43 protein-coding genes are annotated in these 45358 nt (G+C 66.4%); 18 read left to right on the top strand and 25 right to left on the bottom strand.

The genetic code is table 11. The features are described 5' to 3' along the window. Positions 1–1687, bottom strand: a 1687-nt coding sequence (locus ACN0T5_RS13835) for a glycosyltransferase family 2 protein (RefSeq protein ID WP_417769188.1), incomplete at its 3' end; no start/stop codon positions are given. A gap of 450 nt (positions 1688–2137) precedes the next feature. Here ACN0T5_RS13835 and ACN0T5_RS13840 point away from each other — a divergent pair. After that, a complete protein-coding gene (locus ACN0T5_RS13840; RefSeq protein ID WP_417769189.1) occupies positions 2138–2899 on the top strand; it encodes a transporter substrate-binding domain-containing protein in 762 nt (253 codons plus the stop codon). Here the strand turns inward: ACN0T5_RS13840 and ACN0T5_RS13845 are convergent. Both ACN0T5_RS13845 and ACN0T5_RS13850 read right to left on the bottom strand, forming a co-directional pair. After that, entirely contained in the window at positions 2870–3742 is an 873-nt protein-coding gene (locus tag ACN0T5_RS13845) for a sterol desaturase family protein (RefSeq protein ID WP_417769190.1), read from the bottom strand. The genes ACN0T5_RS13840 and ACN0T5_RS13845 overlap by 30 nt on opposite strands. A gap of 185 nt (positions 3743–3927) precedes the next feature. Then, positions 3928–4590, bottom strand: coding sequence for a hypothetical protein (locus tag ACN0T5_RS13850; protein WP_417769191.1), 663 nt, complete (start codon positions 4588–4590; stop codon positions 3928–3930). Positions 4591–5206: 616 nt separating this feature from the next. On the opposite strand from ACN0T5_RS13850, the gene ACN0T5_RS13855 reads away from it, so the two are divergent. After that, a complete protein-coding gene (locus tag ACN0T5_RS13855) occupies positions 5207–5860 on the top strand; it encodes an alpha/beta family hydrolase (protein WP_417769192.1) in 654 nt (217 codons plus the stop codon). Positions 5861–6200: 340 nt separating this feature from the next. On the opposite strand, the gene ACN0T5_RS13860 is transcribed toward ACN0T5_RS13855, so the two are convergent. Next, complete coding sequence (locus ACN0T5_RS13860) at positions 6201–9629, bottom strand: efflux RND transporter permease subunit (protein WP_417769193.1); 3429 nt, start codon at positions 9627–9629, stop codon at positions 6201–6203. Between the two features lie 2 nt (positions 9630–9631). Continuing rightward, positions 9632–11044: an efflux RND transporter periplasmic adaptor subunit gene (locus ACN0T5_RS13865; protein WP_417769194.1), complete on the bottom strand. Its 1413-nt coding sequence runs from the start codon at positions 11042–11044 to the stop codon at positions 9632–9634. Between the two features lie 355 nt (positions 11045–11399). Between ACN0T5_RS13865 and ACN0T5_RS13870 the strand changes: the two genes are divergently transcribed. Then, the gene (locus tag ACN0T5_RS13870) at positions 11400–11696 is read left to right on the top strand and encodes a hypothetical protein (RefSeq protein ID WP_417769195.1); all 297 of its coding nucleotides are present in this window, start codon (positions 11400–11402) and stop codon (positions 11694–11696) included. Between the two features lie 10 nt (positions 11697–11706). Here ACN0T5_RS13870 and ACN0T5_RS13875 read toward each other — a convergent pair whose 3' ends face one another. From ACN0T5_RS13875 to ACN0T5_RS13885, 3 genes are read right to left on the bottom strand one after another with little or no spacing between them, the layout of a single operon-like run. Beyond that, positions 11707–12696 carry an Hsp33 family molecular chaperone gene (locus ACN0T5_RS13875; RefSeq protein WP_417769196.1) on the bottom strand — a complete coding sequence of 330 codons (990 nt, stop codon included), beginning with the start codon at positions 12694–12696 and terminating at the stop codon, positions 11707–11709. A gap of 1 nt (position 12697) precedes the next feature. Next, positions 12698–13630, bottom strand: a complete 933-nt coding sequence (gene argF, locus ACN0T5_RS13880; protein WP_417769197.1) for an ornithine carbamoyltransferase — start codon at positions 13628–13630, stop codon at positions 12698–12700. Further along, complete coding sequence (locus ACN0T5_RS13885) at positions 13630–14829, bottom strand: aspartate aminotransferase family protein (protein ID WP_417769198.1); 1200 nt, start codon at positions 14827–14829, stop codon at positions 13630–13632. Before ACN0T5_RS13885 ends, argF begins: the two co-directional genes overlap by 1 nt. A 480-nt stretch (positions 14830–15309) precedes the next feature. Here ACN0T5_RS13885 and ACN0T5_RS13890 point away from each other — a divergent pair, with 480 nt between their 5' ends. Further along, entirely contained in the window at positions 15310–15846 is a 537-nt protein-coding gene (locus tag ACN0T5_RS13890) for a GcrA family cell cycle regulator (RefSeq protein ID WP_417769199.1), read from the top strand. 156 nt (positions 15847–16002) lie between these two features. Here the strand turns inward: ACN0T5_RS13890 and phoB are convergent, their stop codons facing one another. From phoB to ACN0T5_RS13925, 7 genes are all read right to left on the bottom strand, one after another. Next, positions 16003–16701 (bottom strand): phosphate regulon transcriptional regulator PhoB, encoded by a 699-nt coding sequence (gene phoB, locus ACN0T5_RS13895; protein ID WP_417769200.1) that lies wholly within the window; start codon positions 16699–16701, stop codon positions 16003–16005. Between the two features lie 124 nt (positions 16702–16825). Continuing rightward, positions 16826–17536 carry a phosphate signaling complex protein PhoU gene (gene phoU / locus ACN0T5_RS13900; RefSeq protein ID WP_417769201.1) on the bottom strand — a complete coding sequence of 237 codons (711 nt, stop codon included), beginning with the start codon at positions 17534–17536 and terminating at the stop codon, positions 16826–16828. Between the two features lie 93 nt (positions 17537–17629). Further along, positions 17630–18391, bottom strand: coding sequence for a phosphate ABC transporter ATP-binding protein PstB (gene pstB, locus ACN0T5_RS13905; protein WP_417769202.1), 762 nt, complete (start codon positions 18389–18391; stop codon positions 17630–17632). A gap of 51 nt (positions 18392–18442) precedes the next feature. Then, complete coding sequence (gene pstA, locus ACN0T5_RS13910) at positions 18443–19807, bottom strand: phosphate ABC transporter permease PstA (RefSeq protein ID WP_417769203.1); 1365 nt, start codon at positions 19805–19807, stop codon at positions 18443–18445. Further along, complete coding sequence (pstC, locus tag ACN0T5_RS13915) at positions 19804–21264, bottom strand: phosphate ABC transporter permease subunit PstC (RefSeq protein ID WP_417769204.1); 1461 nt, start codon at positions 21262–21264, stop codon at positions 19804–19806. The genes pstA and pstC overlap by 4 nt, the downstream gene beginning before the upstream one ends. A gap of 69 nt (positions 21265–21333) precedes the next feature. Further along, positions 21334–22371: a substrate-binding domain-containing protein gene (locus tag ACN0T5_RS13920; protein ID WP_417769205.1), complete on the bottom strand. Its 1038-nt coding sequence runs from the start codon at positions 22369–22371 to the stop codon at positions 21334–21336. Positions 22372–22512: 141 nt separating this feature from the next. Beyond that, the gene (locus ACN0T5_RS13925; protein WP_417769206.1) at positions 22513–23871 is read right to left on the bottom strand and encodes an ATP-binding protein; all 1359 of its coding nucleotides are present in this window, start codon (positions 23869–23871) and stop codon (positions 22513–22515) included. A 301-nt stretch (positions 23872–24172) separates the two neighbouring features. Between ACN0T5_RS13925 and ACN0T5_RS13930 the strand changes: the two genes are divergently transcribed. Continuing rightward, entirely contained in the window at positions 24173–24784 is a 612-nt protein-coding gene (locus ACN0T5_RS13930) for a tetratricopeptide repeat protein (RefSeq protein WP_417769207.1), read from the top strand. A gap of 6 nt (positions 24785–24790) precedes the next feature. Here the strand turns inward: ACN0T5_RS13930 and ACN0T5_RS13935 are convergent, their stop codons facing one another. The 6 genes from ACN0T5_RS13935 to ACN0T5_RS13960 all read right to left on the bottom strand — a co-directional run bounded on the left by ACN0T5_RS13935 (position 24791) and on the right by ACN0T5_RS13960 (position 30559). Further along, positions 24791–25501: a hypothetical protein gene (locus tag ACN0T5_RS13935; RefSeq protein WP_417769208.1), complete on the bottom strand. Its 711-nt coding sequence runs from the start codon at positions 25499–25501 to the stop codon at positions 24791–24793. After that, positions 25498–25983 carry an SRPBCC family protein gene (locus ACN0T5_RS13940; RefSeq protein ID WP_417769209.1) on the bottom strand — a complete coding sequence of 162 codons (486 nt, stop codon included), beginning with the start codon at positions 25981–25983 and terminating at the stop codon, positions 25498–25500. The genes ACN0T5_RS13935 and ACN0T5_RS13940 overlap by 4 nt, the downstream gene beginning before the upstream one ends. A gap of 118 nt (positions 25984–26101) precedes the next feature. Beyond that, the gene (locus ACN0T5_RS13945; protein ID WP_417769210.1) at positions 26102–26947 is read right to left on the bottom strand and encodes an ABC transporter permease; all 846 of its coding nucleotides are present in this window, start codon (positions 26945–26947) and stop codon (positions 26102–26104) included. Then, the gene (locus tag ACN0T5_RS13950; RefSeq protein ID WP_417769211.1) at positions 26944–28227 is read right to left on the bottom strand and encodes an ABC transporter permease subunit; all 1284 of its coding nucleotides are present in this window, start codon (positions 28225–28227) and stop codon (positions 26944–26946) included. Before ACN0T5_RS13950 ends, ACN0T5_RS13945 begins: the two co-directional genes overlap by 4 nt. 4 nt (positions 28228–28231) lie before the next feature. Then, the gene (locus tag ACN0T5_RS13955) at positions 28232–29347 is read right to left on the bottom strand and encodes an ABC transporter ATP-binding protein (protein ID WP_417769212.1); all 1116 of its coding nucleotides are present in this window, start codon (positions 29345–29347) and stop codon (positions 28232–28234) included. Positions 29348–29440: 93 nt separating this feature from the next. After that, positions 29441–30559 (bottom strand): extracellular solute-binding protein, encoded by a 1119-nt coding sequence (locus tag ACN0T5_RS13960; protein ID WP_417769213.1) that lies wholly within the window; start codon positions 30557–30559, stop codon positions 29441–29443. A 342-nt stretch (positions 30560–30901) separates the two neighbouring features. Here ACN0T5_RS13960 and ACN0T5_RS13965 point away from each other — a divergent pair, with 342 nt between their 5' ends. The 10 genes from ACN0T5_RS13965 (at position 30902) to ACN0T5_RS14010 (ending at position 40524) form a co-directional block, all read left to right on the top strand. After that, entirely contained in the window at positions 30902–31825 is a 924-nt protein-coding gene (locus ACN0T5_RS13965) for an MBL fold metallo-hydrolase (RefSeq protein WP_417769214.1), read from the top strand. A gap of 127 nt (positions 31826–31952) precedes the next feature. Next, the gene (locus ACN0T5_RS13970) at positions 31953–32660 is read left to right on the top strand and encodes an HAD family hydrolase (RefSeq protein WP_417769215.1); all 708 of its coding nucleotides are present in this window, start codon (positions 31953–31955) and stop codon (positions 32658–32660) included. 2 nt (positions 32661–32662) lie between these two features. After that, positions 32663–33376 carry an HAD family hydrolase gene (locus tag ACN0T5_RS13975; protein WP_417769216.1) on the top strand — a complete coding sequence of 238 codons (714 nt, stop codon included), beginning with the start codon at positions 32663–32665 and terminating at the stop codon, positions 33374–33376. A 127-nt stretch (positions 33377–33503) separates the two neighbouring features. After that, entirely contained in the window at positions 33504–35126 is a 1623-nt protein-coding gene (locus ACN0T5_RS13980; RefSeq protein ID WP_417769230.1) for a long-chain-fatty-acid--CoA ligase, read from the top strand. Positions 35127–35263: 137 nt separating this feature from the next. Further along, complete coding sequence (locus tag ACN0T5_RS13985; RefSeq protein ID WP_417769217.1) at positions 35264–36241, top strand: DUF1499 domain-containing protein; 978 nt, start codon at positions 35264–35266, stop codon at positions 36239–36241. A gap of 273 nt (positions 36242–36514) precedes the next feature. Continuing rightward, positions 36515–36661: a hypothetical protein gene (locus ACN0T5_RS13990; RefSeq protein WP_417769218.1), complete on the top strand. Its 147-nt coding sequence runs from the start codon at positions 36515–36517 to the stop codon at positions 36659–36661. A gap of 126 nt (positions 36662–36787) precedes the next feature. Beyond that, a complete protein-coding gene (locus ACN0T5_RS13995) occupies positions 36788–37762 on the top strand; it encodes a magnesium transporter CorA family protein (protein ID WP_417769219.1) in 975 nt (324 codons plus the stop codon). After that, positions 37759–38799 carry a class I SAM-dependent methyltransferase gene (locus tag ACN0T5_RS14000; protein WP_417769220.1) on the top strand — a complete coding sequence of 347 codons (1041 nt, stop codon included), beginning with the start codon at positions 37759–37761 and terminating at the stop codon, positions 38797–38799. The genes ACN0T5_RS13995 and ACN0T5_RS14000 overlap by 4 nt, the downstream gene beginning before the upstream one ends. 69 nt (positions 38800–38868) lie before the next feature. Next, the gene (locus ACN0T5_RS14005) at positions 38869–40164 is read left to right on the top strand and encodes a hypothetical protein (RefSeq protein ID WP_417769221.1); all 1296 of its coding nucleotides are present in this window, start codon (positions 38869–38871) and stop codon (positions 40162–40164) included. Between the two features lie 12 nt (positions 40165–40176). Then, positions 40177–40524 carry a hypothetical protein gene (locus ACN0T5_RS14010; protein ID WP_417769222.1) on the top strand — a complete coding sequence of 116 codons (348 nt, stop codon included), beginning with the start codon at positions 40177–40179 and terminating at the stop codon, positions 40522–40524. A 59-nt stretch (positions 40525–40583) separates the two neighbouring features. On the opposite strand, the gene ACN0T5_RS14015 is transcribed toward ACN0T5_RS14010, so the two are convergent. Further along, the gene (locus ACN0T5_RS14015; RefSeq protein WP_417769223.1) at positions 40584–41093 is read right to left on the bottom strand and encodes a GNAT family N-acetyltransferase; all 510 of its coding nucleotides are present in this window, start codon (positions 41091–41093) and stop codon (positions 40584–40586) included. A 232-nt stretch (positions 41094–41325) separates the two neighbouring features. Between ACN0T5_RS14015 and ACN0T5_RS14020 the strand changes: the two genes are divergently transcribed. The 3 genes from ACN0T5_RS14020 to ACN0T5_RS14030 all read left to right on the top strand — a co-directional run bounded on the left by ACN0T5_RS14020 (position 41326) and on the right by ACN0T5_RS14030 (position 43103). Beyond that, complete coding sequence (locus ACN0T5_RS14020) at positions 41326–41829, top strand: RT0821/Lpp0805 family surface protein (RefSeq protein ID WP_417769224.1); 504 nt, start codon at positions 41326–41328, stop codon at positions 41827–41829. Positions 41830–41957: 128 nt separating this feature from the next. Beyond that, the gene (locus tag ACN0T5_RS14025) at positions 41958–42962 is read left to right on the top strand and encodes a DnaJ C-terminal domain-containing protein (protein ID WP_417769225.1); all 1005 of its coding nucleotides are present in this window, start codon (positions 41958–41960) and stop codon (positions 42960–42962) included. 12 nt (positions 42963–42974) lie between these two features. Then, on the top strand, positions 42975–43103 hold the full coding sequence (locus ACN0T5_RS14030) for a hypothetical protein (RefSeq protein ID WP_417769226.1): 129 nt from the start codon (positions 42975–42977) through the stop codon (positions 43101–43103). A gap of 39 nt (positions 43104–43142) precedes the next feature. On the opposite strand, the gene ACN0T5_RS14035 is transcribed toward ACN0T5_RS14030, so the two are convergent. From ACN0T5_RS14035 to ACN0T5_RS14045, 3 genes are all read right to left on the bottom strand, one after another. Then, positions 43143–44006 (bottom strand): SDR family oxidoreductase, encoded by an 864-nt coding sequence (locus ACN0T5_RS14035; protein ID WP_417769227.1) that lies wholly within the window; start codon positions 44004–44006, stop codon positions 43143–43145. A gap of 28 nt (positions 44007–44034) precedes the next feature. Continuing rightward, entirely contained in the window at positions 44035–44790 is a 756-nt protein-coding gene (locus tag ACN0T5_RS14040) for a crotonase/enoyl-CoA hydratase family protein (RefSeq protein ID WP_417769228.1), read from the bottom strand. A 23-nt stretch (positions 44791–44813) separates the two neighbouring features. Next, on the bottom strand, positions 44814–45358 hold a 545-nt coding region (locus tag ACN0T5_RS14045), incomplete at its 5' end, for an acyl-CoA dehydrogenase (RefSeq protein ID WP_417769229.1).

A 45358-nucleotide genomic window follows, 5' to 3' on the forward strand; every position in this document is an offset into this window, starting at 1 on the left:
AGTAGACCGGAATGAGCAGAAGGTCATGCAGGGCCGGCAAGCGGTTGCGGGCCGCCGAGCCGCCGATGGCGAGCAGCGTCATGCTGGCATAGCACAGCACCACGCTGACACCGGCGAGCGTGAAGGTCACGCCGGTCAGCGCGTCGGCATAGAATTGCAAGTCGGCAAGGCCCGAGCCGTAAAGCAGCAGGATGACGACGAAAACCGGATGGGCGGCGAGCGTCACCACCATGCCGAGGAGATAGACCAAAAGCACGGCAAGACGGGTGCGGCGCATCTCGCCGGCAAGGGCGAGAGGATCGCGCAAGGTGACGAGAAGCGTCTGCAGCCAGCCCTTCAGCCAGCGGGTGCGCTGGCCGTGCCAGGCACGCCAGGTGAGCGGCGCCTCCTCGAACGTGGTGGAGGCAAGCATCTCGAGGCCATGGCCGGCGCGGCAGAGACGAATGGCAAGATCCGCGTCCTCCGTCACGTTGTAGGGGTCCCAGCCGCCGACCGCGACAAGCGCCGTGCGGCGAAAATGGTTGGACGTGCCGCCAAGCGGAAACGGCCAGCCACGCGCCGCCATCCAGGGCAGAAGGCAATCGAAAAGGCCGGAATATTCCAGCAGGAACTGGCGGGGAAAGAACCGCGCGCTGCGATGGTCGATGGCCAGATGCGCCTGCAATGCCGCGACGCAGCCGGGCAATTCGGCAAAGAGCGATGCGGCAAGACGGAGCTGGTCCGGCTCCGGCCTGTCCTCCCCGTCATAGACGGCGACAATCTCGCCGCGCGCCTGTTCGAGCCCGTGCGTCAGCGCGCGCGGCTTGGTGCGCGGTCCGGCCCCGCGAACGACGAGAATGCGCATATGGGAGGCAAGCTCGGGTTCCAGCGCGGCGGCCGTCTCCGCATCGTCCTCCTCGAGCAGAAACAGCACCTCCAGCCGGTCGCGCGGATAATCGAACGCCGCCAGATGGGCAACGAGGCTGGCCGCGACACGGGCCTCGCGGTAGAGCGGCACGAGCACGGTATAGGCAGGCAGTTCCCTGCCGGAAAGCAGACGGACAGGCGTGCGCGCACGGGGCCGCGACACGCCGGCAAGCGCGCGCACGGCGCCGGGCAGCATGCCGAGCACCGTGACCGCCACAGAAAGAGCGACCCCCATCATCTTCAACGACAGGAAGTGGCCGGCCGCAAGCGCGGCGAACAGCGCCGTACCGAGGGCGCATTGCTGCGGGGTCATCCGGTGGCGGGCGCTCAGACCGGGTGTCTCGACTGCAAGGCGCATGGCCGGATCAGCCATGCGGGCCGCCGTGGCAACCCCGGCGGGAGTGGCTATGCGAAGACGGCGCGCCAGGCCAGGTGCCCGCCGCAGCAGGGCGCGGATCGCCGGCACCGTCTCGGGAAGCGGGGCAAGCACCACGAGGCGCTCCCCAAGGGCGTTGCGGCCGCAAAAGACCGGCCCGGCAGCCCCTGGCGGCAACGGAAACCGGGCCGAGAAATCGGCGCGAAACGCGCCCTCGGGCAGGAATGGCAGGCCGAGGCTTTCGGCAAGCGCGCAATAATAGGCCTCGGGCGAAACCAGTCCCCGCTCGACGGCGAGCCGTGCAAGACGCGCCGGCGAGCCCCCGGCCCGCCCGGCCAGCGCGTTCAACAGGCTCACGGGAAAGCCGCGCCGGCCGAGCAGGGCGATTTCCGGAGGCAGTTCCACACGCTGCCGCACAGCCTGACCGACGGGCGGCCCGGACGTACCACGCCTCTCAGTGACGGTTCGGCTGGACGATCCCGTATGGGCATGTGATAGAATCGCCCCGATATCCGGCGCAGCGGCGGGTTCGGAACGCAGGGTCTCGACCATCAGCCGGGCTGCCGGACCCGATGCGGCGGACACCGCAGCCGGTGATGCGGCTGCAAGCAAGCAAGCACTGACAGGACCTGTGGTGACAAAGGATGCCCCGGAAGACCGGACAGCGAAACAACCGGCGCCAGCGCCCCCATGCAGCCTGCCCCCCGACAAACGGCCAAAATACTGATGCAATTTGATAGCAGAACCTTCGTATTTGCAACCCTTGCTTTCATTTCGGTTGCATTCGGTCCGCTTTCCCAGATCCGCCCGGCGAGCGCACAGGATCTCGGCCCGCTGAGCCAGGATGCCGGTGCAATGCCGGTGACGGTGCCCAACTTCTGGGACCCGCGCAGCATCGGCGACCGCCCGCTGATCGAACCGGAGACGATCCGCTTCCTGGCGAGCGACGACTTCCCCCCGTTCTCGTTTCGCGACGGCACCGGGCGGCTGACCGGGTTCAACATCGACCTGGCGCGGGCCATCTGCGAGGAAATGAACGCGGCCTGCTCGCTGCGCATCAAGTCCTTCGACGCGCTGGTGCCCGCGCTGGTGCGTGAGGAGGGCGATGCGATCATCGCCGGGCTTGCCCCGACCGAGGCCAACGTGAAGACGCTGCGCTTCTCCGACCGCTATCTCGGCCTGCCGGCGCGCTTCGCCGTTCTGAAGGGCAAGGAGATGGATCCGACACCGGAGGAGCTTGCCGGAAAGCCCATATCGGTGGTCGGGGGAACCGTCCACGAAGCTTTCCTGAAGGCGTATTTCGCCGATGCCGAAATTCTCGCCTACGACACGGCGACAGAGGCGCGCGCCGCACTCGGCACCGACGAGGTCGTCGCCCATTTCGGCGACGGACTGTCATTGTCGTTCTGGCTGAACGGCACGACCTCCGGCGATTGCTGCACGTTCGCCGGCGGCCCATGGATCGAGCCGGGCTATTTCGACCGGGGCATGGCCATTGCCTTCCGCGCCGAGGACAGCGTGCGCCAGGCAGCCGTCGACCACGCGCTCAACCGGCTGCAGATCAACGGCGTCTATTCCGAACTCTATCTACGCTACTTTCCCGTCGGTTTTTACTGAGGCCACGCGCGGCAGGGTCACGTCCGGCTCCGCCCCGGCAACAGCCGGTTCGGACCGGCGCACGGGACGAAAGGGCAGCGCCAGAGACCAGAGAATGCCGGTCGGCTTCTCGTCCTGGTATTCGGCAAGGCCGATCGTCATGCCCTCGTGCCCCTCGCGCGGCTGGTCGGTATAGGTGCCGAAAATCCGGTCCCAGAGCGCAAGGTTGAAGCCGTAATTGGAATCGGTCTCCGCCCGGATGACCGAATGGTGCACCCGGTGCATGTCCGGCGTGACGAGGACGAGCCGCAACCAGCGATCAAGGGCAAGCGGCAGGCGGACATTGGCGTGATTGAACATCGCCGCGCCGTTGAGCACCACCTCGAAGACCAGAACGGCGACCGGCGGAATGCCGAAGGCAAGCACGATCGCCGCCTTCCACAGCATCGAGATGACGATCTCCAGCGGATGGAAACGCAGGGCCGTGGTCAGGTCGATGTCGCGGTCGGCGTGGTGCATCTTGTGGATGCGCCAGAGGAGCGGGATCTTGTGGGAGGCCCAGTGCTCGGCCCAGACGGCGAAATCGAGCAGCACGAAGCCGAGCAGTCCGGCAAGCCACAGGGGCAGCCCGGCAAGCGCGAAGAGGCCGTAGCCGCCTGCTTCCGCCCACAGGGCAACGCCGACGGCGGCCATCGGGAAGACGATCCTGAGCACGGCCGTGTCGGCGGCGACGATGGCAAGGTTGGTGGTCCAGCGGCGGGCGCGCGAGAAGATCAGTTCGCGGCGCGGCAGGGCGAGCTCGAACAGCGCCATCGTCGCAAAGATGCCGAGAAACAGCAGCAGCCTGACCGTCGCTTCACTCATTCCTGGCTCCCGCCCCTGCCTGTCCGCCAAACGTGCCCGTACCGGACCTCGCCGGGCGGATTTCCGGCCCGCCGGCAAGAGCCGCGCTTGCACCTTACCTCACGCCGTGAGATAGGCGCCCACACGACATGTCAACAGATCGCGACCAAAGGCCACGAACGGGTTCGCCTGTGCATCGGGCAGCTCTATTGTTTTAGATCGCGAGACATTCGGCACAGGGCGCCGGCGACGCACTCGCCGGTCTCCTCGGAAAAGACGGGCGAGTGCGACGGATCGCCGGGAGGAATCGCCATTCCCTTGGAGAGGATCCACTTGACGCTGAAAGCCCCCGAAAGTCCCGCCGGAAACCGTGGGATCGGCTTGACGATCCTGTAGTAGCCGTCGCTGGTGACCTCCACCCTGCCTTCCCGCGTGAGCTGCAGAAGGCCGGCAAAGCTCGGCAGCACCTCGTATGCCGCGACCTCCACCGGCGAGACGACGGCCTTGGGGTCGATCTGGCGCACGCCACCGGGATAGAACCGCTTGAACTGTGTTTCGGTGAGATTGCCAGACGGACTACCTGCATGAGCGCGCCGCCCCGCTTCGTGACGCCCGGAAGGCACGTGGACGGTTACCAGTTGCCGGACACCGATGAATATCGGCATCTGCCCCTTGAAGCGGGTCGAGAAGGCCTCCTGAAACGGCCCCCTCAATGTGTTCTCGGGAAGCCAGTGGTCGCCAGAGAGATCTGGGCAATTCCGCCAGGACACCTTGTCTGCGGGCAAGCCGGTAAGTCCTGCGTGCCCATCAGGGGCGATGCCGACAAAACGGCTGATGCGCCCGACACTGCCCTCGATGGTCCAGATCATCCCGGCCGCCGAAGCAGCAACCACATAGAGCGGCGCCGCTCCATCCTCGACAATGAGGCGCCCTGCCCCCGTAATCCGATCCTGTCCGACAACTGTGACAGTTGACAGGGCTTCGGCATAGCGCGTTCCAACGAAGACGACCTGCGCTCCTTCGGGAACCTCCGGAAGGCTACAGGAATGGAAGGGGTTGTAAGTTCCTATGCGCCGGGAACCGCCGACTTCAGACGACTCCGACGTGACGCTGCGCCGCGGGCCCACCTGCTCTCCCGTTGCCTCACCCGGCGCAGAGCGAACCGGAACGGGGAGGAGCGCTGCAAACAGCAATGCAAGAAGAAGCTCTCTCACAATCGCTCCATTCAACGGTGAACCCGACGCCCGAACAAACGGGCGAAATACGGCGTCGGAAGGGCCGCGTGTGTCGTCTGGGGAGACATTGCAACCTGATACCGCTCCGGTCGCGATTGTCCTGGATCCAGCCTGCACATCGTGGGGCACTGAAGTCCGATACGGTCGAGGAACCGGGCGCGCAGTCCATGCATGCGTGCTTGCACCTTACCTCACGCCGTGAGATAGGCGCCCACACGACATGTCAACAGATCGCGACCAAAGGCCACGCATGACCGAGTTTCTCTGGACCCGCCCCGAGGGCGACACGCCGGCCGTGGCGACGCTGCTTCTTGCCCACGGCGCCGGCGGAACGATGGATTCCGGCTTCATGAACCGTTTCGCCGGCCACGCGGCGGCGGCGGGGCTGGCGGTCGCCCGGTTCGAGTTCGCCTATATGGCAGCGCGGCGCAATGGCGGGCCGAAAAAGCCGCCGCCCAAGGCGGAGCTGCTGGTCAGCGAATACCAGGCGGCGCTGCAGGCGGTGCTGGCGCAGACGGACGGGCCGGTGCTGATCGGCGGCAAGTCGATGGGCGGGCGCGTCGCCGCAATCCTGACGGCCGGCGGATCGCTGCCCAAGCGGGTCGCGGGCGTCGTCTGCCTTGGCTACCCGTTCCATCCGCAGGGCAAGCCCGACGACTGGCGCATGGCGCCGCTGGAGGGCGCCCGGCGACCCGTGCTGATCGCGCAGGGCGACCGCGACGGTTTCGGCAGCGCGGCGGAGCTTGCAGACAAGGCGCTGCCGGAGCACGTGCGGATCGACTGGCTGGAGGACGGCAACCACGACCTTGCCCCGCGCGGGGCGTCACCGGCGACCTGGGACGGGAACCTCGCCAGGGCGGCGTCCATGGCGGCGGAGTTCGCACGGCAGCTGTCGGCCGCGTAATCGCCGGCAACGCAAGGATTTCCTCCGCATTTTCACGACGCGCGACGCTGCGCGTCCGCTGGAAAATGCGGGCCGGCGACCCGGGACGGGAACCTCGCCAGGGCGGCGCCCATGGCGGCGGAGTTCGCACGGCAGCTGTCAGCCGCGTAATCGCCGGCAACGCAAGGATTTCCGCCGCATTTTCACGACGCGTGACGCTGCGCGTCCGCTGGAAAATGCGGGCCGGCCACCCGGGACGGGAACCTCGCCAGGGCGGCGTCCATGGCGGCGGAGTTCGCACGGCAGCTGTCGGCCGCGTAAGGGCGGCGGGCGGGTTCGTCAGGGCCCGGCGCCGGAGACCCTATTCCGCCGGAACGCCGCCACTGCCGGACATGCGGGCGGGCGGGCCGGAGACATCGTCGCCCGGGCCCGAGCGCGGCTCGCGCGAGGTCGACACGAGCCGGGCGATATCGTCGCCGATGCCCATCAGGGCCGGCACCAGCACCAGCACCAGCACCGTTGCCGTCGACAGGCCGAAGACGATGGTGATCGTCATCGGCATCAGGAACTCGGCCTGCAGGCTCGTTTCGAAGAGCAGCGGCGCGAGGCCGCCGATCGTCGTCAGCGAGGTGAGCAGCACCGCCCGCAGGCGGTCCTGCGCCGAGGACACCGCCGCATCGGCGACCGACTGGCCTTCCTTGACGCGGTCCTCGAACCGGTCGACCAGGATGATCGAGTTGTTGACCAGGATGCCTGAGAGGCCGAGCAGGCCGATGAAGCTCAGGATGGTCAGGTCGTAGCCCATCGTGTAGTGGCCGAAGACCGCACCGACGGCCCCGAACGGAATGATCGACATCACCGCCAGCGGCTTGAAATAGCTGGCGAAGATCGCCGCGAGGATGATGTAGATCATCGCCATCGCCGCGACCGTGCCGAGCTGCAGGTCGGAGAAGGCGGCACGCCGTTCCTCCTCGCGTCCCGAATAGCGGTAGTCGGCGCCGTATTTCCCGGCGATCTCCTGCATCTTGCCGGTCTCCAGGTCCTCGACGATCTGGATGTTGGAGGTGACGTCGGCATCGACATCGGCCGAAACGGAGATGGTGATGCGACCGTCGCGGCGCTGGATCACCGAGAAGCCCTGCCGGTCGGAGAGGGTGATCACCTCGGTCAGGGGCACGAAGGTGCCGCCGGGAGCCTTCAGCGCAAGGTCGCGCAGCGCGCCGCCGCCGCCAAGCTCAAGCTCCTGCTGGACACGGATGGTGATCTCCTCCTCGCCGCGGGCGAAGCGGCGCGGAATGGTGCCTTCCAGCGCGGCACGGATCTGGCGGGCGGCGCTCTCGACCGTGAAGCCGAGTGCCCGGCCGCGCGGGCTGAGCTCGATCACCAGTTCCGGCTTGCCATAGGGCAGGTCGTCGGCGACGCCGTCGACACCGGGATAGGCGGTCAGCAGCTCCTGCAGCTCGAGCGAGGCCTGTTTCAGCGCGGTGATGTCCTCGCCGATCAGACGGATGTCGAGATCGCGCCCCGGAGGACCGCCGCGCCGCTCGAAGACGGCGACGCGCTTGGTGCCGGGAATGTCCGGCAAGGCCCGGCGCCAGGCCTGGATGATCTCCGGAGTGCGGATGGTGCGCGCCTCGGAAGCGGTGAGCTGCACGTCGATGCTGGCGACGTTGTTGCCGCGATTGTAGCCGGACTGGCCGAGCGTCGCGTAGGAGGCGACAACCAGCTTCTCGCCATTGTCCGCCGTCAGACGCTCCTCCGCCTGGCGCAGCGCCGCATCGACGCGAAGCAGGGCGGCCTCGGCGTCCTCTATGGAAATGCCGGCGACGAAATCGACGGAAGCGCGGATGTTCTCGGACTCCGGCGAGGGGAAGAAGCGGAAGCCCACATGGTTGCCGCGTATCAGCCCGGCGGTCAGCAACAAGGTGGCGACCGCGACGGCGACCGTGACATAGCGCCAGTCGTAGGCGATGCGCACAAGGCCGCGGAAGGGCACGTCGCGGGTCCAGCCGAAGCCGGCGTCGAAGCCGCGCCGGAACCAGCCCGGCCGCTCGTCATAGGGGCTGCGGGCGCGCACGCGGCGCAGGACGAGGAACAGGAACTCCAGCGCGGCGGCGAGGACGAAGAAGACCCCGAGCACGACAACGTCGAAGCCGATCTCGCCAAGCGCCGCACGCCCGTCGCGGGCCGGCACGGCCAGCCAGTCGAGCCAGGGCGGCACGGCAATGTCCGGACGGCCGGCAAGACCGATGACGAACAGCGCCGGCGCGCCGGCCAGCAGCACCACCCGCCACCAGCTCCACGACGGCACCCGCGACAGCGAGTGGGCGAGATGGCCCGGCAGCACGAAGAAGCACTCGACAATGCTGGCGATGACGACGGCGATGACGACGAGCGGCAGCGCGCCCATGATCTGGCCGATCGTGTCGCCCATCAGCATGATCGGCAGGAAGGCCGCGACGGTCGTGGTCGAGGCGGCGACGATCGGCCAGAGCATGCGCCCCGCCCCCTCCTCCGCCGCGGCGTAGGGACTGTCGCCCATGGCGACGCGCGTCGCGGTGTGCTCGCCGACGACGATGGCGTCATCGACAATGATGCCGAGCGTCATGATCAGTGCGAAAAGCGAGATCATGTTGATGGTCTGGCCCGAGACCCACATGATGCCGACGGTCGCCAGGATGGCGACGGGTATGCCGGCCGCCACCCACAGCGCGATGCGCGCGTTGAGGAAGGCGAAGAGCACGATGACGACGAGGAAGAGGCCGGAAATGCCGTTCTCGACGAGGATCATGATGCGCTGGCTGAGGCCCTCGGCGCGGACCTCGTACTTGACCAGCTCCAGCGACTGCGGCAGGCGCGGGCCGATCTCGGCGAGGTAGCGGTCGAGAATGGCGTTGACCTTGAGCTGGTCGGCCTGGGCGGAGCGCTCGACCGTCAGCTCGACGGCGCGCAGACCGTCGGAATAGCCGATCACCTGGTCCTTGTCATAGGAACGCGAGACCTCGGCGACATCGCGCAGCTCGACCTTCTCGCCGCTGGGGAAGGACTTGACGACGATGCGGCTGATCGCCTCCGGCGAGGTGGTGTCGGCAACCGCCCTCACCTGCCGCTCGACGCCGCCCTGGAGATTGCCGGACGGCAGGTCGCGGGTGTTGGCCGCGACACGTTCGGAAATGTCGGAGAGGGTCATGTCGAGGCGGCGCAGCTCGCGCTCGGGAACCTTGACCACGAACTCGGTGTCGCGGAAGCCGGTGAAGGTGACCTTGTCGATGCCGCGCGCGATCAGGTCGTCACGGATCTGGCGGGCGTAGCTCTTCAGCGCGTCCTCGCTGAAGGGCCCGCGAAGGGCGACACGCGCCACACGGTCGAACCAGTTGGCGAGCGAAATGTTCGGGGTCTCGGAATCCTCCGGCAGCGTCGTCACGCCGGCGATCGCCTGCTCCACATCCGACAGCGCCTTCTGCATGTCGGCGCCCTCGAGGAATTCCAGTCGCACGGAGGCCGATCCCTCGCGGGCGTAGGAGACCATCTCGTCGACATTGTCGATGAAGCGCAGCTCTGGCTCGATCGCCTGCAGGATGTTCTTTTCCACGTCCTCCGCGCTGGCGCCGGGCCAGGAGATGGACACCGAGATGCGGTCGATGACGATCTGCGGGAAGAACTCGGCATTGAGCCGGGCGAGGCCAAAGGCGCCGAACAGGATCATCAGCACCATGACCAGGTTGGCCGCGTTGTGATGCCGCAGGAAATGGCCGATGACACTCTTGGGAACGTAGCCGGTGTCGCGCATGGTCACTGGTTCCCGCCGGGCCGGGTTTCGCCGGCCGGGGCCGGGCCGCCGCCGGCCGGGGCGCGGTTCGAGGGCTCGGCGACGAGGATGCCCTCGCCGGCCTGGTCAAGCCGGGTGGCGACAAGCCGGTCGCCGTCCTGCAGATCGCCGCGCACGATCAGGTCGGTCCCGTCGAAGGCGACGACCTCGACGTCGCGCCGCACGGTGCGACCGTCAACGGCGACGAAAACATGATCCGTGCCATAGAGCGCGCCTTCGGGAATGCGCGCGGTGCCGGGATAGGTCCGGTCATCAAGGCGAACCTCGACGAAGGCGCCGGGCCGCAGCACGGTCTGGCCCTCGGCCACGGTAACATGGGCGTAGACATCGATACCGCCGCGCTGCAGCGCGACATCGGCGCCGATGCGCCGGATCTCGCCGGAATAGGTGACGGGCGTGCCGCCGATATACCAAAGCACCTCGACCGGCCGTCCGACCACGGTGCCACTGTCGGCAAGGATGCGGCCGTACTGATTGTCGGACAGGGTGAGGCGAACCTCCAGCGCATCGCGGTCATAGAGCGTCGCCACCACGTCGTTGACGCCGACGATCCGGCCGATGGCGGCGTTCTCGGAACGCACAACGGCGGAAAACGGCGCTTTCAGCACTGTGTCGTCGAGGTTTTTCCGTGCCTGTTCGAGACGCCACTCGAGCCGCTCGATCGCCGCTTCCTGCTGGGTGACCCGGGCTGTCTCGACGGTCAACGCGTTGCGCCGCTGCTCCAGCGCCTGGGCTCGCTGGGAGACGAGCAACCGGCGCTCGTCGAGGGTCCGCTCGGTGACCGCGCCGCTGTCGCGAAGCTGGGACGCCCGTTCCAGGTCGCGCTCGGCGAAAGCAAGCTGCTCGCGGACCCGCTCGACATTGCCCACCTCCGTGGCGACGCGGCCACGCGCCTCGGCCAGAACGGCGCGGGCCTCGGCCAGATTGGCGCGCGCCTCGGTGACCGCTCCCTCATACTGGAAGCGGTCGATGGCAACGAGTTCCTCACCGGCCGCAATCACCGAGCCGGTCTCGAGCAGCGGATTGACGCGGACGATCTCGCCGGCAACGAGGGTGCGCAACTCCGCGGTGCGGGCCGCAAGAACCTCGCCGTAAAGAGACAGCAGCGGCGTGTGATCGCGGATCTCGACCTGCTGGAATTCGACGATATAGGTGGTCTCGCGCGCCTGACGGACCGGGACCGGATCCTTGGCGAGGATCAGCCGCGACATGCCCTGATAGGCCAGGCCAAGGACGGCAAGCGCGATCAGCGCCTGAAGCAGGGCCTTCAGCGCCAGGACGCCGATGCGTCGGCGGGAGCGCGCGCGGGGCTGCGGCCGTTCGAAGGCAACATCGCCCTTTGACGATTGCGAGACATCCTCGACGGATTTCAGCATGACACTCTTTTCCACTCGCCCTTCGTCCACTCGCCCTTTGTCCACTCGCCCGTGTCCACTCGCCGGCTTTCTGGCGCGCCTCGCATCCTTATAGGGACACGGGCACGGTCTGGATTGCTTCGCGCATGCATGCGGCGGGGCCGCACGCACAAGGCACCGTCCGAGACTATTGAAGCGGCAAGGATGCCTTGCAAGGTGAAGAGTGTATCAAAATGTGGCCGCAGCGCGGTCTGCGACCTTCCGCGACCGACTGCAGGCCCTCCGCGCTCTTTGCAGCGGTTTGATCCAGCGCATTTCACCATGGCGCGAATGCAACCAGAATGGGGTCAGCCGTCGACCAAGGGAGGATACGCGCATGGCGAAGAACCATACGACACCGGGCCCTGCCGGAAGAACCAAAGGCAAGGACAAGTCAGGCCCGTCCGCCGAACAGACAAGCCGTGGCTGGATGAACCCGGTCGGTCCCGACCCGGTCCTCTACCCGGATCCGCCCCCCGCAACCGCTCCCGCGCCTCTGCCGCCGAGCCCGCCGGCAAGCGGCACCGTGCCGATCGCGTCCGGACCGGCGGAAATCGGATCAGGAACCGTCGAGGTTGGATCAGGTACGGTCGATGTCGGCTCCGGCACACCGACGCTGCCGAAGGCAGAGTAAGGCGGAGGCGTCAGAACTCGCCGGCCTCGTAGTCGTAGCGGGTGTTGCAGAAGCGGCATGTCACCTCGATACGGCCATCGACGGTCATGTCGGTGCGCTCCTCCTCGGTGAAGCCCTTCAGCATGGAGCGGATGCGGGCGTCGGAACAGCGACAGCGGTCGGCAAGCGGCTGCGGCGCGAAGACGCGAACGCCGCGCTCGTGGAAAAGCCGGAAAAGCAGACGCTCGGCGCTCATCTCCGGATCGCCGAGTTCGGAATCCCGCAGCGTCTCGACCAAAGCGCGGGCCTCGCGCCAGGCGTCATCCTCCTCGACGAAATGCTCCCCGACACCTTCCGGCGCATCGCCCGGCGGCAGGTCGGCCTGACGCATGCGCTCCGGTGCGTCGGGCAGGAACTGGGCGAGCACACCGCCAGCCAGCCAAGAGTGGCGCGGCGCGGCGCCCGGCTGCCGGTCGAGCATCTCGCCGACGGCAATGCGCACCACGGTGGGGATCTGCTCCGACTGGGCGAAATACTGGTGCGCCACCTCTTCCATGGTGGTGCCGTCCAGGGCGACGATACCCTGATAGCGGTTCATCGCCGCGCCCTGGTCGACCGTCATCGCGAGATGGCCGCGACCGAGCATCGACGGCGTATCGGTGGCGCCGCGCGCTTCCGCCTCGGCGACGGCCTCCGCGTCGAACTGGGCGCAGGCGCGCAGCCCGTCCGGCGTCTGGAAGTCGACCACCAGCATGGAAACCGGGCCGTCCGTCGTCGTCTGCAGGGTGAAGCGTCCGTCGAACTTGAGCGAGGTGCCAAGCAGGGCGACCAGCGTCGTCGCCTCGGCCAGGAGCCGGGAGACAGGCGCCGGATAGTCGTGCCGGTCGAGAATGCGATCGAGGATCGGGCCGAGCATCACGGCACGGCCGCGCACGTCGAGCGGCTCGACGGCGAAAGGCAGCACGGCATCGCGCCCGGCCGGGGCGACGCCAAGCCGTTCAAGTTCGTCCTGCACGCTCATGTCATGCGCCCTGCAATGCTCCGAAGCACCAGGCAAGAATGCCCTTTTGCGCGTGCATCCGGTTCTCCGCCTCGTCGAAGACGACCGACTGCGGTCCGTCCATGACCTCCGACGTGACCTCCTCGCCGCGATGCGCGGGCAGGCAATGCATGAAGATCGCGTCGCGGTCGGCCTCGCCCATCAGGCGCGAATTGACCTGATAGGGCTTCAAGAGGTTGTGACGGTCGCCGTCATCATCGCCCATCGACACCCAACAATCGGTGACGACGCAGTCGACGCCCTTCACCGCCTCGAACGGATCGTCGGTGACGCGGATCTCCGCGCCCGCACGGCGCGCGGAGGCGATCAGCTCTTCCGGGGGTGCCAGTTGGCCGGGCGTGGCGATGCGCAGCTCGAAATCGAACTTGGCCGCCGCATGGACCCAGGAGGCGAGCACATTGTTGCTGTCGCCGGTCCAGGCAACCGAGCGGCCGGAGATCTTGCCCTTCTTCTCCTCGAAGGTGAGCACATCGGCCATGATCTGGCACGGGTGCGTGCGCTTCGTCAGGCCATTGATCACCGGCACGGTGGCGTGCTCCGCCAGTTCGTGCAGCGCGTCATGATCGAGGATACGGATCATGATGGCATCGACGTAACGCGACAGCACACGCGCCGTGTCGGCGATGGTCTCGCCGCGGCCGAGCTGCATTTCCGCGCCGGTCAGCATCAGGGTCTCGCCGCCGAGCTCGCGCATGCCGACATCGAAGGAGATGCGGGTTCGCGTCGAGGGTTGCTCGAAAACCATCGCGAGGACGCGGCCCGCAAGCGGGCCGTCCCCGGAGACGCGCACGGGGCCGCGCGCCTGCTTGATGCGACGACTGCCGTCGAGAATGAAACGAAGATCCTCCTCCCCGACATCCGTGAGGTCGAGGAAATGACGTGGCTGAATGGTCATTATTCGGCGGCTCCCCGCTCAAGTCCGCTTTCCATGGCGGTGGCCGCCTGTTCGATCCGCGACACCGCTTCCCCGATCTCCGCCTCGGTGATGGTCAGCGGAGGCAGGATGCGCAGCACGTTGTCCCCGGCCCCGACCGCCAGCAACCCGGCCTCGCGGAAGCGGGCGAGAAGATCGGTGTTGGTGACCCGGCATTTCAGGCCAAGCATCAGGCCCTTGCCGCGAATGTCCTCGAAAACGGCCGGATGTCCGTCGACAACGCCGGCAAGCTTCTGCTTGAGCATCAGCGCCTTCTTCTGGACCTCCTCGAGAAAACCCTCAGTGAGAACCACGTCGAGCACGGCGTTGCCGACCGCCATGGCCAGCGGATTGCCGCCATAGGTGGTGCCGTGGGTGCCGGGCTTCATGCCGGATGCAGCTTCCTCGGTCGCAAGACAGGCACCGAGCGGAAAGCCGCCGCCAATGCCCTTGGCGATTGCCATGATGTCCGGCGTGATGCCGGCCCATTCATGGGCGAAGAGCTTGCCGGTACGCCCGACGCCGGTCTGCACCTCGTCGAGGATGAGCAGGATGCCGTTGTCGTCACACAGCTTGCGCAGCTCGCGCAGATATTCCGTCGGCACCGGACGGACGCCGCCCTCGCCCTGGATCGGCTCGATCAGGATGCCGGCCGTGGTCTCGCCGATGGCGTCCAGCAGCGCCTCGTGATCGCCGAAAGGAACCTGGACGAAGCCCGGCGCCTTGGGTCCGAAGCCCTCGAGATACTTCTCCTGCCCGCCGGCGGCGATGGTCGCCAGCGTACGGCCGTGGAAAGCCCCTTCGAAGGTGATGATGTCGACCCGGTCCGGCTCGCCCTTGGCATAGAAATAGCGCCGCGCCGTCTTGATCGCGCATTCCAGCGCCTCCGCGCCCGAATTGGTGCAGAAGACGCGGTCGGCGAAGGTTGCCTGGGTCAGCTTGCGGGCGAATTCTTCCTGGCCGTCAATGGCGTAGACATTGGAGACATGCCAGAGCTTGCCGGCCTGCGCCTCGAGCGCGGCGACCAGCGCGGGATGGCAATGGCCGAGGGAGTTCACCGCGATGCCGGCTGCGCAATCGAGAAAGCGTCGGCCATCAGCGGTCTCCAGCCACACACCCTCGCCACGCGCGAACGACAGGTTCGCACGGCTGTAGGTCTGATAGAGAGATGACGCTTCCATGTCCGTCCAGCTCCTCGTTGCGGGCCTTTCGCCCGGATCCGCGCCCGGATCACCCGGCCCGCGGTCGACAGGTACCGGCAATGCCCGTGCGGGCACGCCTCCCGGCCTCTGTGGCCAGCCTTGAAAAGGGCGGGCCGCAAAGCAATATGCCGCCCACGAGAGGCGGCACGACCAGGAAGCCCCGTTATACACCTCGCAGATGCGGGAAAGTCAATGGAATTGGCGCGACGCGCAGCCGGCCGGCCGGCTCGGGTCCGGCTGCTTTCCTGGGGAAAACCAGATCAATCCCCAGGTGAATCGGACCTGCATCTTGCACTCAAAACGCGGCATATTGTAGTTTTGGTATCAAGAAATACGACATCTCGTGTAGACGACTCACAAAAGCCTCAAAATCCGGCAATGAGCGGGGCGCCCTCAAGGTGTGCCGATAACCGTTTATTAACCAGATGTCGGAGCCCGATCCAACACGGAGTCATGCGCATGTCCTGGACAAGCGAACGCGTCGATCTTCTCGCCAAGCTCTGGAGCGATGGCCTGAGCGCCAGCCAGATCGCAGCCGAGCTCGGCGGCGTGACCCGCAATGCGGTGATCGGCAAGGTGCACCGGCTGGGGCTTTCGGGCCGCGCCAAGGCGCCCTCCAACAGCCAGAAGGCCCGCAGCAAGCCGGTGAAGACCGCCGGCAGCCAGGCCGAGACGCCGCAGGGCACCGAGACCCGGCCGCAGGCCGGTCCGCAGACCATCGGCGCGACGGCACTGAAGATGGAGACGGCTCCGCAGGCCGCTCCCGCGCCGCAGGCAAAGCCGGTCGCCGAACTGGTTCCGATCGCCAAGCGGGCGACGATCCTGACCCTGACCGAGCGCACCTGCAAATGGCCGATCGGCGATCCGTCTAAGGACGACTTCTACTTCTGCGGCCACCAGTCGACCGCCGGAGCGCCCTATTGCGCCTATCACTGCCGCATCGCCTATCAGCCGGCGAGCGACCGCCGCCGCGACCGCAGCGCCGCGACCGGCTGACGCTTCAAACGAAACCAGGCCCGGTCCGGTCCGGTCCGACCTGAACGAAAAAAAGCCCGCCAGCGTTCATCGCGGCGGGCTTTTTCGTGTGCGGCAAATGGGCGGCATCATGCGGCAGAGGCCGAACGGCGGACCTCACCGGGCGCGGCGACCGCCTTACGAGGCGGCGGCGAACTGGTCGTTGAAAGCGTAGCCGGCGCCGCGCACGGTGCGGATCGGGTCCGGCGACTTGCCCCGGTTGATCGCCTTGCGCAACCGTCCGACATGGACGTCGACGGTGCGCTCGTCGACATAGACGTCATGTCCCCAGACGCCATCGAGAAGCTGTTCGCGCGAAAAGACGCGCCCGGGAGAGGTCATCAGGAATTCCAGCAGGCGGAACTCGGTCGGACCGAGATGGATCTCGCGACCCGACCGGCGAACGCGATGCGTCTCGCGGTCAAGCTCGAGATCGCCCGCGCGAAGCTGCGAGGAAACGACCTCCGGCTTGGCCCGGCGCAGCATGGCCCGCACCCGGGCCATCAGCTCGGGGATGGAGAACGGTTTGACCACATAGTCGTCGGCACCGGTGGCAAGCCCCCGGATGCGCTCGGACTCCTCGCCCCGCGCGGTCAGCATGATGACCGGCAGGCGCTCGGTCTCGGCCCGCGAGCGCAGCCGGCGGCAGAGCTCGATGCCGGACAGGCCCGGCAGCATCCAGTCGAGAAGCAGGAGATCCGGCTGGCTTTCGCGCAGGCGGATGTCGGCCTCGTCACCGCGCATGCAGGTCTCGACCGTGTATCCCTCGGCTTCGAGATTGTAACGCAGCATCATGATAAGAGGTTCTTCGTCCTCGACAATCAGAACCTTCGGCATTCCCGCTAACCTCGTACACTCGACCCGCCCGGTTGGCCAACGGCACGCGCCGCGGCCTCCGGACATTCTTGTCATGCCATATGCCGGCGCCGGAAGAATCGTCCACCGGCACCGCCTGTCTGCATCAGGAGGCCGCGCCTGCCTCGACGCCGGTCTCGTCGACCTTCTGGCGCTCGTCGGTCGGCAGGACGCCGGTCGACATGTAGATGACGTTCTCCGCGATGTTGGTCGCGTGATCGCCGATGCGCTCGATGTTCTTGGCGCAGAACAGGAGGTGGGCGCAGATCGAGATCTGGCGCGGATCCTCCATCATGTAGGTAAGCAACTCGCGGAAGATCGAGGTGTAGAGCGCGTCGACCTCGTCGTCGCGGTCGCGCACCGAGGCGGCGGCGGTCGCGTCGCGGCTGCCATAGGCATCCAGCACGTCCTTGAGCTGGACCTGGGTCAGTTCGACCATGTGCTCGACGCCGAGCGCGAACTTCTTGGAATCGAAGCTGCCCTCGATGGCGATGACGCGCTTGGCGATGTTCTTGGCCAGATCGCCGACGCGCTCCAGGTCATTGGAGATGCGCATGGCGGAAATCACGTCGCGCAGGTCGCTGGCGACCGGCTGGCGGCGGGCGATGATCAGGATCGCCTGCTCCTCGACCTCGAACTGGAGCGCATCGACGCGCTTGTCCTGGGCGATGACGCGGCGCGCCTGCTCCTTGTCCATGCGCACCAGCGCGGAAATGGCATCGTTCAGCATCACCTCGGCAAGACCGCCCATTTCCGACACGCGGCCGGCAATCTCCTTCAGTTCCTCGTCAAAGGAGGACACGGTATGTTCGCTCATGTCTCTTCTCCATCGGGCGTTCCCGCCCTGTCTGCGCCGGGGGGCGCATCACCTGCGCCACACCCCGCCTGGAAAACCGCGACCTGACGGAAATTATCCGAAGCGGCCGGTGATGTAGTCCTGGGTGCGCTTGTCCCGGGGATTGGTGAAGATCTCCTTGGTCTCTCCCTCCTCGACAAGGTTGCCGAGATGGAAGAAGGCGGTGCGCTGCGACACGCGGGCAGCCTGCTGCATCGAGTGGGTGACGATGACGATGGTGAAGTTCTCACGCAGTTCGTCGATCAGTTCCTCCACCTTTGCGGTGGCGATGGGGTCGAGTGCCGAGCAGGGCTCGTCCATCAGGATCACTTCCGGATTGACCGCAATGGCGCGGGCGATGCAGAGGCGCTGCTGCTGGCCGCCCGAAAGCCCGGTGCCGGACTCGTCGAGCCGGTCCTTGACCTCGTTCCACAGGCCCGCCTTCTGCAGGCTCGAGGCAACGATCTCGTCCAGCGCCGACTTGCTGCGGGCAAGACCGTGGATGCGCGGCCCGTAGGAGACGTTGTCGAAGATCGACTTGGGGAAAGGGTTCGGCTTCTGGAACACCATGCCGACCTTGGCGCGCAACTGCACCGGGTCGACCTTGGGATCGTAGATGTCCTCGCCGTCGATCAGGATGTCACCCTTCACCCGGCACACGTCGATCGTGTCGTTCATGCGATTGAGGCAGCGCAGAAAGGTCGACTTGCCGCAGCCGGACGGGCCGATGAAGGCGGTCACCGTCTTTTCTGCAATCTCAAGGTCGACATCCTTGATGGCATGGGTTTCGCCGTAGAAGACCTGGACCTTCTTGGCGGAAATCTTGGAGTCAGGCATGGCGACAACCTTATCGGCGTTGAGCAATTGGTTCATGGTTCCAGGTCTCCCTTACCAGCGACGCTCGAACCGGCGACGAAGGATGATCGCAATGAGGTTCATCAGAACGAGAAACACGAGCAGGACGATGATGGCGCCCGAGGCACGCTCGACAAAGGCCGGGTCGCCACGCTGCGTCCAGTTGTAGACCTGGACGGGCAGCGCGGAGGCCGGATCGAAGAACCCTTCCGGCGGAGCCGCCGGAAACTCGCGGACAAAGGCCACCATGCCGATGAGCAGCAACGGCGCGGTTTCGCCCAATGCCTGCGCGAGGCCGATGATGGTGCCGGTCAGAATGCCCGGCATGGCGAGCGGCAGCACGTGGTGGAAGATGGATTGCATCTTCGACGCGCCGACGCCGAGGGCCGCATCGCGGATCGACGGCGGAACCGCCTTCAGCGAAGCACGGGTGGCGATGATGATCGTCGGCAGGGTCATCAGCGTCAGCACCAGGCCGCCGACGATGGGTGCCGATTGCGGCAGGCCGACGAAGTTGATGAAGACGGCAAGGCCAAGGATGCCGAAGACAATGGACGGCACCGCCGCAAGATTGGCGATGTTCACCTCGATGATGTCCGTGAACCGGTTCTTCGGGGCGAACTCCTCCAGGTAGATGGACGCGGCGACACCGATCGGCAGCGACAGGACCAGCACCACCAGCATCATGTAGGCGGAGCCGAGGATGGCCACGCCCAGACCCGCGGCCTCGGGACGGGTGTCGGATGCATCCGGCGCCGTGAAGAAGTCCCAGTTGAAGCGGGTGACCAGCACGCCGGCGTCTTTCAGCTTGTCGGCAAGCTGGAGCTGCTCCGGCGAGACGTTCCGGTCGAGCTCGGCGCTCGCCATCGACACGCGCCCCTTGTAGTAGCCGTCGATCCGGCCGGAGGCGAGCAGGTTGAAGGGGATGGTGTCACCGATCCGTTCCGGATTGGCGAGAACGTAGCGGCGCAGTTCCGCCGGCGCTTCCTTGGAGATCAGTTCGGCCGCGTCCTTGGACGAAAGCCCGTCGACAGACACGCCAACGGCAGCCAGCTTGTCCTCCATTGCCTTCTGGATGATCGGCGCGTAGCCGAAGGTCGACACCTTCGCGATCTTTTCCAGATCCCCGTCACCGGCTTTGTCGAGGCGTGCCGGGTCGAGATAGACGTCGAGCGCAACATAGGTCTGCTGGAACGACGACAGTCCGTTCGACAGGATCGAGGTGAGAAGCCCGAGCAGGGCGAGCACACCGAGGATCACGGCGGCCAGTCCGAGCATGCGAAACCTGGCTTCGGAGGCGTTGCGACGTCTGGTGCGGGCGTCGGCCGCCAGAAGCGACATCTTCGGGGCCGGCCTTGCGACCGAACCGGCAGCGGCAGGGATTGTCGCGTCGGTCATTCGTACTGCTCCCGATATTTGCGGACGATGTAGAGGGCAATGACATTCAGTCCGAGCGTGAAGACGAACAGCGTCAGACCGAGCGCGAAGGCAACGAGCGTCTCCGGGCTGGCGAACTCGGTATCACCGGTGAGCTGGCTGACGATCTTCACGGTGACCGTGGTCATGGCCTCGAAGGGATTGAGGTCGAGCTTCGCCGCGGCGCCGGCACCCAGAACCACGATCATGGTTTCGCCAATGGCACGGGAGGCCGCGAGCAGGATCGCACCGACCACGCCAGGCAGCGCTGCGGGCAGGATCACCTGCCTGATCGTCTCCGACTGCGTCGCACCGAGACCATAGGACCCGTCGCGCATCGCCTGCGGAACCGCGTTGATGATGTCGTCCGAGAGGGAGGAGACGAAGGGGATCAACATGATGCCCATCACCAGCCCGGCGGTCAGCACCGAGGAGGACGAACTGCCGAGCCCGGCCGGCTGTGCAATCCAGTCGCGAATGAACGGACCGACCGTGATCAGGGCAAACAGACCGTAGACGATGGTCGGAATGCCCGCGAGCACCTCGATCGCCGGCTTGGCAAAGCCGCGCAGCACCTTGCCCGAATACTCGGAAAGGTAGATCGCGATCATCAGGCCGATCGGCACCGCAAAGAACAGCGCCACGAAGGACACATAGAGAGTGCCCCACAAGAGCGGCAGGATGCCGAGATCGGACCCGCCACGGAACTGGGGATTCCACACGGTGGAGAAGAAAAAGTCCTGTGCCGGGTACAACTTGAAGAAGTTGAACGTTTCGAACATCAGCGAGGCGACGATGCCGACGGTCGTCAGGACGGCCACCGAGGACGATCCGATCAACAGGGCCAGGACAAAGGTCTCACTGGTGTTGCGGGCGCGCATTTCCGGCGTGATGCGGAAGTAGAACCAACCGCCCAGACCAAGCGAGAGCGCGATGACGAGAGCAGCCATGAGGGCTTGCCCGGTGCTGTGGCCGTTTCTGAACGCCTTGGCGGCCTCCAGCACTTCGGCGGGAATCTCCGATCCGACCGCAACGCCGACATCGGCGAGACGCGAACGCATGTTGGTGAAGTCCGCCCTCAACCGATCCAGCCCGGCCTCATCCAAGCCGCCGCTTTCCATCAGGGCATCCAGTCCGCCAGCGACACGCTCGACATCCGCCATGACAAGGCTGCGCGCGCCTCCCTCGGGAATCACGCTGTCGGGGATCATGCCGCTGACATGGCTGTGCAGCACAAGCGGCTGAAGGAACAGCCAGGCGATCATCAGAAGAAGAGCCGGAACGCCTGCGAACAGGGCCACCGCCTGCCCGTAATAACCAGGCAGAGAATGCAGTCTGCGCCCACTTTTCGCCGAGAGCGAAAGGGCGCGCTGCCTGCCGAAATAGTAACCGAGCCCCGAGATGCCCAGCACAATCAGCAAAAGAATACCAATATTCATGGTCTTTCCGCCGCTAGCTGCCAGAAGAAAACCGGTGACGCGAGAACCGCGCCACCGGGTGCTTCAGTGTCAGTTCAGCGGACCCATCGGGGTACGGTTCTTGACCATTTCCTGGGTCTTGGCGAGCTCCGGATCGGAGACGAGGCCGTATTCGGCGAGCGGGCCGTTCGGGCCGGCGATCTCGTCGGAAACGAAGAACTCGATGTACTCCTGCAGACCCGGGACGACGTCGAGATGCGCGTTCTTCACGTAGAAGAACAGCGGACGCGACACCGGATACTCGCCCTTGGCGATCGCCTCGGTGGTCGGCACAACGCCGTTCATGGTCGCGACCTTGAGCTTGTCGGTGTTGTTCTCGTAGAACGACAGGCCGAACACGCCGATACCGTCCTTGTTGGCGGCGATGCGAGCAAGCGTCTCGGTGTAGTCGCCGTCGATGTCGATCGAGCGACCGTCGGTGCGAAGCGTCATGCAGGCCTTCTCGGCGTCCTTCTCGGAGGTGCCGGCGTCGACCATGGCCTTCAGCGCACCGTTCTCCTCGCAGCCATCGATGATGACCTTCTCGTCGAAGACTTCACGGGTGCCGTGCTTGGTGCCGGGGATGAAGGCAAGGATCGGCTGGGCCGGCAGGTCGGCGCGGATCTCGTTCCACATCGTGTAGGGGTTGTCGACGAGCTGGCCGTCCTTGACCACCTTGGCAGCCAGCGCATTGTGCCAGTCGGCCGGGGTGAAGGCGAAGGAATTGCCGCTGATGTCGGAGGCGAAGACGATGCCGTCATAGCCGATGCGGACTTCCTGGATCTCCGTCACGCCGTTCTGGGCGCAGAGGTCGATGTCCGACTGCTTGATGCGCGAAGAAGAGTTGGCGATGTCGATGGTGTTCTCGCCCACGCCCTCGCAGAGCTTCTTGCGGCCGGCGCCCGAACCACCGGACTCGACCACCGGGGTCGGGAATTCGGTGTTCTCGCCGAAAGCCTCGGCAACGATCGAGGCGTAGGGAAGGACCGTCGAGGAACCGGCGATCTGGACCTGGTCGCGGGCAACGGCGGCGCCGGCGAATGCAACCGAGGCAATCGCGGTCGCGCTGAGAAGAGCTTTGATGTTCACCTGATCTCTCCCTGGATTTCAGGATTAATAATTCGACCCCCCGCAGACTTATTCCTGCAAGGTCACGGGCAACGTAGTCCCGCCCCGTGATGCTTATATGAACGTTGAGTATCAGTTTTGTGACAATTCAAGTCGCTGTCTTCAAACGACTTTTTCGGCATCATCCAATTCGGTGACGATGGTCGCCGCCGGAATTTTGACACTGAAGCAAGCTCCTTCACCCGGCGTGCTCTCTATCTCCAGCCGCGCCTTGTGACGGGTGAGGATGTGCTTGACGATGGCAAGGCCGAGACCCGTCCCTTTCATCTCGCGGCTGGTGGAGACATCGACGCGGTAGAAGCGCTCGGTCAGGCGCGGCAGGTGCTGCGGCGGGATGCCCGGGCCGAAATCGCGAACGGCAAGAACCCAGACGCCCGGCGCGTCGGCACGCGCGGTCTCCCCCGCGGCCAGACGGATCTCCACCCGCTTGCCTGAAGCGCCGTACTTGATGCTGTTCTCGACGAGATTCTCGATCACCTCGATCAGCTCGTCGCGATCGCCGCGCACCATGCAGGGTCTCTGCGGCGTCGTCACCTCGACGGCGACACCGGCCTCGTCGGCAACCGGCGTCAAGGCATCGCAGGTGTGGCGCACCAGCGGCGCGAGGTCGAGCACCGTCTCAGGTTGCACATGCGCCTTCAACTCGATGCGCGACAGGGACAGAAGATCGTCGATCAGCCGGCGCATGCGGTCGCCCTGCTGCAGCATGATGGCGAGGAAGCGCTCGCGCGCCACCGGGTCGTCGCGGGCGGGGCCCTGCAGTGTCTCGACGAAACCGGTCAGCGAGGCGAGCGGGGTGCGCAGCTCGTGGCTGGCATTGGCAACGAAATCCGCACGCATGCGCTCCAGCCGGCGCTGCTCGGTCAGGTCCTGGACGGTCACGAGAATGAACCGCAGAGGCGCGGCACTCGCCTCGCCGCCCTCCCCGCCTTGCGCCAGCGGGGCGACGAAGGCCTCGAGCCAGCTTTCCATCGGCACGCGCTCGCTCCATTCGATGCGCTGTGCCGGACCGCCGGCGCCAACCCTGTCGAGCGCCTCGAGGAGGGCAGGAATGCGCAGCCGCATGGACAGCGGATCGCCGGGATGCGGATCGCCGAAACGAATTCGCGCGGCGCGGTTGACATAACGGGTGATGCCGCGCCGGTCGACGATGAAACAGGGATTGGGAAGCGCGTCGGAAAGATGCTTCATGCCGGTGTCCGGCCAGGGGGAGACCTGACGGGACTGGCGCAGCCGACGGGCGACGAGGAGCCGGCGACGGGGCGCAAGGAGCGCGGCAAGAACCATGACCGCAATGCCGGCGAGCACCAATGGCAGCGTCACCCCGGCCTGCCACCAGGCAACCACACCCAGAGCGACGGCGGCACCAAGCATCCAGCGCTGCGCCGCCAGGCGCGCGCGCAGTTCACCGAGGAAGTTTCCGGCGGCAGGCGCCGGGCGGTCCGTGCTCTCGTCGTTCATCTCTGCCTGTCGCCGCGCATTGCTGCCGGGCTCCGCGTGTGACTGTCGCCCGCACCTCGCACATCAAGCGGGCTGCGGCGGTGCGCGGCACGCATGCAGCCAAGGGGCGGAAACGGGCGCCCTGAATAGCACGGGGCGCATGACAGTCCCAAGACGGAAACGTTTCCGCGCGGCCGGGACCGGCGCGGATCGCCGCGATGCCTTCCCCGGCCGCGCCGGCGGTGCTATCCAGGTCAGGGAGCGAACGATCGGCACCGCGGCTTGCGGCGGAGGGCATTTTCCCGATGGAGGCGGTCACCAGATGACACCCGCACAGGCTGCCGAAGCCCTGCCGCGCGCACTCGCCGCGCAGGACTGGCCAGGCGCGCGAAAGGCCCTTGCCCGGCTGCTGCGCGCCGATCCGAAGAACGCCTCCCTGCACTACAACCTGGGTCTCGTGCTGCGCCGGATGGAGCGCCCCGAGGATGCGCTTGCCGCGTTCGGCTCGGCGTTGAAACACGCACCGGACCACGTCAACGCGCTGTTCGAGAAGGCATCGGCGCAGATGGAGCTCGGGCGGATCGAGGAGGCGGAAGCCGGCTTTGCCGCCTATACGGCGCGCGTCGCGGACGATGCGGACGGCTGGCTCAACCTTGCCCGGCTGCGCTTGCGGCTGGACCGCGCGGAGGGCGCGGCGGAGGCCTTTGCCCGGGCCAGCACCTTGCGCAAGGACGACATGGACGCACGGATCGGCGCGGCCGAGGCCAAGCTGCGGCTTGGGCAGGACAGCGGCCTTGCCGACCTGCGGGCGCTCCATGGCGAGCGTCCGGACCTGAGAGCGCGCCTGCTGAAGGCAATGACCCAGGGGCCCAGAGGCCGGATCCCGCTGGCAAGCCAGGCGCTCACGCGCGCTGCTTCCGGAGAGGGCGGCTGACCCGCCTCACCTCTCGCGCGGGGCGCGAAAGGCCTTGCGGTAGAGACCCGGGTCATCCTGCAACCCGTCCTGGACCTTGCCGTGGCGAGCAAGTTCGCCCGCATCCATCGCGCCGATATCAAGTTCCAGCGCCTCGCGGCGCAGGGGAAAGCCCTGCGCCACCGGCGTGCCGGCGGGAAGCCGGCCAGAAAAGCCGCTATCGCGCCAGATGGCCGGGAAATGGACGAAGCCGTCACGATAGCGGTCGCAGTCGACAAGGCCGGCAAGGGTGCGGAACGGCAGGTCCTCGCGGTTGAGCGGATGGGTGAAGAGAAGCGACACGCCATCGGGCGCCGCCACGGTCCAGAAATTGGTGAACTTGACGACAAACTGCCCGGCGGGCAGGCCGAAGGGAACACCGGCCATCTGCTCCGGCACATGCAGGCCGACCGGCGAGCGGGTCTGGCGGGCATGGGGCGCGGGTGGCGGCGACCAGTCCCAGGAGATTTCGCCGTCCTCGACCATGAGGTCGGCGGCGAGCCGGAACATCACGCCTTGCGCCAGTGCGTCGACGAGCGGCGGGCAGTGCTTCAGCGTCCTCACATCCGCGCCGCCAAGGGTCTCGCTGGCAACGAGGGAAGGCACCGCCTTCAGCCAGTCCGGCAGGCTGGCGCGCGCGGGAACGGGCTCGGGCACATGGCCGACCAGCTCCGGCAGGCAGCGGAAGGCGAGCTTCATCGCGGCGACGGCTTGCGCGCGGCGGCTGCGACCAGCGCGTCAAGGCAGAAGGGCCAGCCCTCGGGCGAGGCCATCGCCGCACGGTACCCCTCCCCGGCCTCGCCATGGCGCAGGAAGTCGCGATGGGTCAGCTCGACAAGCGTGCCGTCGGCCATGGCGCGGAACTCGACGACCACGCGGCTGGCGGCCGCAGGGTCGGCGATCAACTGCCTGTCTGGCGAAATCTGCCAAGCAAGGCGCAGGAACAGCGGCGGCTCGATGGACAGAACCGTGCCCCAGACAAGACGGGCGCCGCCCGGCACCTGCTCGGAACAGGCACCGCCCAGGACCGGCTCGATCGACAGGTCGGCGGCGGGATCGCGCGAGAAGGTGTAGTCACGCGGCCACCATTCGCCGATCCGCTCGACAAAGAGGTCGAACGCGGCCTCGCGCGACAGCGGCAGGGACCGGGTGAGAACGATTGGGGCGTCCGCGTCGGACATGTCGGCTCCCGGAGGGACTGGGTTCAGGTGGCGGCCGGTGCGTTTTCGCGCCACCGGAAAGGACATCGAAAGGGTTGCAGGCATTGCCGTCCGGCGTCAACCGCCAGGGGGAACAGGATCATTCGGGCCGGGCGCGGCGCTTGGCGAGAACCCAGCTCGTCGCGGCGATGATGGTGATCAGCACGAAAATGACACCGATCACGTTGATCACCGGCGACAGGCCGAAGCGCATGCGCGCGCCGATCTCCGTCACCAGCGTCCATTGCGGGCCGATGGCGAAGAAGGTCGTGTTGTAGTTCTCGATCGACTGCAGGAAGGCAAGGACCGAGGCGGTCAGGACCGTCGGCATCAAAAAGGGCAGCGTGATGCGGCGGAAGACGAGGATCGAGGAGGCGCCGAGATCCAGCGCCGCCTCTTCCAGCGCCCGGTCCTGGCGCTGCAGCCGGGCCATGAACATCAGCATGCAATAGGAGGCGATGAAGGCAGCCTGGGCGATGGTCGCGGTGAGAAGGCCCGCCTCGATGCCGAAAGCGTCGCGCCAGAAGATCATGGTGGTCGCGCCGAGCACGATGCCGGGCGTCAGGATCGGCGAGACGAGCACCGTGTAGAGCAGCGTCGAGGCACCGGAGCTGAGCCGTGTCAGCACCAGGGCGCCGGCAAGACCGAGCGGGATGGCGATGACGATGACGCCGGCCGCGATCTGCAGCGAATAGAACAGGCCGGTGACGAAGCGGCTGTCGCCGGGGAGCGCTGCAAACCACTGCAGCGTGAACCCCTGCCAGTCGGTGACCGACGGCGTCGGATTGGCGTTGAAGGCGGCCGCCACCATGAACAGCAGCGGCAGGAACATGTAGGCGAAGAAGATGAGCAGGTAGAGCGACAGGATCGCGTCCGACCAGTCCCTCGCCTTGCGGCGCGGCGCGGCGGCGGCGCCCGGCGTGTTCTCGAGGGTCGCGACACTCATTTGGCGATATCCCTGATGCCGACCTTGAAGACGGCCATGTTGACGAGGACGAAGGCGATGCAGGCGACCAGCAGCGCCAGCGAATAGGCGGCGCCCTCGTTCCAGGAATCGGCCTCGAAGAAACGGCGGTAGATGACCTGCGCGAACCAGTCGGGATGCAGGCCGCGACCGACAATCTCCGGCACGGCGATGGAACCGGCGGACAGCATGAAGGTCATGATCGCGCCGACCGCGATGCCGGGTTTCGCATGCGGCAGGACGATGCGCCAGTGGATGCGCCAGGTGGCGCTGCCCAGATCGCGCGCCGCCTCGATCTGGTTGCGATCCAGCGTCTCTATCGTGTTGTAGATCGGGAACACCATGAACAGCACATAGGCATAGACCATCACGGTGAAGACGGCGCCGTTGGAGGCGACGAAACGGATGCCCTCGCCGGCCTGCATGTCGATGAGGCCGATGGCGTCGAGCACCCCGTTGAGGATGCCGTTCTTCTCCAGGATCATCACCCAGGAAAAGATGCGCAGCAGCTCGTTGATCGCGTAGGGGATGACAAGGCCGAGCATCAGAAGCGCGAGCTTGTTGGCGCTCTTCGTCGTCGCCGCCGCATAGGCGACCGGGTAGCACACGACGAAGGCCAGCACCGTCACGCAAAGCGCATAGAACAGGGTCGAGACGAAGATCCGGAAATGGATATCGCTCATGTTGGTGAAGTTCTGGAGCGAATAGGTCTCGTTGATGCCGACAGCCGAATTGTTCGAGGATTCCTCCTCCTCAAGCCCGGCGAGGCGCGTCTGCAGCTCCGCCTTCTCCGCCTCGAGTTCCGCGATGCGCGCCTCGATCTCCGCCGGCGGCAGCACCGGAGCGGCGGACGGCGCGAAGGGGCTGGGCGCGGCGCCCGGCGTCGGCACGAGTGACGGGCTCGGCGTCAGCGAGGGGCTTGGCGTCAGCGAGGGGGCGGCGGGAAGCGAGGGCGATGGCAGCGACGGCGTCAGCGACGGAGACGGCACTAGTCCGCCCGCGGCCCCGCCGGCCGGCGCGGAGCCGCCCTCCAGGTCACGGCGCAGGTCGCGCAGGTCCGTGTCGATCTCGAAGACGCGCGTATAGGCGCGGTCGATCTCCAGCGACAGGGTCGCGGCCTCGCCCGCGCGGTCGGTATAGGTGAAGGCGCGCTCGATCAGGCGCGCCTGCGGCAGCACGATGAGCAGCGCGATCCAACCCGCGGTCAGCAGCAGGAAAACCGCCGTCAGCCCTTTTCCATAACTCCTGATCAGCGAGGCCATGGCGTCAGGCCCGCTCGGCAAGAGCCGACGAGTGCCGCATCACCAGCGTGTCCTCGGCGGAAAAAAGCAATGTCTGCTCCTCGTCGGAGCCCAGCCCGGCATCGCCGGTATTGTGCAGGTTGACCTGGATCGCCTGGCCGGCAGCATCCAGATGCAGGTTGATGAGCGGACCTTCCAGGTCGCGCCTCTGCAAGCGCGCGACCAGCCGGTTGTGGGCTCCCCCGCCAGCGGGCGCGACGCCGTCGCTGCGGTTGCCCAGCCACACCCGCTCGGGGCGCACCATGGCAAGTGCCTCATCGCCGACCGCCAGCCCGTTCCGGTCGAGCCCGCGGAACGTGCCGAGCTCCGTCTCCACCTCGACCTGGCCGTCGAAGGTGGCGGTGACGCGCCCGGAAAAGACATTCTGCTCGCCGACGAAACTGGCAACGAAAGGGGTCGCGGGACGGTTGTAGATGTCGTCGGAGGAGGCGACCTGTTCCACAACGCCGCGATTCATCACGGCGACGCGGTCGGACATGGTCAGCGCCTCGCCCTGGTCATGGGTGATGTAGATGAAGGTGACCCCGGTCTTACGCTGCAGGTCCTTGAGCTCGCTGCGCATGTGCTGGCGAAGCTTGAGGTCGAGCGCGGAAAGCGGCTCGTCGAGGAGCAGCACGGACGGCTCCACCGCAAGCGCGCGGGCGATGGCGACGCGCTGGCGCTGGCCGCCGGACAATTCGGTCGGCTTCTTCTCGCCCTGGCCGGTCAGCGCGACCATGGCGAGCAGTTCCTCGGCGCGCCGGCGCCGCTCCTTCTTCGAGACGCCGCGCGCCTCGAGACCGAAGGCAACGTTTTCCCACACGCTCATCAGGGGAAAGAGCGCCAGGTTCTGGAAGATCAGCGCGGTCGGGCGCGCATTGGGGCGGATGCCGGTCATGCTCCTGCCGCCGATGCGCACGTCGCCGGCGCTGGGGTCGAGAAAGCCGGAAACCATGCGCAGAATGGTCGTCTTGCCGCAGCCGGAGGGACCGAGAATGGAGAAGAATTCCCCGGCATTGACCGTCAGGTCGGTCTGCTGGACGGCGGTGAAATCGCCAAACCGCATCGACACGCCATCGAGAACGACGTCTTGTCCGTGCATGAGCCCCTCATTTCGCACGCGGGCGGGAGCGGCGCTCCCGCAAAGGACGCGGATCGCGGCAGGACGCCGCGATCCGCAGGATCAGGTCACGCCTCAGGCGTTGGTGATCTTGTCGACATATTCCTGACGCAGCGTGGCGAACCACGGCGTGTCGGCCTGCCACCACCACAGATTGGCAAGGTTGTCGGCATTGTAGACGTCGGCGAACTGGGCCTTGTAATTGTCGCCCGCATGGTCGGCCGCGCCGGCAACAGCCGAGTTGTAGCCGGTGTTCATGGCCAGGAGACCCGCCATCTGCGGATCGAGCATGGCGTTCAGGAAGGCATAGCCCTGATCGACATTCTCCGCGCCGGACGGCACGCCCATGGAGTCCATCCAGGTGATGCCGCCTTCCTTGGGCATGCGGTACTTCCACTTGGCGTCTTCGCGGTTCAAAAGAAGGCCCGTGGTGTCCCAGGTCTGGCCGATGGTGGCGCCGGCCTGCTTGAAGGCATTGGTCGCCTCGGTGGCGTTGTTCCAGAACGCGGCGATGTTGGCCTTGCGCTCGATGATGAACTTGGCGCAGGCGTCCCACACGCGGCGGGCATCATCCTCGGTCTTGTAGACGTCGAGCATGCGGTTCGACTTCACCTCGCCGGTGGCGTCGAGGTAGAGGCCCACGCCCATGATCACCGACTTCTGACGGAAGGCAGCCTTGCCGGCGGCCTCGGGCGACCACATCGTGCCGTAGGAGACGTCCTCGGCATTGAAGGCCGAACTGTCGAGCGTGATCGCCTCGGTGCCCCAGTTGAACGGCAGCAGCATGCGCTTGCCGCGATAGGTGCCGCCGAGCTGGACGCTGTCGCGCAGCATCGAGGGGATCAGGGCGTCGAGCTTCAGCTTGCTCTCGTCGAGCGGCGCCAGCAGGCCTTCGGGATAGTAGTTGTTGCCGTTGGTGATCGAGGGGAAGATCACGTCGAAGCCCTTGCCGCCGGCGGCCTTGAGCTTCTGCTCGGCCTCGTCGTTGGAGCCGTAGGTCGACAGGTTCACCTTGATGCCGGTGTCGCCTTCGAACTTGTCGATCATGTTCTGCTGGATGTAGTCGCCCCAGGCGAAAACATTGACCTGGCCCGAGGACGCGAGCGCGTCGCCGGCCTTGAGGATGGCGGGTGCGGCAAGCAGCGCCGATGCGGCTGCGGAGCCCTTGAGCACCGAACGACGGGAAATGGACATGTCGGACCTCTCCGTTTCATTGGTTCTGTGAGCGGCGACGGTATGGCGGGTCTCCTCCCGCGTCGCTCGCTCGGCCTTAGGTCAAATTGACAACGATAGTATGACATGGAAGGAACGGAGCCGGCCGACAGCCCGCAACAGAGCGGCAAGCGCCCACCGGTCGCAACGTCGGTCTTCAACGACCGCCCCTTCATGCAATCCCGACGTTATTTCCGCAGAAAAAAGGATGCAACCCAAAGATTAGCCGGCTTTTCAGCGTTTTGATACCGGCATGCACACTTGCCGGGAAAACCCCGTTTTCGTATATGCAAAAACGAAAATCAGACACGGACCGCCGAAACCATGGTTTCCCTGCAACATGACCGCGATTTCGACCCCCGGCACGGCATTGCGGTGGAAATTGCGAAAGCCGTGCGCCGCCTCACAGCGCATAATCCCGGTCCGTTCACATGGCACGGCACCAACAGCTACCTGATCGGACGCGCCGAAGTGGCGGTGCTCGACCCCGGCCCCGCCGACGCGGCGCACATGGACCGGCTGGTGGCGGCGGCCGGCGAAGGCCGCATCGCCGCGATCCTCGTGTCGCATACCCATATGGACCATTCCCCCGGCGCGCGGCTTCTGAAAGCGATGGCCGGCGCGCCGATCGTCGGCTGCGGGCCGCCCCGCGCCGCGCGGCCACTCAACGCGGGCGAGCGCAATCCGCTCGACGCCAGTGCCGACAGCGCGCACCGCCCCGACCGCGAGCTGAAGGATGGCGACACGCTCGTTGTCGACGGGCTTTGCCTGACGGCGGTGGAAACCCCCGGACACACCGCCAACCATCTCGCCTTCGCGCTCGATGAGGGCGGCATCCTCTTCTCCGCCGACCACGTGATGGCGTGGTCGACCTCGATCGTCGCCCCGCCGGACGGCGCGATGAGCGCCTACATGGCCTCGCTCGCCCGGCTGGCCGAACGCACCGACACGCGCTACCTGCCCGGCCATGGCGGTCCGGTGGAGGATCCGGCCACCTATGTCGCGGGGCTCGCGGCGCATCGCCGCAAGCGCGAGCAGGCGATTCTCGACCGCCTGACCGCGGGCGCGCAGACGATTCCGGAGATGGTTGCCACGATCTATGCCGATGTCGATCCGGCCCTGCATGGCGCGGCGGCACTCTCCGTGCTCGCGCAGGTCGAATGGCTGGTGGAGCGCGGTCTCGTGCGCTGCGAGGACGGGTCCCGCGACACACCGGTGACCCTGGCAAGCAGACTTGCCGCCACCTGAGCTCCTGCGGCTTTGACGAAAGACGGGGAACGTGGCATCTCACTGTCTCCGGTTTCCCGAATGTCCCTCGCCAGCCCCGACCGACCTGCGGACGCAACCCGACCTTCCTTCCGACGGACCGACCCCTATGCGCATCAAGGCCGTACTCTTCGACCGCGACGGCACGCTGACCGACTTCGACCGCACCTGGGGACCAGCCATTTCGCATGTGCTGCGCGACCTTGCCGGCGGCGACCCGGACATCCTGTCCGTTCTTCAGGACCTTGCGATGTTCGACGTGGAGCGCGGCTGTTTCACCGGACCGTCCGTTCTGAAGGTCCAGTCGCCGGCCGACTATTCCGCCGGTTGGGCGGAGGTGATCGGCGAGCCCGACCCGCAAGCGATGCTGGAGCGGATCGAGACGACGCTGCTCCAACATTGCGACCGCACCATCACGCCCTTTGACGGCGTGGTCGACACGCTCAAGGCGATCCATGCCGGCGGGTTGCCGATGGGCATCGCCACCAATGGCACGGAAGCCTCGGCACGCAAGCAGATGCATGCGCTTGGCCTCGGCGATGCCTTCGGGTTCCTGGCCGGCTACGACAGCGGTCACGGCTCCAAGCCGGAACCCGGCCAGCTCCTTGCCTTCGCCCGCCACACCGGCTTCGCGCCGCAGGAAATCGCCATGGTCGGCGACAGTCTCCACGACATGCATGCGGCCAAGGCCGCCGGCATGTTCCGCATCGCGGTCACCACCGGCGCCATCGAGCGCCCCGCGCTGGAAGAGGAGGCGGATGTCGTCATCGACGCCATGACTGAGTTGCTGCCGCTGGCGCTCGGACGGGCGGCCTGACGATGGCGACGATAGAAGCGGTCCTGTTCGACAAGGACGGCACGCTGATCGACTTCCAGGGCACCTGGGCGCCGACCTTCCATGTGCTGATGAGCGAACTGTCGCGCGGCGATACGGCAATCGCCGAGCGGCTGGCGGAGGCTGCCGGTTTCGACCTGCCGGCACGGCGCTTCGCGCCCGATTCCGTGCTTGTCGCCGGCTCCAACGACGACATTGTCGACGCCTTCGCCGAAATCCTCGGACTGCCCGACCCGCAGGCGCTGGCCGATGACATCAATGCCCGCATCGGCGACATGAGCCTGCCCTATCTCTCGCCGTTCGACGACCTGATACCGATGCTCGACCGGCTGGCCGTCCACGGCCTGCCGCTCGGCGTCGCGACCAACGATTCGGAAGCCTCGGCCCGCGCCCAGCTCGCGGCGATGGGCATCAGCGACCGCTTTTCCGCGATCATCGGCTTCGACAGCGGGCATGGCGCCAAGCCGGCTCCCGGCATGGTCACGGGCTTTTGCAAGGCGCTTGCCCTCGATCCGGCCTCGGTCGTCATGGTCGGCGACAGCGTGCATGACATGCATGCCGGGCGCGCCGCGGGCGCCCGCACGCTGGCGGTCACCACCGGAACGGTCGGCGCCGAGATACTCGCCCCGCATGCCGACCATGTCGCCGCATCGCTGAGCGAGGCGCTGGCCTGGATCGAGGCCGAACGCGCTGGCTAGGCGTTTGGGCGGGCAGCGTGCAACGCTCGCGCTGGACAGCGCCCCGGTTGCCGATGCTATGCTCCTCCCCACAAGAAAACCTCGCCACAAGAGGCACTTGCCGGAGGAACACATGCAACAGCCCGTCATGCCAGGCCTGATGCAGGACTGGTCGCTGACCTGCACCCGGATTCTGGACCACGCCGCGCGCAACCACCCGGACCGGGAAATCGTCTCGCGCTCCGTCGAGGGACCGATCCACCGCACCACCTATGCCCGGATGCATGCGCGTGCGCTGCAACTGGCAAAGCGGCTGCAGGCCGACGGCCTCCGCGAGGGCGACCGGGTGGCGACGCTGGCCTGGAACACCTGGCGGCACATGGAGGTGTGGTACGGGTTGCTCGGCATCGGCGCCATCTATCACACGGTCAACCCGCGCCTCTTCCCCGACCAGATCGCCTGGATCATCAACCACGCCGAGGACCGCTTTCTTGTCGTCGATCTCACCTTCCTGCCGATCGTCGAGAAGATCCGGCCACAGCTCGTCACCATCGAGAAGATCATCGTCCTGAGCGATGCGGCGCATCTGCCGGAAAGTTCCCTTGATCTCGTGCCCTATGAGGAGTGGCTTGCCGAGAGCGACGGCGACTTCGCCTGGGTGGAGCTCGACGAGAACGCCGCTGCCGGCATGTGCTACACCTCCGGCACCACCGGAAACCCGAAGGGCGTCGTCTATTCGCACCGCTCCAACGTGCTGCACGCGATGGCCGCCTCGGTGCCCGACATGCTCGGGCTTTCGGCCCGCGACCGGGTGATGCCGGTGGTGCCGTTCTTCCACGCCAATGGCTGGTCGCTCGCCTTTTCCTCGCCGCTCAACGGCTCCGCCATGGTGATGCCGGGGCCGCGCATGGACGGCGAGGCAATCTGGCAACTGCTCGACGGCGAGCGCGTGTCGCTGACCGCAGCGGTGCCGACCGTCTGGCTGATGCTGCTGCAATATCTGGAAAAGAGCGGCAAGAGCCTGCCCCATCTCGACCGGGTCGTGATCGGCGGATCGGCCTGCCCGCGCGCCATCACCAGGGCTTTCGAGGATGTCTACGACGTGCGGGTCAAGCATGCCTGGGGCATGACCGAGATGAGCCCGCTCGGCACGGTCTGCGCGATCAAGGAGGAGGTCGCGGACCTTGCCGGCGAGGCAATGCTCGACCTGCAGGAGAAGCAGGGCATCGCCCCCTTCACCGTGGAGATGAAGGTCACCGGGGACGACGATGACGAGCGCCCCTGGGACGGGCGCACCTTCGGCCGGCTGAAGGTGCGCGGACCGGCGGTCTCGCGTGCCTACTTCAAGGAGGACGATGCCGCCGCCCTCGACGACGAAGGCTTCTTCGAGACCGGCGACGTCGCCCATATCGACGCCAACGGCTACATGCAGATCACCGACCGGGCGAAGGACGTCATCAAGTCCGGCGGCGAATGGATCTCGACCATCGACCTGGAGAACCTGGCCCTGCTGCATCCCGACGTCGCCGAGGCGGCGGTGATCGGCGTCGCCCATCCGAAATGGGACGAGCGACCGCTTCTGGTGATCGTTCCCAAAGAGGGAACGCAGCCGGACAAGGCGTCGATCATGGCGGTGTTCGAGGGGCGGGTCGCCAAATGGTGGATGCCGAACGACGTGGAGTTCGTCGAGGAGATCCCGCATACGGCGACCGGAAAGATCAAGAAGACCGCGCTGCGCGAACAGTTCTCGGATTACGCCTTCCTCGAATGATCTGGCGTCCCGCCTCGCACAAGGCGGTTCGCAATTCCGTTCCGTCATGGTAAGCGGTTGGATGGAAACGCGTTCGTCCGCATGTCGTGCCGAAACCCGTGTCCGTGTCCGTCGCCACAGGGATCCCCGCCCGCCGCATGCGCAAGGTTCTGCCCATCTTCCGGTCGCGGCTCGCGTCGGCAAGCGCCAATAGCGGGCGGCTGGCGGTGCCGATCCTGGTTATCGCGGCGCTGGCGCATCGCGCCCAGTTCGTCGGCACACCGCAATTCCTCGTCCTGCTCGCCTTCGGGTTCCTGCTTGCCGCTTTTGCCTGCGCCGCGGCGACGCTGGCAGCGCTCGCGCTGTGGCAGAAGGGCGGCACCGGCTGGGCTCAGGCGATCCGGGGTTTCGCCTATGGCGCCCTGGCATTGGCGCCTGCCGCCTTCTCGCTGTACGCCTTCGCCACCTATCCGCGGCTCGCCGATGTCAGCACCGACACGGCAAACCCGCCCGCGCTTGCCACCGGACGCGCGTTTTCGGGCGCCGCCCTGCAGGAGCAGGTCTACCCGGATCTCGTTTCCCGCCGCTTCCGCATCGCACCCGGCGACCTGCACCGGGCCGCGCTGCAGGTCGCCGGCAGCAGCGGCTGGGCAATCACGGCCGAACTGCCCCCCGGCATGCCGGACGAACCGACCCGCTTCCAGGCGGTGGCAACCTCGCTGATTTTGGCCTTTCGCGACGACATCGCCGTGAGGATCATGCCCGACCCGGTCGGCGCCCGCTTCGACATCCGCTCCGCTTCCCGTTTCGGCGAACACGACCTCGGCGCGAATGCCGTGCGCATCCGCCACTTCCTGGAGGATCTCGACGCGGTCCTGATCGCCGCCTACGGGGCGATCGAGCCCGTGGAGGACGACAACGAACTTCCGGACCTGCCGCCGGCCGACCCGGACGCCCCGCCGCGCGAGGACGGACCGCCGCCGCTTCCGGACACCAAACCCGAGGCCGAAAGCGCCGTGGACGACAGCGAGGCGGGACAGACGGGGCTGCCGCAACTGGAGGAGTTGCCGCCGGAGCTTTCGGAAATCTACGAGGGAGATCCGCCTCCCGCTGCCGCGACCGACACTGCCCAGTAATGTTGCATACCGGCAACACGAGACGTTGCGGAACCAACACACTTCTCGCAAGTCGTTGAAAACAAACTCTTGTCTTTCTTTCCAGGGTTTTGCGGACACGGAAAATTTCTCAAGCCGGCTCCCGGAAATCGCGAAAAGTTACAGGGCGATAAGAAGAGTGACTGGCGCCCAGATGTTTCCTTGCGCCATCCTTAGTTTTGTCCAAATCGGAACGGATTTGTGCGCAATGCCAATGGGGATAATCCCCGGCGCCACGAGTACCTGGACCCAGTGATGACCTCCAAAGTGACCCAAGCCGCCCCGACCGCGCCGCGCCCGAGCCTCGACGCTCTCTACAAGCCCGTCGGCATCAATGCCGTGACGGCGGCCAACATCTGCAAGACGGGCAAGGTCAAGGCCTCCGCGCCCAAGGCCAAGTAAGCGCCGTCACACAGGCGACCGGACGGGCGGGGCCTCCGCCCGACACGGTTTTTTGCGGTAAATCCGACATGAAATCAGGCTAGGTTTCCGGAACAGACAACGTGACATCCCGGGAGCCGTTTCCTCATGATTACCGCTTACACGCTGGATGCCGGCAAGATTGTCGAGGTGCGCTGTTCGACCGAGACACGCATTCCCGAACTCGCCTTGTGGGTCGACCTTGCGACACCCACCGCTGACGAGCGGTCGCTGGCCGAGGCGTGGATCGGCACCGAGATCCCGACCCGCGAGGAAATGGCCGCGATCGAGACGTCCGAGCGGCTCTACGAGGCGGACGGCGCGCTGATCATGACGGCGGTGATGCCGCTGGTCGCGCGCAACCCGGACCCCAAGACCGCCTCGATGACGCTTGTCGCGACAAAAGGCCGCCTGGTGTCGCTGCGCCACGGCGAACCGATGTCGGTCTCCGTCGCCGTGCGCCGCATCCAGAGCGAATCGATCCCCATTCGCGGCGCGTCGGACATCCTCTTCGTGCTGCTCGATACCATTGCCGACCGGACCGCGGACGTCGTCGAGGAATGCTCCAGCGCCTTCGACGCGGCCGCCAGCGACGTGTTCGAGCGCGGCATCGACAGCCGCAAGAGCGCGCAATACAAGGCAACCATCCAGAAGATCGGCCAGATCGGCCTGAAGATCGCGCGCATGCACGATGCCTGCGCCAGTCTGGAACGGCTGTTCCTGTTCCTCTCGGTGCACGCCAAGACCATCGGCCTGACCGGCCAGCAGAAAACCGCCGCGAAGGCGCTGGGACGCGACATCCGCTCGATCCGCGAGCATGCCTCCGGGCTCGACGCGCGGCTCAACTTCCTGCTCGATGCGACGGTCGGCCTCGTCAACCTGGAGCAGAACCAGATCATCAAGATCTTCTCGGTGCTGGCCGTCGTGTTCCTGCCACCGACCCTGATCGCCTCCATCTACGGCATGAATTTCGAGATCATGCCCGAGCTCAAATGGGCCTGGGGCTACCCGTTCTCGATCGGCATCATGCTTGCCTCGGTGGCCCTCACCTTCCTCTATTTTCGCTGGAAGAAGCTGCTTTGACGCCGGCAGGCAATCCTTTCACGCGGTTGCTGCGCCGGTTGCGCGACGCCAACATCCTGCCGCTCGTCCACAAGCGCCGGCCAAGCCGGGGCCGCTGGTCGCGCGCGGCGGTCAGGGAGAGGGGGGAGAACCTGCCCCTGCGCGACAGGTTCGCGCCCGAATTCGTCCCCGGCTGCTACCGCGCCTATTATCCCGCCCTCGCCTTTCGCAGCGATGCCGCGCTTGCCCGGCACTACGAGCGGCGCGGGCGGGCACAAGGGCGCGTCGGCGCGCCGCAAGCCCTGCGCCGCCAGTTCATCGATGCGTTGCAGACCTGCGAGCCGGCGCTGGAGATCGGCGCCTTCCACCGGCCGATGCTGAAAGGGCCACGCACCCGGCATTTCGACATCCGCACGCATGACCAGCTCGCCGCCTATGCAGCGGAGATCGGCGAGGACCCCTCCGGCGTTCCGCTCATCGACTACGTGTCCCCGCTTGGCGACCTCTCCATCATCGACGAGCGGTTCGCCCTTGTCGCCTCCTCGCATGTGATCGAGCACCAGCCCGATCTTGTCGCGCATCTGCGGCAGGTGGAGAGGCTTCTGCAGCCCGGCGGCCTCTATGCGTTGGTCATTCCCGACTGCCGCTACTGTTTCGACCATTTCATCGCCCCCTCGACGATCGCCGACGCGGTCGCCGCCTGCATGGAAGGCCGAAGGGTGCACGGGCTTGGCAAGATCATCGAGATGCGTGCGCTCACCACCCACAACGACGCAGTGCGGCACTGGCACGGCGACCACGGCGAGCCTGGCGATATCGGGCAAATGACCCGCGCGGCGATCGACGAATGGGAGGCAAGCGCCGGCGGCTATGTGGACGTGCATGGCTGGCGCTTCACGCCGGAGCGTTTCCGCACCATCGTCACGGGGCTGAACGAACTCGGACTGACCGGGCTTTCGGCCCACCGGGTCTACCCGACGCCCTACCGTGCCGGCGAGTTCTGCGCGGTGCTGGAGAAACGCAGCGGCGTGGCACTCAACGAGAAAAACAATCAGTAATTGTAAAATTCAGTCATTTATGCTACTTTTGATATATATCGCGCCGTGCCTTTTCGGGGAGTTCGTTTCATGACTGTCCCAATTTTCCGGAAATCCATTCTCGCAGCGACGCTTTTCACCCTTCTCTCGACGAGCCCCACACTGGCGATCGAGCCTTTCGATGCCATGCGCGACAGCGCCAACGGCATCACCTCCAAGGCCGAGCAGGCCGGCGATGCGCTGATCAAGGCGCTCGGCGAGCAAATGTTGAAGACCATCGACGCCATGGAGGCAACTGCCTTGCGCGTGATCGCGGAAGGCAAGGATGCCGCCCTGGTGGTGGAAGGACAGCTCTTCCGGGACATCTCCCGCACGATCGAGAGATTGGAAGCGAATGAGAAAATCGTCGTTTCCGACATGACCAAGCTGACGGCGAACTGGGCGTCGCTAATCTCTCGCCTGCCGCTGGTCGACGCGCGGCCCGAGGTCATGTTCTATCGCCCGAGGGTCCTTGCCAAGGACGGGCCGTCCGTCGTCCCGCTGACCATTGTGGGCCCCGGACTAGCCGGTGCCGACCCGGCGATGAGGCGCGGAGCCGAGGAGTTGGAAGTCGGCGCCGACACGGACAATTCGCTGACAGTGCAATTGCCGCGCAGCGCCTTTTCCTTCCCCGAAACCGAGCCCGCATATGTGACCCTGCCCCTCGCTTTTAACGCCGCTGCCGCCGACCCGTGGTGGTCGTGGAGCTACTGGAACGGAGAACCGGTCGAGCGCACGATCACCTTGATGCTGCTGCCGGAAGTGCTCGCCACCTACGAGATCGAGACAACCGTCACCGGAGCTCGAACCGAGAGGAAGGCCTTCGCGTCGACCACCAATGCGCGCGGAAAGGATTCCTTCGTCAATGTCACCAAGCCCGTGCCGCCGACCGACCTCAAAGCGGGCTGGCGCTTCGACACCGCAGCCATTCTCGCCGGACACTACAAGCACGAGCGAACCCGCGACACGGGCGGCAGTTCCTGCAGCGGCGTCGATCCTGAGAGCCTGACCGCGAGCCGCGCGGTACTGCGGCACCAGATCGGCCACAGAAACGAAGCATTCAACAGGACCAGCGACGGCAATGTCGACTGCAGCCTTGAGCTGCCGATGGTCCGCACCATCCCGACAACGAAGGCGGGTCCGGTTCTCGACGGGCAGATCACCACTACGGGCGACCTTGATCTCGAGTTCGGAAAGGACACGAGTGACTATAGGATCACCGTCAAACTGTTCACCGGCCAGACCTATATCGTGAAGAAGGATATCGACCTACCCTACGGCATCATCGAGGTCGATCACTCCAACGCCGGGGTGCATTTCCGCCCCAAGCCACCGGCGGATTTCTGAACCGGAGGGCCAATGCGCAGCGCCCTGGCATGCCGGACCGCGCTTGCTGCCGCTGTCGTCGCGGTGGCCGGTCTCCAGTCCGGACCCGCCCTTGCGACGGAGTACCGCTTCACCGTCACCTGCGGACAGGGCTTCAGCCTTGCCCATTCCCACGTTGTTCTGTGGAAGACGGGCGACATCGATCCGGGGCGGGAATGGCTGCGTGTCGCCACCGGCACCGGATACCCTGACTGCTCGGTCAGCCACTACAACCCGACGACAGACGCCGGGCTAAGGGTCGAGACAAGATCGCACGAGACCGCGGTGCTCAAGGGTGTTCCCGTTCTCGGAACGATTCTTTGCGCCGTTTTCAGATGCTAGGATGCCCTACCGTGCCGGCGAGTTCTGCGCGGTGCTGGAGAAACCGGGGCCCTGAGCGGTCAGCTCTCGGAGCGCAAGGGGCGCTCGAACAGGATCACCGGCGCGTCCTTGTAGCTCGTCTCGGCATAAGGGGAAAAGCCAGCGCGGCGGGCGACGGCGACCGACGGCGCATTGCCGACATCGATCATGCAGGTGGCACGCTGGAGCGGAACACTCCCGGCCGCCCAGGCCAGCATCGCGGCGACCGCCTCGCCGGCATAGCCCCGGCCCTGGCAATCGGCCGCGATCATCCAGCCGGCCTCTGCCGTGCCTTCGAGCGACGGCGTGACATCACGGCGATAGTCGGCAAACCCCGCCTCGCCGACGAAGGCACCGCCATCGCGCTCGACGATCGCCCAGTAGCCGAAGCCGAGCACGGCCCAGTGGCCGGCGGCACGCAGCAGCCGGAACCAGACCTCCTCGCGGCTTTCCGGCGCGCCCTTCGGCATGACGCGCGGGTCCCGGCGCAGGGCCAGGTAGGCGTCGAAATCCTCCACCCGCAAGGCACGCAGGCAGAGGCGTTCGGTCATGATTTCCGGAGCGCGGTCAAATACCTGCATGGATCCGTGCGGGCTTCCGATTGGGTTCAACCGGCCAGGCTCCCCCTGCCACCGGTGCGTGCAAGTTGCTGCCATAGCAGCCAAAACGGAAACGCTAAATGACCCCGGTTACAGTTTGTTAATCGGTTTCTCCGATCCTGTTGCAACGGCGCAACAGCCTCGCTTGCGAGGCAACGCGCGGACAGCTCCGGGACCCATCGCCATGACATCCAGGCACGGCATTGCGACATCCGTCGGACGACACGAGGCCAAGGCCGGCATTGGCCGATACCGTATCGCGCTTGTCCTGAGCCTGACGCTGCTCGCCGGAGCATGCGGCGGCGTGTCGATGCCGATGGGCAGCGCCGATCCGGAAACCCCGCTCGACCTGACGGGCTCCATCGACGGGCAGCAAAACCCCGCCGATGTCGACATCAGCGCCCAGGATCGCGCGATCATCGCCAAAGCCATAGCAACAGCGCGCGAGGACGGCATCGCCGAGCCGCCATTCTCCTGGAACAATCCGATCAGCGGCAACTCGGGCACGATCATCGCCCTGGTCGACGACACGCCGGCCAATGGCACCGGATGCGCCCGCTTCGAAACGACCGCCAACACGATCGGCGGCGTGCGCGCCTATAACGGCGTCGCCTGCCAGGACCTGATGCGCGACTGGGCCGTGATCGGCCTCACCGTCAAGGACGGCGCCGCCGACAAGGCAAGCTGACATCGAGACGTCAGCCTGCAAAGGCGGTTCGCAGGCTACTGGATTTTATTCCTATCAATTACCATATGGTTCCCGAGCATCACGCGGGTGTATACCCGTGTCCACCATTCATCAGTGCGGTCTGAACCATGCGTGACCCCTACAGCGTCCTCGGCGTCGGCAAGTCTGCGAGCGAGGCCGAGATCAAGAAGGCGTTCCGGAAGCTCGCCAAGACGTGTCATCCGGACCAGAACGCAGACAATCCCAAAGCCAAGGAACGCTTCGCGGAAGCGAACCAGGCCTATGAGATCCTCGGCGACAAGGACAAGCGTGCGCGCTTCGACCGGGGCGAGATCGATGCCGAAGGCAAGCCGAAGTTCCACGCTCACGGCTTCGAAGGTTTCGGCGACAGCGACATCTTCCGCCAGACGCGCGGCGCACGCGGCGGCTTCGGCCAGGCCGGTCCGGGGGGAGCTGCGGGCGGCGGCGCCTTCGACGATATCCTGAACGACATTCTCGGCGGCTTCGGCGGCCGGGCGCGCGGCGGTGCGGGCGGCCCGGGCATGGGCGGCGCCGGCATGGGGGCGGGCATGGGCGGCGGACGGGCGGCCACGCCCAGGCGCGGCGCCGACGCGCAGGTGACCGCCCGCGTCACGCTCGAGCAGCTGGTGCATGACCACAAGGCCCGCGTGACGCTGCCCTCGGGCAAGGCGCTCGACGTCAAACTGCCGGAAGGAACGACCGACGGCGAGAAGATCCGGCTGCGGGGCCAGGGCCATCCCGGCGAGAACGGCGGCAGCGCGGGCGATGCCATCGTCGAGATCCGGATCGCCCGGCATCCGCTTTTCGTGCCTGCCGACGACGACCTGAAGCTCGATCTGCCGATCAGCCTCTACGAGGCGGTGCTCGGCGGCAAGGTGCGGGTGCCGACGCTCGACGGGGCGGTCAACCTGACGGTCGCCGCGAACGCGCGCGTCGGCAAGACCATGCGGCTGAAAGGCAAGGGCCTGCCCAACAAGAACGGCGGACGGGGAGACCTTCTGGTGACGCTGCGCATCGTCCTGCCCGAGGAAGAGGACGAGGAACTGGCGACCTTGATGCGGGCCTGGAAGGAACTGCGTCCCTACCGGCCGCGCGGCCCCGAATTCGACTGACCGGGCAAGCCTGTGACAGATCGCGACGGCAAATCGCACAGTCCGCGCAAGGACGCCCACCCCGTGTGGCGCGTGCTGGCCTTCGCGCTCGCCGCCGGCGCTTTCCTGGGAGCGCTTTTCTGGAAGGCGATGGGCTGGTAGCCGCCCGCCGCCACGCTTTCGCATGCCCCGACCGGAGTTTCACCCCTCGGCAGGCCCCAGAGATGCCGGCGCCTCGCTGTCCTCGGGCACGAAGAAATCCGGCATCAGGGGCATCGACGGGTCGACCCGATAGCGGTCGAAATCGGGAACGCCGCGCGAGGCGAGAAACGTGTCGTCGATCAGGAAGTTGCCGGTGAACTCGCGCGAGGGGCTGGTGAAGATCTCCCAGGCCGCATCGGCCAGGATCTCCGGCGTGCGGCTTTTCGAGACCATGTCGTCGCCGCCGATGAGGTTGCGCACCGCCGCTGTGGCGATCGTCGTGCGCGGCCACAGGGCGTTGACGGCGATGCCCTTGCCGCGCAGTTCGCCCGCCAGACCAAGCACGGCGAGGCTCATGCCGTATTTGGCGATGGCATAGGGGGTGAAGGGGGCGAACCACTTCTCCTGCATGTCGAGCGGCGGCGACAGCATCAGGACATGCGGATTGTCGGCGCGGGCCAGATGCTCCAGCGCGTGCTTGCAGCAGGCCAGCGTGCCGCGCGTGTTGATCTGATGCATCAGGTCGAAGCGCTTCATGTCGGTCTGGCCAAGCGGCGTCAACTGGATGGCGCTGGCATTGTTGACCAGGATGTCGATCCCGCCGAAAGCCTCGGCGGTGCGCGCCATGGCTTCCGCCACATTCTCCTCGTCGCGCACATCGACAACCAGCGGCAGAGCCCGGCCACCGGCCGCCTCGATCTCCCCGGCGGCGGTGTAGATGGTGCCTTCCAGTTTTGCATGCGGCTCGGCGGTCTTCGCCGCGATGGCCACATTGGCCCCGTCGCGGGCGGCGCGCAGGGCAATCGCCTTGCCGATGCCGCGCGAGGCGCCGGTGATGAAGAGCGTCTTTCCCTTGAGCGACATGTCGATCCTCCCGGTGGCGGCCGCCGGCTCAACCGGTTGGCCGGGCCTTGTCCATGAATGCGGTGAAGGCGGCGCGGGCCTCGTCGGAGGCAAGCCGCTCGGAGAAGAGCAGGATCTCCTCCTCCATGCGAGCGCGCAGTTCATCACGGTCGCCGACGAGCAGGGCCCGCGACAGCCGCATCGCCTCTGCCGGCTTGGCCGCGATCGCCTGCGCGGCGGCACGCGCACGCGGTTCGAGCTCCTCCTCCGCGACGATGTGATTGACGAAGCCGGCGGCCTTCGCCTGCACCGGGTCGAAGGACTCGCCGAGGCAGAGCAGCTCGAACGCACGGGCATGGCCCATGGCGCGCGGGGCGAGCAGGCTGGCGCCCGCTTCCGGCACAAGGCCGAGATCCAGGAACGGCGTGCGGAACACCGCGCGCGGACTGGCGAAGATCATGTCGCAATGGAAAAGCAGCGTCGTGCCGACACCGATGGCAAGTCCGTCGACACCGGCGACGAGCGGCGTCTCGCACCGTCCGAGCGCACGCAGGAACCGCACCACCGGCGCGTCCTGCATGCCGCCACCGGACATGGCGAAACCGAGAAAATCGCCAATGTCGTTGCCCGAGGTGAAGGCACCCGGCACGCCGAGAAGAAGGTGGGCGCGGATGCCGTCATCCGTGTTGCCGGCCTCCAGAGCGTCCGCAAGCGTCTCGTACATCTCTCCGGTCAGGGCGTTCTTTTTCGAAGGCCGGTTCAGGCGGATCACCTGCACCGCGCCGTCACGTTCGATCTCGATCATCCCGGTTCCCTCCACCACAGGCCTCAGGCGACCGGATCATAGGCAAGCACCGTATCGGCGGCGGCAATCACCTGTTCCTTCAGCGCCGCCGTCTCGGCGAGATGGGCGGCGGCAAAATAGCGGGCGAGAAGCAACCGGCGGGCGGCAGCGGGCGACTGCTCGCCACGGGAGGCCAGCGCGCCCTTGACCAGCATGGCGCCGCCATAGGCGATGCCCATCAGCCGCAGGAAGGGCGTGGCGCCGGCCAGCGCCTCGCTCTGACGCCCTTCGCCCAGCGCCTGCAGCATCCAGTCGACGGCCTCGGACAGGTTGCCGACCGCCCGCCCCAGCCGGTTGCCGGCCTCGTCGAGATCGGGGCCCGCGGCGCGGGCGTCTTCCGCGATCGCCGAAAGCTCGGCGATCAGGCCGCGAATGTGCTCGCCGCCGGAAAGCGGCAGCTTGCGGGTGACCAGATCGATCGCCTGGATGCCGTTGGTGCCCTCGTAGATCGGCGCGAGGCGCGCATCGCGCAGGTGCTGGGCGGCACCCGGTTCCTCCACCAAGCCCATGCCGCCGTGGATCTGGACGC

Source organism: Stappia sp. (genome assembly GCF_048261845.1).
Lineage (GTDB): Bacteria > Pseudomonadota > Alphaproteobacteria > Rhizobiales > Stappiaceae > Stappia.

Coding starts and splice junctions, on each gene's coding strand:
- ACN0T5_RS13975 (WP_417769216.1), top strand. CDS start 32,663: ATGGCGACGATAGAAGCGGTCCTGTTCGACAAGGACGGCACGCTGATC.
- ACN0T5_RS13955 (WP_417769212.1), bottom strand. CDS start 29,347: ATGCACGGACAAGACGTCGTTCTCGATGGCGTGTCGATGCGGTTTGGC.
- ACN0T5_RS14020 (WP_417769224.1), top strand. CDS start 41,326: ATGACATCCAGGCACGGCATTGCGACATCCGTCGGACGACACGAGGCC.
- ACN0T5_RS14010 (WP_417769222.1), top strand. CDS start 40,177: ATGCGCAGCGCCCTGGCATGCCGGACCGCGCTTGCTGCCGCTGTCGTC.
- ACN0T5_RS13945 (WP_417769210.1), bottom strand. CDS start 26,947: ATGAGTGTCGCGACCCTCGAGAACACGCCGGGCGCCGCCGCCGCGCCG.
- ACN0T5_RS13870 (WP_417769195.1), top strand. CDS start 11,400: ATGGCGAAGAACCATACGACACCGGGCCCTGCCGGAAGAACCAAAGGC.
- ACN0T5_RS13935 (WP_417769208.1), bottom strand. CDS start 25,501: ATGAAGCTCGCCTTCCGCTGCCTGCCGGAGCTGGTCGGCCATGTGCCC.
- ACN0T5_RS13995 (WP_417769219.1), top strand. CDS start 36,788: ATGATTACCGCTTACACGCTGGATGCCGGCAAGATTGTCGAGGTGCGC.
- ACN0T5_RS13855 (WP_417769192.1), top strand. CDS start 5,207: ATGACCGAGTTTCTCTGGACCCGCCCCGAGGGCGACACGCCGGCCGTG.
- ACN0T5_RS13980 (WP_417769230.1), top strand. CDS start 33,504: ATGCCAGGCCTGATGCAGGACTGGTCGCTGACCTGCACCCGGATTCTG.
- ACN0T5_RS13985 (WP_417769217.1), top strand. CDS start 35,264: ATGCGCAAGGTTCTGCCCATCTTCCGGTCGCGGCTCGCGTCGGCAAGC.
- pstB (WP_417769202.1), bottom strand. CDS start 18,391: ATGCCTGACTCCAAGATTTCCGCCAAGAAGGTCCAGGTCTTCTACGGC.
- ACN0T5_RS14005 (WP_417769221.1), top strand. CDS start 38,869: ATGACTGTCCCAATTTTCCGGAAATCCATTCTCGCAGCGACGCTTTTC.
- ACN0T5_RS13970 (WP_417769215.1), top strand. CDS start 31,953: ATGCGCATCAAGGCCGTACTCTTCGACCGCGACGGCACGCTGACCGAC.
- phoB (WP_417769200.1), bottom strand. CDS start 16,701: ATGCCGAAGGTTCTGATTGTCGAGGACGAAGAACCTCTTATCATGATG.
- ACN0T5_RS13875 (WP_417769196.1), bottom strand. CDS start 12,696: ATGAGCGTGCAGGACGAACTTGAACGGCTTGGCGTCGCCCCGGCCGGG.
- ACN0T5_RS13930 (WP_417769207.1), top strand. CDS start 24,173: ATGACACCCGCACAGGCTGCCGAAGCCCTGCCGCGCGCACTCGCCGCG.
- ACN0T5_RS13860 (WP_417769193.1), bottom strand. CDS start 9,629: ATGCGCGACACCGGCTACGTTCCCAAGAGTGTCATCGGCCATTTCCTG.
- ACN0T5_RS13990 (WP_417769218.1), top strand. CDS start 36,515: ATGACCTCCAAAGTGACCCAAGCCGCCCCGACCGCGCCGCGCCCGAGC.
- ACN0T5_RS13840 (WP_417769189.1), top strand. CDS start 2,138: ATGCCGGTGACGGTGCCCAACTTCTGGGACCCGCGCAGCATCGGCGAC.
- ACN0T5_RS13950 (WP_417769211.1), bottom strand. CDS start 28,227: ATGGCCTCGCTGATCAGGAGTTATGGAAAAGGGCTGACGGCGGTTTTC.
- pstC (WP_417769204.1), bottom strand. CDS start 21,264: ATGAATATTGGTATTCTTTTGCTGATTGTGCTGGGCATCTCGGGGCTC.
- ACN0T5_RS13940 (WP_417769209.1), bottom strand. CDS start 25,983: ATGTCCGACGCGGACGCCCCAATCGTTCTCACCCGGTCCCTGCCGCTG.
- ACN0T5_RS13965 (WP_417769214.1), top strand. CDS start 30,902: ATGGTTTCCCTGCAACATGACCGCGATTTCGACCCCCGGCACGGCATT.
- argF (WP_417769197.1), bottom strand. CDS start 13,630: ATGACCATTCAGCCACGTCATTTCCTCGACCTCACGGATGTCGGGGAG.
- ACN0T5_RS14035 (WP_417769227.1), bottom strand. CDS start 44,006: ATGTCGCTCAAGGGAAAGACGCTCTTCATCACCGGCGCCTCGCGCGGC.
- ACN0T5_RS13850 (WP_417769191.1), bottom strand. CDS start 4,590: ATGATCTGGACCATCGAGGGCAGTGTCGGGCGCATCAGCCGTTTTGTC.
- ACN0T5_RS13845 (WP_417769190.1), bottom strand. CDS start 3,742: ATGAGTGAAGCGACGGTCAGGCTGCTGCTGTTTCTCGGCATCTTTGCG.
- ACN0T5_RS13865 (WP_417769194.1), bottom strand. CDS start 11,044: ATGCTGAAATCCGTCGAGGATGTCTCGCAATCGTCAAAGGGCGATGTT.
- ACN0T5_RS13925 (WP_417769206.1), bottom strand. CDS start 23,871: ATGAACGACGAGAGCACGGACCGCCCGGCGCCTGCCGCCGGAAACTTC.
- phoU (WP_417769201.1), bottom strand. CDS start 17,536: ATGAGCGAACATACCGTGTCCTCCTTTGACGAGGAACTGAAGGAGATT.
- ACN0T5_RS14025 (WP_417769225.1), top strand. CDS start 41,958: ATGCGTGACCCCTACAGCGTCCTCGGCGTCGGCAAGTCTGCGAGCGAG.
- ACN0T5_RS14040 (WP_417769228.1), bottom strand. CDS start 44,790: ATGATCGAGATCGAACGTGACGGCGCGGTGCAGGTGATCCGCCTGAAC.
- pstA (WP_417769203.1), bottom strand. CDS start 19,807: ATGACCGACGCGACAATCCCTGCCGCTGCCGGTTCGGTCGCAAGGCCG.
- ACN0T5_RS13885 (WP_417769198.1), bottom strand. CDS start 14,829: ATGGAAGCGTCATCTCTCTATCAGACCTACAGCCGTGCGAACCTGTCG.
- ACN0T5_RS13960 (WP_417769213.1), bottom strand. CDS start 30,559: ATGTCCATTTCCCGTCGTTCGGTGCTCAAGGGCTCCGCAGCCGCATCG.
- ACN0T5_RS14015 (WP_417769223.1), bottom strand. CDS start 41,093: ATGACCGAACGCCTCTGCCTGCGTGCCTTGCGGGTGGAGGATTTCGAC.
- ACN0T5_RS13890 (WP_417769199.1), top strand. CDS start 15,310: ATGTCCTGGACAAGCGAACGCGTCGATCTTCTCGCCAAGCTCTGGAGC.